Raw genomic sequence first — 57671 nt, 5'->3', positions numbered from 1 at the left:
CGACCGTGGCGCCCTGGCGCAGGGGCGCGTTCATCAGGGCGGTGAGGCCGTAGATGTGGAAGAACGGCAGGACGGCGAGGATGCGGTCGCCGGGTCCCGCGGGGACGGCGGGCTCCAGCTGGGCGAGGTTGGTGGCGATCTGCCGGTGGGTGAGCATGACGCCCTTGGGGACGCCGGTGGTGCCGGAGGAGTACGGCAGCGCGGCGATGTCTTCGGCGGGGTCGATGTCGACGTGGGGCTCGGGGGCGGCCGAGCCGAGCAGGTCGATGAGCGACCGGTGTCCGGGTGCGCTGTCGCAGACGAATATCTCCCGTATGCCGCCCGCGAGTTCGGCGGCGCGCCGGGCGGTCTGCAGCAGCGGGGAGACGGTGACGATCCAGCGGGTGGCGCTGTCGACGAGCTGTTTGGCGAACTCCTCGGGGGTGGCGAGCGGGTGCACCGTGGTGACGGCGGCACCCGCGCGCGTGGCCGCGTAGAAGGCGGTGGGGAAGGCGATGGTGTTGGGGCTGTGCAGGGCGAGGACGTCGCCCTTGCGGACGCCCGCGTCGGCGAACGCGGCGGCGAGGCGCCGGTGGAACCGGTCCACCTGCTCGTACGTGAGGGTGGTGCCGTCCGTGCCGTCGATGAGCGCGGGCTGCTCGCCGAAGTCGGCGGCCCGGCCGAGGACGGCCTCGTGGATGGGGAGTTCTACGGGCGGAACGTCTGCGTACTCGCTGCGGAACACGGTTCCTCCAGTGCGGTCGCGGTCGCCTAGTACGACTTGGGCAGACCCAGGGTCTGGTGGGAGACGTAGTTCAGAATCATCTCCCGGCTCACCGGAGCAATACGAGCCACGCGTGCGGCCGTTATCAACGAGGCGAGGCCGAACTCGCGGGTGAGGCCGTTGCCGCCGAGGGTGTGCACGGCCTGGTCGACGGCCTTCACGCAGGCCTCCCCGGCCGCGTACTTGGCCATGTTGGCGGCCTCGCCCGCGCCGACGTCGTCGCCGGCGTCGTAGAGGTGGGCCGCCTTCTGCATCATCAGGCGGGCAAGTTCCAGGTCGATGTGGGCCTGGGCGAGGGGGTGGGCGATGGCCTGGTGGGCGCCGATGGGGGTCTTCCAGACGGTGCGGTCGCGGGCGTACTCGACGGCCTTGGCCAGGGCGTGGCGGCCCATGCCGATCGCGAACGCGGCCGTCATGATCCGTTCGGGGTTCAGTCCGGCGAAGAGCTGCAGCAGACCGGCGTCTTCATCGCCGACGAGCGCATCGGCGGGCAGCCGTACGTCGTCGAGGACCAGTTCGAACTGCTTCTCGGCCGCGTTGAGTTCCATGTCGATGGGGTGCTTCTGGAAACCCTCGGCGTCCGTCGGGACGATGAACAGGCAGGGCTTGAGGCGTCCGGTGCGGGCGTCCTCGGTGCGGCCGACGACGAGGACCGCGTCGGCCATGTCGACGCCGGAGATGAAGACCTTCCGGCCGGTGAGGAGCCAGTCGGCGCCGTCGCGCCGGGCGGTGGTGGTGATGCGGTGGGAGTTGGACCCGGCGTCGGGTTCGGTGATGCCGAAGGCCATGAGGCGGGTGCCGTCGGCGAGCCCGGGGAGCCAGGCCTGCTTCTGGGCCTCGGTGCCGAAACGGGAGATCACGGTGCCGCAGATGGCGGGTGAGACGACGAGCATGAGGAGCGGGGAGCCCGCGGCGCCCAGTTCCTCCAGCACGATGGAGAGTTCGGTGATGCCGCCGCCTCCGCCGCCGTGCTCCTCCGGGAGGTTGACGCCGAGGTAGCCGAGCTTGCCGGCCTCGGACCAGAGTTCGGTGAGGGGTTTACCTTCGGCGACGGTGCGGACGAGGTAGTCGCGGCCGTAGCGCTTGCCGAGGGCGGCGACAGCCGAGCGGAGGGCTTGGTGCTCTTCGGTTTCGACGACGGGAGACATGCGGCTCCTAAGAAGAGGTTTCCTGCACGACGGCGAGCAACATTCCTGGTTCCACCTGCTGGCCGGCCTCGGCGTGCAGGGCGGTCAGCGTTCCGGTGACCGGTGCCGTGATCTGGTGCTGCATCTTCATCGCCTCCAGCCAGATCAGGGGCCGGCCCGCTTCGACGGCCGCCCCTTCGGTGAGGCCTTCGGCGATGCGTACGACCGTTCCCGGCATCGGTGCCAGCAGGGAGCCCGGGGCGAGCTGTGCGGCCGGGTCGGGGAAGCGGGGCAGGGCGGTGAGGCGGGTGGCGCCCACGTGGACCTGGTCGCCGTACCGCGCGACCTCATAGGTCCGTTGCACGCCGTCGGCTTCGAGGACGACCCGGTGGGCGTCGGCGTGGACGATCCGGACCCCGTCGGCGGTGAGGCCCTGCCGGGTGTGCCGGTAGTGGACCTCGTGCTCCTCGCCCGCCATGGCGTACCGCTTGACCTGCGGCTGTGAGGGGACGTTGCGCCAGCCGCCGAAGCGGGAGCGGCCGTGGGCGTCGGCGAGGGCGGCGGCCAGCGGGGCGTGCGCGTCGGGGGCCGGGGCGGTCAGTTCGGGCAGGTGGCGGTCGTAGAAGCCGGTGTCCGCGCGGGCCGCGGTGAACTCCTCGTGCCGCAGCGAGCGGACGAGGAGGTCGCGGTTGGTGACGGGGCCGTGGATGGCGGCCCGTTCCAGGGCGCCGGCGAGCTTGCGGACGGCCTCCGCGCGGGTGGGCGCGTGGGCGACGACCTTGGCGAGCATCGGGTCGTAGTGGACGCCGATGGGGTCACCGTCACTGTAACCGGTGTCGAGGCGGACGCCGGCCGGTACGGCGAGGTGGTGCAGGGTGCCCGTCTGCGGGGCCCAGTCGTGCGCGGGGTCCTCCGCGTAGAGGCGGGCCTCGATCGCGTGTCCGCGCGCGGGGGGCGGGGTGGTGTCCAGGGCGTGCCCTTCGGCGACGCGGATCTGCTCGGCGACGAGGTCGAGGCCGAACACCTCCTCCGTCACCGGGTGTTCCACCTGCAGGCGGGTGTTCATCTCCAGGAAGTGGGCGCGGCCGTCGGCGACGAGGAACTCGACGGTGCCGGCGCCGACGTAGGAGACGGCGCGTGCGGCACGTACGGCCAGGGCGTGCAGTTCCTGGATGAGGGCGTCGGGCAGGGCCGGGGCGGGGGCTTCCTCGATCACCTTCTGGTGGCGGCGCTGGAGGGAGCAGTCACGGGTGCCGAGCGGCCAGACGGTGCCGTGGGTGTCGGCGAGGATCTGCACCTCGACGTGGCGGCCGTGTTCGAGGTAGGGCTCCACGAACACCTCGCCGTCGCCGAAGGCGCTCGCGGCCTCGGTGCGGGCGGCCTCCAGCGCCGCCTGCAGCTGATGCAGGTGGCGCACGATCCGCATGCCGCGTCCGCCGCCGCCGGCGGCGGCCTTCACCAGCACCGGCAGGTCGGCGTCGGTGACGGCGGCCTCGTCGAGGGGGCTCAGTCCCATCAGCCGCTTCGCCCGGGTCTTGGACGCCATCGCCTCGATGGCGTCCGGGGGCGGTCCGATCCAGGTGAGGCCGGCGTCCAGGACGGCGCGGGCGAAGCCGGGGTTCTCGGAGAGGAAGCCGTAGCCGGGGTGCACGGCGTCGGCGCCGGCGGCCAGGGCCGCTTTCACGATCAGGTCGCCGCGCAGGTAGGTGTCGGCGGGTGCGGCTCCCGGCAGCCGTACGGTCGTGTCGGCCACGCGCGTGTGCAGCGCGCCCGCGTCGGCGTCCGAGTGCACGGCGACCGTGCGGATGCCGAGAGCGGCGCAGGTGCGGAAGATCCGGCAGGCGATCTCGCCGCGGTTGGCGACGAGCACAGTGGAAATCACGTGGTCCCTCACATCCGGAAGACGCCGAAGCCGCCGCGCGCGCCCTCGTAGGGCGCGGTGTGCAGGGCGGACAGGCACAGGCCGAGGACGGTGCGGGTGTCGCGCGGGTCGATGACGCCGTCGTCGTACAGCCGCCCGGACAGGAACATCGGCAGCGACTCGGACTCGATCTGCTGCTCCACCATGGCGCGCAGGGCGGCGTCGGCCTCGTCGTCGTACGGCTGTCCCTTCGCCGCGGCCGACTGGCGGGCGACGATCGACAGCACGCCGGCGAGCTGCTGCGGGCCCATGACGGCGGACTTGGCGCTGGGCCAGGCGAACAGGAACCGCGGGTCGTAGGCGCGCCCGCACATGCCGTAGTGCCCGGCGCCGTACGACGCCCCCATGAGCACGGACAGGTGGGGCACCCGGCTGTTGCTGACCGCGTTGATCATCATCGCGCCGTGTTTGATGATGCCGCCCTGTTCGTACTCCTTGCCGACCATGTAGCCGGTGGTGTTGTGCAGGAACAGCAGGGGGATGTCGCGCTGGTTGGCGAGCTGGATGAACTGGGCGGCCTTCTGCGACTCGGCGCTGAACAGGACGCCCTGGGCGTTGGCGAGGATGCCGACCGGGTAGCCGTGCAGGGCGGCCCAGCCGGTGACCAGGCTCGTGCCGTACAGCGGCTTGAACTCGTCGAAGTCGGAGGCGTCGACGATCCGGGCGATGACCTCGCGGGGGTCGAAGGGGATCTTCAGGTCGCCGGGAACGATCCCGAGAAGTTCCTCGTTGTCGTATTTGGGCGGTTGGGCGAAGGGGGGATCGGGGTGGGCCTTGCGGTGGTTGAGCCGGGAGACGACCCGGCGCGCCTGGCGGAGCGCGTCCTGTTCGTCGACGGCGAAGTAGTCGGCGAGACCGGACACGCGCGCGTGCATCTCGGCGCCGCCCAGGGACTCGTCGTCGCTCTCCTCGCCGGTGGCCATCTTCACCAGGGGCGGGCCGCCGAGGAACACCTTCGCGCGTTCCTTCACCATGATCACGTGGTCGGACATGCCGGGGATGTAGGCGCCGCCGGCGGTGGAGTTGCCGAAGACGACGGCGACGGTCGGGATGCCGGCGGCGGAGAGCCGGGTCAGGTCGCGGAAGATGGCGCCGCCCGGGATGAAGATCTCCTTCTGGGAGGGCAGGTCCGCGCCGCCGGACTCGACCAGGCTGATGCAGGGCAGCCGGTTGGCGAGGGCGATGTCGTTGGCGCGCAGGGCCTTCTTCAGGCTCCAGGGGTTGCTGGCTCCGCCGCGGACGGTCGGGTCGTTGGCGGTGATCAGGCACTCCACGCCCTCGACGACACCGATGCCGGTCACCAGCGAGGCACCGACCGGGTATTCACTGCCCCACGCGGCGAGCGGGCTCAGCTCCAGGAAGGGCGTGTCCGGGTCGAGGAGCAGCTCGATCCGCTCCCGCGCGAGCAGCTTGCCGCGCCCCCGGTGCCGGGCGACGTACTTGTCGCCGCCGCCCGCGAGCGCCTTGGCGTGCTCGGTGTCCAGGTCGGCGAGCTTGGCGAGCATGGCCTCGCGGTGGGCCCGGTAGTCGGGGCCGTTGACGTCCAGGGCCGTCTCCAGCACGGTCACAGCAATGCCTCCGGTATGTCCAGGTGGCGGGAGCGCAGCCATTCGCCGAGGGCCTTGGCCTGCGGGTCGAAGCGGGCCTGCGCGGCGACGCCGGCGCCGAGGATGCCGTCGACGACGAAGTTGAGCGCGCGCAGGTTCGGCAGCAGGTGCCGGGTGACGGGCAGATCCCGGCTTTCCGGGATCAGTTCGCGGAATCGGTCGGCGGTCAGTTCGTGGGCGAGCCACCGCCAGGCCTCCTCCGACCGCGCCCACACGCCCACGTTGGCGCTGCCGCCCTTGTCCCCGCTGCGGGCCCCGGCGACGAGACCGAGCGGGGCACGCCGGGCCGGTCCGGCCGGCAGGGGCTCGGGCAGCGGCGGCTGCGGTACGGCGTCCAGCGGGCGGGTGTCCTGGGGCGGCGGCACGGCGGCACGGCGTCCGTCGGGGAGGACGGCCGTGTGCGTGACGGCGTCCTGGGGTACGGCCCCGGCCTCGAAGACGCCGTAGGGGGCGCCCTTTCCGGGCGGGGCGAGCACATGGAAGCCGGGGTAGCTGGCGAGGGCCAGTTCGATGGCGGCCCCGCTCAGTGCCCGGCCGACGACCCGCTGGTCCGGGTCCCGGACGACGAGCCGGAGCAGCGCGCTCGCGGTCTCCTCGGTGGCGGCGTCGGCGCGGTCGGTGCGGACCAGGTCCCAGCGGACCTCGGCGGGCGGTGACTTGGCGAGCGCGTCGGCGAGCTGCTCGCGCACCAGGTCGGCCTTGGCCTCGATGTCGAGTCCGGTGAGGACGAAGACGACCTCGTTGCGGAAGCCGCCGAGCCGGTTGAGCCCGACCTTGAGCGTGGGCGGCGGTGCCTCACCGCGCACGCCCTCGATCCGCACCCGGTCCGGCCCGTCCTGGCTCAGCCGTACGGTGTCCAGCCGGGCGGTGACGTCGGGCCCGGCGTACCGGCCGCCGCCGGTCTCGTACAGCAGCTGGGCGGTGACCGTGCCGGTGTCGACCAGGCCGCCGGTGCCGGGGTGTTTGGTGATGACGCTGCTGCCGTCGGCGTGGATCTCGGCGAGCGGGAAGCCGGGCCGGCGGACGTCCGCCTCCCGGAAGAAGGCGTAGTTCCCGCCGGTGGCCTGCGTGCCGCACTCCAGCACGTGTCCGGCGACGACGGCGCCCGCGAGCCGGTCGTACTCCTCCGGCTGCCAGCCGAAGTGGGCGGCTGCGGGCCCGGTGACCAGCGCGGCGTCCGTGACCCGTCCGGTGACGACCACGTCCGCTCCGGCCCGCAGACACTCCGCGATGCCGAAGCCGCCGAGATAGGCGTGGGCGGCGAGGGTGCCGGGGTGGGCGGCGGTGAGGTCGTCGCCGTCGACGTGCGCGACCCGGACGGGCAGCCCGAGCCGGCCGGCCGACGCGCGTACGGCGTCGGCGAGTCCGGCCGGGTTGAGGCCGCCCGCGTTGGTGACGATCCGCACTCCGCGCTCCTGGGCGAGGCCGAGGCAGTCCTCCAGCTGGCGCAGGAAGGTGCGGGCGTACCCGGCGGAGGGGTCCTTCAGCCGGTCGCGGGCCAGGATGAGCATGGTGAGTTCGGCGAGATAGTCGCCGGTGAGGACGTCGATCTCCCCTCCGGTGAGCATCTCGCGCAGGGCGTCCGCGCGGTCGCCGTAGAAGCCGGAGAAGTTGCCGATGCGCAGGGCGTTCACCGGGCGGCCTCCTGTGGCGGGCGGCCGGTGCCGGGCGGGCCCGCGAAGGCCTGGGCGATGTCCAGCCAGCGGTCGGCGTCCGGGCCCGTCGCGGTCAGGGCGAGGTCGGCGCGGTGGGCACGCTGGGTGACGAGGAGACAGAAGTCGAGGGCGGGCCCGGTGACACGCTGCGGGGCGTCTTCGGGGCCGTAGGTCCACATCTCGCCCGACGGCGCCTGGAGTTCGACGCGGAACTCGCCGGCCGGCGGGGTGAGTCCATGGACGGTGTGGGCGAAGTCGCGCGTCCGCACGCCGAGCCGTGCCACATGGCGGAGCCGGTCGGTGGGCGGGCGGGCCACCCCCAGGGCGTCGGCGATGTCCAGGCCGTGGGCCCAGGTCTCCATGAGACGGGCGGTGGCCATGGAGGCGGCCGACATGGGCGGGCCGTACCAGGGGAAGCGGGAGCCGGGCGGGGCGGCGCGCAGCGCCCGGTCGAGCGCGTCGCGGCCCGCCCGCCAGCCGGCCAGCAGCTCGGCGGGCGGGAGCCGGGCGCCGTCCTCCGCGCCCTGGTCCACGAACGAGTCGGGAGCGGCGAGCGCCTTCTCGACCAGCGTCCGGAAGGCACCGGTGTCGGTGACGGCCAGCAGCGCCGAGCGGTCGGTCCAGGCGAGGTGGGCGATCTGGTGGGCGAGGGTCCAGCCGGGCGCGGGAGTGGGGAGTGCCCACTGCGCGGGGCTCAACTCGGCGGTGAGCCGGTCGAGTTCCTCGCTCTCCGCACGCAGGTCGTCGATGACGGGCGTCGGGTCGGCCATGAGGGGAGCATGGCAGCGGAGCCAGAAACAATCAAGCGTGCTTGCATGAATTTGGGGGGCGTGAGGGGCTGGGTCTTGGCAGGCCGTTGCGTGGGGCGGGAGTTGCCCGTGCGCGGCGCCACGGGAGTTGCGCGTCCCGTGCCGCGGTGGGGCCGCTGTCGGGATCGGGGTCAGACCGCTTCCACCGGTGGGTACACCGGCTCCCAGCGGGCCGCGCGCACCGCCTCCTCGATGTCGTCCAGACCGGCCCGGGCGACCCCGTCCTCCACGGCCGTCCGGGCCACGGCCACGGCGACCGCCTCCGAGGTGCCGCGCAGGTCGCGGATCGGCGGGAGGACCGGGGCGCCCAGCCGGGCGACGTCCGAGTCGTCGGTCCTGCGGGCCACCGCGTCCGCCGCCGCGCGCAGCATGCCGTCGGTGACCCGGGAGGCGCGCGCCACGATCGCGCCGAGGCCGAGGCCGGGGAAGACCAGGGCGTTGTTGGCCTGGCCGATCTCGTACGCCGTCCCGTCCCGTTCGACCGGGGCGAAGGGGCTGCCGGTGGCGACCAGGGCCCGGCCGTCGGTCCAGGCGAACAGGTCGGCGGGGGTGGCCTCGGCGAGGTCGGTGGGGTTGGACATGGGCAGGATGATCGGGCGTTCGGTGTGCCGGGCCAGCTCGCGCACGATGTCCTCGGTGAAGGCGCCGCTCTGGCCGGAGGTGCCGATGAGGATGGTCGGGCGGACCCGGCGGACCACCTCGTCCAGGGGGATGCCGGGCAGGCTGTCGTCGCGCCGCCAGCCGGCGGTGTCGTCGGCGGGGCGGGCGTACGGCCGCTGGAAGTCGCGGAGCTCGTCGCCCTGGTCGGTGGTGAGCAGGCCGTACCGGTCGACGCACCAGAACCGGGCGGTGGCGTCGGCCTCGGACAGCCCCTCGGCGACCAGCGCGTCACGGAGCTGGTCGGCGACGCCGATGCCCGCCGTGCCGGCGCCGAAGACGACGATCCGGTGCTCGGGCAGCGGGACCCCGGCCGCCCGCACACCGGACAGCACGGCGGCGAGATTGACGGCACCCGTGCCCTGGATGTCGTCGTTGAAGGTGCACACCTGGTCGCGGTAGCGGTCGAGGATGCGGCGGGCGTTGGCGGTGCCGAAGTCCTCCCAGTGCAGCAGGGCGCCCGGGAAGAGCTTGGTCGCGGTGGTGACGTAGGCGTCGATGAAGGCGTCGTAGCTGTCGCGGTCGGCTCGGGGGTGCCGGTTGCCGAGGTAGAGAGGGTTGTCGAGGAGGTCCTGGCGGTTGGTGCCGACGTCGAGCATCACGGGCAGGGTGCGGCGCGGGTCGATGCCGGCGGCGGCCGTGTAGACGGCGAGCTTGCCGACGGCGATGTCGATGCCGCCGACACCCCAGTCGCCGATGCCGAGGATGCCCTCGCCGTCGGTGGCCACGATCAGGTCGACGTCGGCGGCGCCGAGGCCGCTCGCGCGCAGCGAGCGCTCGATGTCGTCGGGGGCGTCCACGGAGAGGTAGACGCCACGCGGGCGGCGGTACTCGTTGCTGTAGCGGCGGATGGCCGTGCCCACGGTGGGGGTGTAGACGATGGGCAGCATCTCTTCGAGGTGGTCGCCGACGAGCCGGTAGAACAGCGTCTCGTTGCGGTCGTGCAGGGCGGCGAGATTGACGTTCCTGGCCAGGTCGCTCGGCTGCTCGCGGTACTGCGCGTAGGCACGCTCCACCTGTTCGTCCTGGGTGAGCACGTGGGGCGGGACCAGGCCGACCAGGTCCAGGGCCCGGCGTTCGTCCTCGGTGAAGGCGGTCCCGCGGTTGATCCGGGGGTCGGCGAGGACGGCCCGGCCGCGGGCGGTGATCCTCAGGGGGCGGGGGGTGGTGTCACGCGCGTCGCTCATGGGGTCCGCCTTTCCGTCGGGCTACGGCCCACTCAGGAGTCTGGCGGAGAGCCACGATGCTCGCAGGCGGAGCGGGCACCGGCCCGGCGTCCCCGTCACGGAGCGTCGGCCACCCGCCACCTGCGGACCACGTCCTCTTGCGCCGTCAGCCATGTTCCGTCCCCCAGCGCCAGCGGGTCGAAGCAGGCGGTGCCGGGGTAGTCCAGCTCGGCGACCGGCTGGAGGGTGTGGCCGTCGAGGATCAGGTGGCGGTTGTCCTCCGAGTCCTCTTCCTCGGCCGCGGCGGCCAGGACACGGTCCTTGTCGAGGAAGCCGGTGCGGTATCCGACGAAGCGGAGATCGTCCGGCAGCACCTCCTCCGCCTCGGCGCAGACGTCCGGCTGCCCCGGCTCGTACCGGGTGAGCCACTCGCCGCCGACGTCCAGCTGGAGGAAGGCGCCCCCCAGGCTCAGCCCGGCGATCACCTCCGTCGGCAGGCCGATCGGGTCTGCCCGGAGCTCCTCGCCGTGCAGGGTCACCGCGAAGGTGAAGAACGTGTCTCCCTGCAGGGCGTCCAGGAAGATCTGCGACGGATGAGTGATCGACTGCTTGAACGCGTAACCGGCCGAGGCGGACGGAAGCTGTGCCTGGGCCACCCGGCGGCCGTCGGCCAGATCGAACGCGACGCACAGATCGCCCAGGTAGGTGCCGGCAGCCTCTTCCGGCCCAGGCACGGTCACGAGCAACCGGGCCCCCGCCGGATCGGCGACGCATGACGCGGAGCCGCCGCTGCCCTGCCACTCCTCGGACTCCTGCGTCCAGCGCACCCGGCCGTCGGCCCCGTACACCGTCACGCGACCGCCTCCGCACACGGCGAGGCCCCCGTCCGGCAGCGGAGAGGCGAAACCCTGCTGTCCGGAGGGCAACGGAAACGGCCACCGCCGGGCCTCTCCCAGCACCCGAGAGGGGTCGTCGGCGACGCGCCCCACGACCAGCTCCCCTTCGGCCTCCGCGATCAGCCAGTTCGCACCGGCGCGAGTCAGAAAGGCGTCGTACCACATGAACCGCTCGCCGAACCCGGGGAAGTCCTCCTCGGCCAGAAGCTCAGCGGTGAGGCGGGTGGGCATATCTGCTTACCTCTGTTTCGGGTTCAGACGGGCGAGTGGCGTCCGGGCCAGTAGAACTGTGTCTGCTGGGTGCCGTGGGTCTTGGGATGCACCAGTCCAAACATAGCCCCGCCGGTACCGCGGACGATCGGCGCACAGAATTCCTTGCACACGCTCTTCGACGCCGCCCCGTGGGTGGGCAGCCAGTTGTCCTTCGCGTCGGTGATGCCCTGTTCCGCCGCCGACTGGCGGTCCGCCAGGTTCCTCCGGTGCAGGAAGTGCAGGATGTTCTGTTCGGCGTGGCCGCCCTCCTCGCCCTTGGGAATCTTCAGGTACTGGTCGTTGGGGAGCGGGATCAGCCCCAGTTGCTTGGCCAGTTTCACCTGGGCCGGGTTGAGCTTCTTCTTGCTTGTGCCCGCCACGAAGGTCACGGGACCGTTCGGCGTGTGTGCGTGGATGACGGCGACGGTCTGCCTCTCGCGCGCTATGCCCGGCGGCATGAGGTTGTTGATCTGCTGCGCCATGTTCTCCAGTGACTGAAGGCACGGCGCGAGCCCCATCGGGTCCGACATGGTCGCCGGGTTGTCCACGTACCCGGCGGGATTGGGTGCGGGGTCCAGCCCGAGCGGGTCCGGGGTGAGGTACCGGCCGGCCTCGGGGTCGTAGTGGCGGAAGTGGTTGTAGTGGAGTCCTGTCTCCTGGTCCGCGTACTGGCCGGGGAACCGCAGGGGCATGTACGCGGTCGCGTCACGGTTCCAGGCGGTAGAGCCCCACAGGCCGGCCCGGCCGTGCCAGGCGATCTCCCCGTCTTCGCCGACGAGTTCGGTGGGGGTGCCGATCAGATCGGTGACGATCGCGAAGAAACGGGAGTCGAGGTCCTCCCGGTCGTCACCCGCCCGCCGCCGCTCCGTCTGCGCCACGGGCCGGACCCCGTCGTACTCCCAGGTCAGCGTCGTCCCCGTGATGCTGTCCTGTTGCTCCGACAGACGGCCCCCGTCCCATGAGAAGACGGTCTCCTCGACCGCTGTCCCGTCCGCCGCGTGGCGCCGCTTCACCGTGCGACGCGCGAAGGCGTCGTACGTGTACGTCCACAGCACGCCGTCGGGTGTGGTGCACGACGTGAGTCGGTCCTCAGCGTCCCAGGTGTAACGCCAGACGTCCGGCTTCCGGGACAGGCGCTTGCGCCGGCGCTCGACGACACGGCCGGCCGCGTCGTAGGTGTACTGCAGGGAACCTGCCGAGCGGAGCCGTGTCCCGTCGTAGTCCCGCGGACCGCGCGCGTCGGGGTGTGGTGCCCGGTCGGGCCAGGAGGCCTCGGTCTGGTTGCCTTCGCTGTCGTAGAGGTACCGCTCGGTCCAGTTCCGTGCTTCGACGGCCAGCGGGCGGCCGTCGGGGTCGAGCGAGAACTGCCTGTGCTCCCCCGTCCGTTGTTCGGTGACCGCGAGGAGTCGGTGGTCGGGGCGGTAGGTGTAGGCCCTGGCACGCAGGGTTCGCCCCTGGCTGAGCAGAGTCTGCTCGCTGACCCGGCCGACGGCGTCCCAGGAGGTGGCGAGGGTGACAGCGCGGCCGGACAGGCCGAAGGTGCGCGTGACTTCCTGGCCCACGGCGTCGTGCGTGAAGCGCAACGGCCGGTCCGCGAGTTCCATGCGCGTACGGTTGCCGGCCGCGTCGTAGGTCTGACGGGTGACCGTGCCGCCGGGCGTCGTACGGCCGATGCGGCGGCCCACGGCGTCATAGGTGTAGCGATGGGTACGACCGTCCACCGTCTCGGCGGTGAGCCGGCCCCGCACGTCCCATTCCAGCTCCATCGCGGACTGCGGGGACCGCGCGCGCAGCAGACGGCCCGCCGGGTCGTACGCGAAGGAGGTGACGGCCCCGTCGACATCCTTCACGACGAGGCGCCCGAGGGCGTCGTAGCGCTGGGTGACGGTCTGCCCGAGCGGATTGGCACGGGCGATCGTACGGCCGGTGGTGTCGTGGGTGTAGGTGAGGGTCCGGCCGTCGAAGTCGGTCTCGCGCACCACCCGCCCGGCCCGGTCGTAGGTGTAGGACCAGCTCTGCCCCTTGGAGTTGCGGACCTCGGTGAGGCGCATCTCGGTGTCGTAGGCGAACTCGTAGCGCGCACCGCCCGGCTGGATCCGGGCCGCGAGCAGGCTGAAGTGGGTGTACTCGTAACGGGTCGTTCCGCCGTTCGCGTCCGTCTCGGTCAGGCGGTTGCCTTCGCCGTCGTACGTGCGCGTCTCCTGGGTGCCGTCCGGTTCTACACGGCGCAGCAGGTGGCCTTCTGCGTCCCATTCCAGACGCGTGACGGCGCCCAACGGGTCGGTGATCGAGGTGGGCCGGCGGAACGCGTCACGGGTGAAGGTCCAGGTGTGGCCGAGGGCGTCGATGCGGGCCATCGGCAGACCGGCCGGGTCGGGCCGGAATGTCTCGGTGGCGCCGAGGGCATCGGTGATCGCCGTGATGGCACCGCGCTCGTCGTGGGTGAAACGGGTGACCGTGCCGTCGGGTGCGACCAGTTCGGTGTGGTTGCCGGCCCGGTCGTACGCGCACCGCCATACGGCTCCGTCGGGGCCGGTCATGACGACCGGCATGCCCCGCCCGTCGTACTCTGCGGTGGTGACCGTGCCGTCGGCCTCTCGGACAGCGATCAGGTTGCCGTTCTCGTCCCACGTCCACTCGGTGGTGCCGCCCGCCGCATCCGTGCGGCTCAGCAGGCGGTCGTAGCGGTCCCAACGCTGGGTGACAGTGTTCCCGAGCGGGTCCGTGACCCCGACGATCTGGCCGCGCCAGTTGGCGTGGTACACGGTGGGACGGCCGAGGGAGTCCGTGTAGGTGACCGTCGTCATGCCCTCGGCGTCCGGGGCGCCGTACGTGATGCCGGAGTCGAGGATGCCGTCGCTGCCCCGGGTGGCGACGACGCGGCCGCGGTCGTCGTATTCGTACGCGAACGTGGTGCCGTGCGAGTCGTGCCAGCCGGTGATGCGGTGTGCGGGGTCATAGGTGAAGCCCGTCGGGACGTCCAGGCCGTTGCGCACCTCGACCAGGTCGGCCGCGTCGTCGTAGCCGTAGGAACGCAGCCGGACCGGGCCGTCCTCGGTGAGCAGGTGCAGGGCGGTGACGCGGTCGCCCCCAGGGGAGGCATCGACCCGAATGCGGTATCCACAGGTGTGGGTCACAGCGGTGGGAGTGCCGGCGTCGTCGCGCTCGATGCCGATGGCGTTGTGGTTCCGGTCCTCGATGTCGGTGAGCCACCACACGCCGTCGTGTGCCGGGGACCGTTCGAAGCAACGGCGGAGGCCGGAGTGCGGGTCGTCCACCGTCAGGACGTACGTCGCGCCTGCACTGACGTAGGTCAGGGGCAGACGCTCACCCTCGGCCGGCTGCACCCGGTCGCCCACGAGATCGGGGAGCCGGGGGTAGACGAGGATCGAGCCATCCTCGCGGTACCACCGCGCACCGCCCGCGGCACCGCCGCCGTCGTCGAGTCTCTCGTCCAGTGTGGAGCACCAGGACGGGCCGAAGAAGCGTCCGGAGAGGTACCCCGTCAGATGAGTGCGGCGCAGGGTCAGCGGCAGGACGCCGGCCAGATCGGCATCGGTCTGCGCCAGGACCATCTGCCCGCTGGCCATGTCCACCGGGTCGCCGCACAGCTGCCTGTTGTTCATCGCGCGGGCCTGCTTGGACAGGTCCGCCGGGTGGAGTCCGGGGCCATCCTCCGGGCCGGGGCGCCCGTGCTTGCCCCCGCCCGTACCTCCGCCCTCACCGAGTCCGATGCCGTCGATCTTGGTGCGGATGCCGAGGTCGTTCTGCTTGTGCGACCGGGAGGCGGCCCTCACCCGGTCCGGAACGGTCTCGGTGACGTGTTTGGCGATCTTCTTGAGGGCCTTCTCGGAGCCGTGCAGCGCGCCTTCCAGGACCGAGTCGAAGGCCTGGGTGAAAGGGTCCCTGCCCTTGGTCCGGCCGAAGGCACCCCTGGCCCGGCCGAGCGGGCCGGAGCCGGCCAGGTGCAGTTCGCTGCCGTGCGAGGAGACCCGGCCTGCGCCGCTCTCGAACTCCTCGTGGTCGATGAACAGGTCCGCGCCGCCTCCGCCACCGCCCGCGGAGGCGAGCACGAAGCCGCCGCCCATGCCGCCCGCCGAGGCCAGTTGCATGCCGCCGTGTCCGTGCCCGTGCGCGCCCGTACCACCGGCGCCGCTCCCGCCGCCACTGCCCGCGCCTGTACCCGTGCCGGTGCCGTTGCCGGTGCCGGTGCCGGTCGGGTCAGGAGGCAGGGAGAAGGCGTCGTTCGCCAGGTTCAGGACCGCGTCCTCGACCATCGCCTCCAGCTTGGCGTTGACCGGTCCGGTGACCTTGGCGACCAACTCGTCCACGACGCGGTCGGCGGCCTCGTCGATGATGCGTTTGACCAGCTGCCGCATTGCCTGGGTCTCCGCGGCGCCGAGGACGGCGGACAGACCGCCGGTGACGAAGGAGAGGCCGACGGACAGGCCCACCGAGCCCGCCATGACGGCGAGCTCGGCCTCGGCCTTCGTCTTCATCCCGAAGATGATGTCCGCGACCACGTCGCACGCGTCGGCGAACAGCCGGGCCAGCTCCGGGATCTTGTCCAGGTGCCCGGCCTTGACCTGTGCCCAGTGGGTCTGCATCGAGTGGACGGCCCAGCCCTTGGACGAGGCGAGGATCTGCTCCACCGACTTGTGCGCGTCGGCTCCATGCCCCTCGAACTTGTCCGCGAACTCCCGCATGGCGTCCGCCATCTCGCGGTAGTCGTCCTCGTCCACGTTCGGAAAGTGGATCCCGATGAAATCCAGGATCTCGTCGAGCCAGCCGGGCAGGACGTAGCCCATCCCCCGTCAACCGCCTTCCCCTACCGGTTGCACAGCGCGTCACACGTGCGAATGAATCCTAGCGAGGTGACTTGACAGGGGATCAGGTCCGTCGCGCCTTGTGACGAAGTCAGGACCTCAGGCCTCGGGGGCGGGCTCCACGCGGGTCTTGCCCCGGCCCACCTGGGTGCGTACCGCGCCGATGCTCGCCGCGATGACCAGGGCGATCGCGGCCGCCTCCGCGGCGGAGAGGGACTGGCCGAGGATCAGGAAGCCGGCCGTGGCCGCGATGGCCGGTTCCAGGCTCATCAGGATGGCGAAGGTGGACGCCGGCAGGCGGCGCAGGGCCAGGAGTTCGAGGGTGTAGGGCAGGACCGAGGAGAGCAGGGCCACCGCCGAACCGAGCGCGGCGGTGGTGGGGTCGAGCAGGCGGGTGCCGGCCGAGGCGATGCCGATGGGCAGGAAGAGGACGGCCGCCACGGCCATGGCGAGCGCCAGGCCGTCCGCCTGCGGGAAGCGGCGGCCCGTACGGGCGCTGAAGACGATGTACGCCGCCCACATGGCTCCGGCACCGAGCGCGAAGGCGACACCTGTGCCGTCGAGGTCGCTGAAGCCCCCGCCGCCGAGCAGGAAGACACCGAGCAGGGCCAGGCCCGCCCACAGCATGTTGATGGCGCGCCGGGACGCCAGCACGGACAGGGTCAGCGGGCCGAGCACTTCGAGGGTGACGGCCGGGCCCAGCGGGATGCGGGCGACCGCCTCGTAGAAGAGGCCGTTCATCGCGCCCATGGCGATACCGAACACGATCACCGTGCCCCAGTCGGTGCGCGAGTGGCCGCGCAGCCGGGGGCGGCAGACCAGCAGGAGGACGATCGCCGCCGCCAGCAGGCGCAGGGTGACCACGCCCGCCGCACCGGCCCGCGGCATCAGGGTCACCGCGAGGGCGCCGCCGAACTGCACCGAGATCCCGCCGGCCAGGACCAGCCCGACGGGCCCGAGCGAGCCGAGACGGCCCGGACCTCCCACGGGAGTGACCGGGGTCGGCGTGGCGGTGCCGGGAGGGGCGGTGCTGGGGGTGGCGGTCACGGGCGGTCCAGGTTCTTGATCGAGTTCGTTCATCGCGATGTACTGCCGAGTCCAGGGTAATGGACTTGGACAGGTGTGTGAACCCTTTTAGGAACTGTCCCGGGCCCAGCCCTCCGCCGGGGCGTACGCCGCGTACTCCTGCCCGTACGCGTGAACCGTGGGGTACGCCTGGGCCTGGGCGGGGGCCCGGCCCTCCTCCCACAACGGCATGCGCAGCTCGCCCGTGTCCGTCACCGCGTTGTTCTGCGAGCGGTGCAGCCGTGCGTACGCCCCGCCCCGGGCGAGCAGTTCCTCGTGCCGGCCCGTCTCCACGATCCGGCCCCGGTCCACGACGAGGATGCGGTCGGCGTCGGGGGCGAGGTTGAGGTCGTGCGTGATCACGATCGTCGTACGGCCCGCCATGAGCCGGCGCAACGGTTTGACCACCCGGCGCGCGGCCAGCGCGTCCAGGCCGGTGGTCGGCTCGTCGAGGACCAGGACCGGGGCGTCGCGCAGGATGGCGCGGGCGATGGCCAGGCGCTGGAGCTGGCCGCCGGACAGCCGGGCCGAGTGGGGGTCGACCCGGCTGTCGTAGCCGTCGGGGAGCCGGACGATGAAGTCGTGCGCGTCGGCCGCCCGCGCCGCCTCCTCGATCGCCTGCTCGCTCGCGCCGGGCCGGCCGCACGCGATGTTGGCGCGCACGGTGTCGTGCAGGACGAGGGTCTCCTGCGGCAGCAGGGTGACGTACTCGCGGAGACGTGCGAGCGGGAAGTCGCGCAGCGGCACGCCGTCGAGGAGGACCTCGCCCGCGTCCGGGTCGTAGAACCGGAGCAGCAGCTTGGACACCGTGGACTTGCCCGCGCCGCTCGGGCCGGTGACGATCACCAGCTCGCCGGGGCTGACCGTGAACGAGAGGTCTTCCAGGGCGGTCCGGTCCGCGCCCGGGTAGCGGAAGGCGACGTCCCGGACCTCCACGGTGCCGTACGGGCGGCCCGTCTCCGTGCCCCGGCGGGGGTCGGTGACCGAGGGCCGGACGTCCAGGATCTCGATGAGCCGCTCGGCGCCCGCCGTGGCCGCGGTGACCGTGAGGCCCAGCTGGGCGAGGCCGCGCACCGGCGGGTAGAGGTAGCCGAGGAAAGCGGCGAAGGCGAGGAGCCGGCCGAGCGTCATCCGGCCGGTGGATATCTCCCAGGCGCCGATGCCGATCACCGCGAGCACACAGACCGTCTCGATGACCTGCACGAGCTGCTCGTAGGCCTCGTTCAGGCGGGTGGAGCGGACGGAGGCACGGAACCAGGCCGTCGCCTCCTCGTGCAGCCGGCGGCGCTCGGCGTCCCGGCGGCCGTAGGCCTGGGTGAGGACGATGTTGCCGAGGGACTCCTCCACCACGGAGGTGATCGCGCCGTCGGCGACCCGGCCCGCGCGGGAGACGTCCTTGATGGAGCCGGAGAAGCGGCGGGCCGCCAGCCAGAAGAGAGGGGCGAGGACGAAGGTCGCGGCGGCCAGGTCCCAGCGCAGCCAGAACGCGGCGGCGGCGTAGAAGAGGGCGGAGAAGGCGGCCGAGGCGGCGCCGATCAGCCCGGAGACGACCATCGTCTCGATCGCTTCCACATCACTGGTCAGCCGGGAGAGCAGATCGCCCTGGCGGTGCCGCTGGAAGAAGTGCGGCGGCAGCTGCTGCACATGGTCGAAGACGTGCTCGCGCAGGCGCATCACGAACCGCTCGGTGGCCCAGGCGGCCAGCGAGTTACCCGCGTAGCCGACGACGGCCCCGAGCACCGCGACACCCAGCCACTGCGCCGCCGGGGACCAGAACGCGGCCGGCGAGCCCTTCTCCAGGGCGTGGTCGGTGAGATCGCCGAACAGCAGGACGGCCTCGGTCTCGGCGAGCGCGGCCAGCACCGTGCACAGCCAGACCAGCAACAGCCAGCGGCGCAGCCCCCGGGTCAGCGGCCAGAAACGCCGGAAAGCGGTGCGGGCCGGAATGGTCGGGGCGTCCTCGTATTCGGATTCCTCGGCCTCATCGAATTCCATGCGCATTCCCTCCGCTTTTTCCGTCACACATCACCGACCGTCCGATCGGGGAAAAGAAAAAGGGAGGCCGACGGTGCACCATCGGCCCCCCTCACATCACCGCTCGCTCAGCCGGTTCAGCGGTCCTGGCCGGGCAGCGGCTTGGGCAGCGGCTTCGGCGCGTGCTTCTTCCTCGGCTTCGCCGGGGGCGTGGGCGGCAGCTGCTTCTTCGGCTTCGGGGGCAGCGGGGCGAGCTTCTTGAGGCTCATTCCGACTCCTTGGGTCGCACTGTACGTGTGATGCCGAATTCCGCGTCCGGAACCCGACACCGAAAAAGCTACACGCCGACCAGGGGCCAGAACGGCAAAATTGGCAAAGGGCCGCTGTGAATACCTGGGTGATTCCTGAGAGACTCGTGCGAAGCTGAGAATTCTCCTATGAAGCTGGGAGCTTCCTTACGCATCCCGGCCGTCCTTGGGTCCCCAGGCCGCCAGGACCTCCGTGTCCGTCGCGCGGGCGGGGAGGAAGTAGTCGGACCACGCCGCGATGTCCGGGTAGGCGCACTCCCGGATCAGCCGGGCTCGCGCCGCCGCTATGTCGTAGGGCGTCACGCGCAGGTCGGCGCCGGGGCCGAGGAGGCACCAGTGGGCGCCGGGGCGGCCGTAGGGCATGCCGACACTGCCGGGGTTGACCACCAGGCGGCCCTGGGCGAGGCGGACGTAGGGCATGTGGGTGTGGCCGCAGACGACCGTGCCGATGCCCGGGTCGAGGCCTGCGAAGACCTCCGCCCAGCGGTCGGGGCGGGAGTCCACCAGCACCAGCTCCTCGTCGTCGCGCGGGGTGGCGTGGCAGAACAGCACCGCACCGAGGCCGCGGACGCGCAGGGTGAGCGTCCGGGGCAGCGCGGCGAGGAAGCCGACCTGCTCCTCGCGGAGCGCCCGCGCGGCGAACGGGCCGATGGGGTCGGGGATCTCCGTGCGCTCCCCGCGCCGGTACTCCACCAGCTCCCGGTCGGCGTTCCCGGCCAGCCACAGCACTCGGTCGCCCTGCTCGCGCAGCACGTCCAGCACCTCGGCCGGCTGCGGGCCCGCCGTGATGTCCCCGGTGAGGACGATCCGGTCGGCGGCGGCCACCTCGGGCTCCGCCAGGACCGCCTCCAGGGCGGGCAGCACACCGTGGATGTCGGAGAGGACCGCCAACCGGCCGTATTCCGCGGGCACTTCACCTCCGCGCGCTTCGTCCTCGTGTGCCTCCCCCTCGCCCGGCGCTGTCTCGCTCACCGGCTCCTCAAACCAGCGCGCCCTCGGGGGCCTCCCTCAGCGCCGGCAGGAGCTGGTCCTCCGCGCAGGCCCGGGACACCTCGAAGTGGCCCCGCTCGAAACCGAAGTTGCCCGCGAGGCCGCAGCACCCTCCGCTCAACTCACCGGTCAGTCCCGCCGACTCGCGCAGCCGGCGGTCGGCGGTGTCGCCGAGCACCGCGTGCTGGTGGCAGTGGGTCTGGCCGGTGACCGGGCGGTCGACGGCGGGCGGCGACCAGTGCGGGGCATGCCGCTCCAAGGTCTCGGCGAAGGTGAGGACGGCTGCGGCCAGCCGGGCGGCACGCGGGTCGTCCGGGAGCAGTTCGGGCAGGTCGGAGCGGAGGGCCGCGGCACAGCTCGGCTCCAGGACGACCACCGGCACCCCGGCCCGCAGCACCGGCTCCATCAGGTCCAGCGTGCGGCGCAGTACCGCACGGGCGCGGTCCAGCTGGCCGGTGGAGACGTAGGTCAGGCCGCAGCAGACCCGGCCCCGGCGGGCCGTCAGCAGGGCGGCGACCGACCGGGTCCTGCCGTCGCCGATCGCTCCCCCGCGCGGGACCAGTGTCGGCGGGAGCGCCACCCGCAGTCCCGCGGCCTCCAGCACCCGGACGGCGGCCCGGCCGACGGAGGGCGACAGGTGCTCGGTGAAGGTGTCCGGCCACACCGTCACCAGCTCCCCGGTGCCCCGCGCCGGCCTCCTCGCCCGCCACCACCCGCTGAACGTCGAGGTCGCCAGCCGGGGGATCTCCCGCTCCGGAGTGATCCCGGCCAGCCGCTTGGCCGCCCGCGCCAGCGGCCGGACCGAGGCGAGCGCGTTGAGCAGCGGGGCCGAGCGCGTCCGGGCCGCCCAGCGCAGCCACTGAGGCAGGCGGCCCATGCTGTGGTGGGCGGCGGGCCGGCGGCGGCCGGCGTAGTGGTGGTACAGGAACTCCGCCTTGTAGGTGGCCATGTCGACGCCGACCGGGCAGTCCGAGCGGCAGCCCTTGCAGGACAGACAGAGGTCGAGGGCGTCCCTGACCTCCGGGGACCGCCAGCCGTCCGTGACCAGTTCGCCCGCCAGCATCTCGTGCAGCAGGCGGGCCCGGCCGCGGGTGGAGTGCTCCTCCTCTCCGGTCGCCCGGAAGGACGGGCACATCACGGCGGGCCCGGACGCCGTCGTCGTACGGCACTTGGCCACGCCCACGCAGCGGCGGACGGCCGCGCGGAAGTCGCCGCCGTCGGCCGGGTAGCCGAAGGCCACGTCGACCGGGCGGCTCGGCAGGACGGAGAAGCGGAGGCCCTCGTCGAGCGGGGCGGGACGAACCAGCATGCCCGGGTTGAGCAGGTCGTCGGGGTCCCAGACCGCCTTGGCCCGCTCGAACAGGGCCACCGTCTCCTCGCCGTACATGCGCGGCAGCAGTTCCGCGCGGGCCTGTCCGTCGCCGTGCTCCCCGGACAGCGAGCCGCCGTGGGACACCACCAGATCGGCCAGCTCCTCGGAGAAGCGGCGGAAGCGGCCGACGCCGGGCCCGGTGAGCAGGTCGAAGTCGATGCGGACATGGATGCAGCCGTCGCCGAAGTGGCCGTAGGGCGTGCCGCGCAGGCCGTGGGCCGACAGCAGGGTGCGGAAGTCGCGCAGGTAGGCGCCGAGCCGGGCGGGCGGCACCGCGCAGTCCTCCCAGCCGGGCCACGCCTCCGTGCCGTCCGGCATGCGGGTCGCCGTACCGCTCGCGTCCTCACGGATGCGCCACAGGGTCCGCTGGGCCGCGGGGTCGGTCACCACCAGGGAGTCGACCACGTCGGCCGCGGGGACGATCGCCTCGGCCTGCGCGCGTGCCTCCGCCTCCGACTCCCCGCCGGTCTCCACGAACAGCCAGGCGCCTCCCCGGGGCAGCCCCGCCGGCGCGCGCACCAAATCGGCCGCCATGCCCTCCACCGTCAGCGGGCCGCGCGGCAGCAGCCCGGCGGCCGCCTCGGCCGCGGCGCTCTCGTCGACGTATCCCAGCACGGCCAGGGCTCGCGCGCGGGGGGCCTCCACCAGGCGCACGACCGCCTCGGTGAGGATGCCGAGCGTGCCCTCGGAGCCGCAGAAGGAGCGGGCGACGTCCGCGCCCTTCTCGGGCAGCAGCGCGTCCAGCGCGTACCCGGAGATGCGCCGGGGCAGCTCCGGGAAACCCGTCCGCAGCCGGGTCAACTCCCCCTGCGCCAGCTCGCGCAGCCCCTCGGGCGCACCCGCCCAGCCCGGCCCGAGCCGCAGCCGCTGCCCGCGCGCGGTGACGACGGACAGCTCCCGCACGCTGTCCGCGGTCGTCCCCCAGGCGACCGAGTGGGAACCGCACGCGTTGTTGCCGATCATCCCGCCGAGCGTGCAGCGGCTGTGGGTCGACGGGTCGGGGCCGAAGCGGAGCCCGTGCGGCGCGGCGGCCTCCTGCAGACGGTCCAGGACGAGCCCCGGCTGGACGACGGCCGTGCGGGTGATCGGATCCAGCTCCGGCAGGCCGTGCATGTGCCGGGTGAAGTCGAGGACCACGCCGGTGCCCGTCGCCTGCCCGGCGATCGACGTGCCCCCGCCGCGCGCCACCACCGGCACCCCGCGCGCCCGGCACACCTCCAGCACGGCCGCTACGTCGTCGGCGTCCCGGGGGGCGACCACCCCCAGCGGGACCCGCCGGTAGTTGGACGCGTCCATGGTGACCAGCGACCGGGAGGTGATGTCGAAGCCGACCTCGCCCCGGACGGCACCGCGCAGCTCCGCTTCGAGACCCGAGAGATCCGTCATGCGTCCAGGATGCATCCGCTCACGGACAGTCACCGAAAGTTTTCCACAACGTCGCACTGATCGTCGTACAACCTCACAAGTCCATTGCGCGGCGGTCTCGTCTCATCGGACGGACACGGTTCCGTCCCGTTTCGCCCAGCGGATACCCTCCGACTCGTGGCCGACATCCAGATTCCCGCTGACATCAAGCCCGCCGACGGACGATTCGGCGCGGGCCCCTCCAAGGTGCGCACCGAGGCGCTGGACGCCCTCGCCGCCACCGGATCGTCCCTGCTCGGCACCTCCCACCGCCAGGCGCCCGTCAAGAACCTGGTCGGCAGGGTCCGCGAGGGCATCTCCGAGCTGTTCTCCCTGCCCGAGGGCTACGAGGTGATCCTCGGCAACGGCGGCTCGACCGCCTTCTGGGACATCGCCACCCACGGCCTGATCGACGACAAGTCGCAGCACCTGAACTTCGGCGAGTTCTCGTCCAAGTTCGCCAAGGCCGCGAAGCTCGCCCCCTGGCTGGCCGAGCCCACCGTGATCGCCTCCGAGCCGGGTACCCACCCCGAGCCGCAGGCCGAGGCGGGCGTCGACGTCTACGCCTTCACGCACAACGAGACCTCCACCGGTGTGGCCATGCCGATCCGGCGCGTGGCCGGCGCCGACGAGGGCGCGCTCGTCCTCGTGGACGCCACCTCCGGCGCGGGCGGCCTCCCGGTCGACGTCGCCGAGACCGACGTCTACTACTTCGCCCCGCAGAAGTCCTTCGCCTCCGACGGCGGCCTGTGGATCGGCGTCTTCTCCCCGGCCGCGCTCGAGCGCGCCGAGCGCATCCACGCGAGCGGCCGGCACGTCCCGGAGTTCTTCAGCCTGCCCACGGCGATCGACAACTCCCGCAAGAACCAGACGTACAACACCCCCGCCCTCTCCACCCTCTTCCTCCTGGGCGAGCAGCTGGAGTGGCTCAACTCGCAGGGCGGCCTGGACTGGGCGGTCCGCCGCACGGCCGCGTCCTCGCGCACGCTCTACACCTGGGCGGAGGACGTCAAGTTCGCCAGCCCCTTCGTCACCGACCCGGCCAAGCGCTCGCAGGTCATCGGCACGATCGACTTCTCCGACGACATCGACGCGGCGGCCGTCGCCAAGGTGCTGCGCGCCAACGGCATCGTGGACACCGAGCCGTACCGCAAGCTGGGCCGCAACCAGCTGCGCGTCGCGATGTTCCCGGCGATCGACCCGGCGGACGTCGAGGCGCTGACCAAGTGCATCGACTACGTCATCGAGCAGCTCTGACGACTCCTGCACGTCGGTGAAGGGCGTCCGGTGAACACCGGGCGCCCTTCGCCCGCTCCCGCGCCCCTCATCTGCCCCGGCGCAGCCGCCGCAGCCCGAGGAGTGCGGCCGCGCCCACGGCGAGGACGACGGCGCCGATCTTGATGCTCCCGCCGTCCATGCCGGCCCCGGAGCCGGAACTCCCCGAGGCCGAAGGCGACTTGCTCGCGGACGTGCCCGGCACGTCCTGCGCCTGCACCTCGCTGTCCGCGCCCTCGCTGCCGTACATCAGCTTGGTCCCGTCGGCGGAGTAGGTGACGGCCTCCCCCTGCCCCTGCAGGGGCACGTCGAGCCGCCCCTCGCGCCGGATGCGCCCGCCGTTCCAGTCGTAGTAGATCCCGCCGAAGTAGCCCCGGACGACCAGCTGTCGGCCGTCCGGCGAGAGGGCCGCGTCGGTGGCCCAGAGGTCGACGGGGGCCACGGGCCGGAAGACGTTGGTGCCGGAGGCGGAGAGGGTGGCCGGTCCCTCGTACAGGTGACCGCCGTCCTCCTGCTTGTCGATGATGTAGACGCGCCCGGTCTTCGGGTGGACGACGAGCGACTCGGCGTCCCGTGGACCGTTCGTGTACTTCACCACGTACTGCTTGGCCGTGACCGTCTGGTCCTTGAGCACCTTGGGCTCGGGCAGCCGGTAGATCCACACGTACGGCCACCGGCCGCCGTAGTTGTCCCCGGTGTCGCCGACGTAGATCTCGTTGTGCGGCCCGATGGAGATGGCCTCGACGTCACGCGGCGAACCGATCCCGCGCAGGGTGACGGTGGCGACGGTCTTCCCGGTCCTGCTGTCCACGGCGTAGATGTACGGCCCGTCACCGCTGTCGTTGTGCGTCCAGTAGATACCGGGGTGCAGGTGCGAGGCGGCGAGCCCGCTGGACTCGGTGATCCGCGGGTCCTTGATCGTGAACCCCTGGTCGCCGTCGGCGGCGGAGGCGGGCAGCGCGCAGGCTCCTACGAGCAGTACCCCGGCGAGGACGGCGAACGATCGTTGCATGGACCAAGCCTGCCATTGCCCGCGGCGGTTCGCCGGACGTGGTGGTCCTCACACGTCCTCACACCCCAAGGCCGAGCGTGATCGTCCATCATGAGCGGATGCTCAGATTCATGCCCGTAGGTGACTCGATGACGATCGGGAGTGCGGGCGAGCACACCTGGCGCTACCGGCTGTGGCAGCACCTGTGCGCGTCGTACGGCGGCCCGTTCACGTTCGTCGGCCCGCGGGAGGAGCTGTACGACAAGGAGGCCGGGACCCCGACGTCCCTGGCCTACGCCGACCCCCGCTTCCCGCGCGCCCACCTGGCCGGCTGGGGCGAGGGCTGGCTGCACATGGCCCCGCTGATCGGCGGGGCGGTGCGTGAGTACCGGGCGGACGTGCTGCTGGTGTCCCTGGGCCTGATCGACCTGGGCTTCTACACGAACGCCGAGCAGACGGCCGAGAACGTACGGGCCTTCATAGCGGCCGCCCGCGAGGCCCGGCCGCGCATCCGCATGGTGCTGCTGCCGGTCATACCGAACGTCCGTACGGTGTCGGACGCGCCGTTCGCCTCCCAGGTGGACCTCTTCAACGTCCTGCTGGCCAAGACGGTGGCCGACCTGGACGAGCCGCGCTCACCGCTGCTGCTGGCCTCGCCGCCCAAGGGGTACGAGCTGGACGGCGACACCTACGACGGCACGCATCCGAGCGCGAGCGGGGAGCACCGGATCGCGGGGGCGTTCGCGGCGGCGATGTGGGAGGCGTGGGGGATCGGACAGGCGTACACGGCTGGAACGGATTGACCGGACTGACCGGATTCCGGCGTCTCCGGGTCACCGTGCGTATCGTTGAACCACGCGGCTGCACTGAAAGACGGGGCAGCCGGGGAGGAGCGCCACGATGACCGTCCTCGAAGACAGGATCGAGATGGCCGACGCCGACGCCAACACCGTGGATCTGGACGAGTGGTTCGACCGGCTCGAGCGCATGCCCGTCCCCGAAGGATTCAGGGTCGAGATCGTCGGGGGCAGTGTTTTCATGACGCCACAGCGGGACACTCACTGGGTAATCATCCGCCGGATCACGCGCGCCTTGGAGGACCGGTTCGGGATGGACGTCAAAGTGTTCTCTGACGTCCGTATCGACTTCCCGGGCTACCAGAACGGCTTCTGTCCGGACGTCGCCCTGCTCAAGGACTCGGCGAAGAAGGACGACAAGGGCCACTGGCGGTACCAGGACGTCGACTTCGTCGCCGAGGTCATCTCCCAGGGCACGGCCCAGAACGACTACGGGCCCAAGAAGCTCGCCTACGCGGAGGCCGAGGTCCCCCTCTACATCGTCGCCGACCCGTACCAGGGCCGCTGCTACGTCCACACCGACCCCAAGGACGGCGACTACGAGAACAGGACCCCGGTGGACTTCGGCACCGACATCGACCTGACCGGCACGGTCGTCGACCTCGTCCTCAAGACCGACGCCTTCCCCCGCGACTAGTCCAGCCCCCACACATACAGCGCGTCACCCGACTCCGACGCGGTCACCCACCTGCCGCCAGCCAGTGCGGTGGGCGGCCGGGTGCCGACCGGGACCGGGTAGGCGACCTCGACGGGCGTACGGGCGCCCGCGACGTCGATGATCCAGTGCCGGCCCGCTCCCCACTCCTCGTCGCTCTCGACGGTCGAGCCGATCAGGGTCGTCTCGTCCAGGAAGCCGCCGGCCCAGTCCCAGTGGGGCAGCGCCTCGTCGTTCTCGGGCTCGGCCTCCGGATGCCGGGGTACGGCGGTCTCCGCGTCCCACTCCAGTTCCTCCAGCACGCGGCCGCCGGTGTCGCGGACGGCCAGCACGTCCTGGTAGTGGGTCACGGTCATCAGCCGCTCCCCCGACGGGCTCACGCCCAGCAGGGCCAGGTCGCCCTCGACGTACTCGACCGCCAGGGCCCGCCCGTCCCACCGGCCCCAGCGCAACGGCGCCCCGTCCTGCCCCTCCCCGATGCTCAGCCCCATCTGCCGCGGATCCGTCGGATGCGGCAGATGGAAACTGCCGGCGGCCGCTGCCTCCGCGTCGGCCCGCGCCAGCACGCTTCCGTCCGCGGCGTCGAGGAGCAGCCACTCGTCGACCGTGTCCGGGCCCAACTCCCCCACGGACAACGGCCCGCGCACATGCGCCCACACGAACGCCCCGTCCACCGAGAACCCGGCCGAGCCGCCGTCCGGATACCGGTGGTCCTCGCTGTCGCCGTACACGGCGTAGGACGCGTGCATCTCCCGGCAGGCGCCGTACCAGCAGCCGTGCCGGACCTCCCACCGGAGCGCACCCGACGGCTCCACCGCGCGCACCGCGTGCACCCCCGCGAAGACGGCCAGACTCGCGTCCGGCGCCACCGCCCACGTCCCGCGCCGCCGCGGCCAGGGCGCGGGCACCCGCACGCTCTCGCCCGCCGCCACGAAGGCGTCGTCCAGGGCCCGCACCACGAGCGCGTCGTCACCGCGCTGGGCGAGCGACCATCCTCCCGGCCGCCCCAGCAACTCGGGGAAGTCGCCCCGCGACGAGGGCAGAAGCGCGGGAACGGTGGCATGCAGCCGGGCACGAGCGGGCACGGGGTCTCCCTGGAGTGATCAGTTCCGGGCACCCTACGCGAGGGCACCGACGGCACCTGCCGCCGCGCCCGGGCCAACATCGCTTGCCTAGAGCGCACTTCAAGCCGTTGGCTAGGGAACCATGGAGTACACGCAGCTTGGACGCACGGGACTCAAGGTCAGCCGACTCGTCCTCGGGACGATGAACTTCGGGCCGCAGACCGACGAAGCCGACAGCCACGCGATCATGGACGCGGCGCTGGACGCGGGCATCAACTTCTTCGACACCGCCAACGTCTACGGGTGGGGCGAGAACAAGGGCCGGACCGAGAGCATCATCGGCAACTGGTTCGCCCAGGGCGGCGGCCGGCGCGACAAGGTCGTCATCGCCACCAAGGTGTACGGCAACATGGCCCTCGACGGCGAGGCCCCCTGGCCCAATCACGACAGGCTCTCCGCCCTCAACATCCGGCGGGCCGTCGACGCCAGCCTGAAGCGGCTGCGGACCGATCACATCGACCTCTACCAGTTCCACCACATCGACCGCAGCACCCCCTTCGAGGAGATCTGGCAGGCGATCGACACCCTCGTCCAGCAGGGCAAGATCCTCTACGTCGGCTCCTCCAACTTCCCCGGCTACAAGATCGCCCAGGCCAACGAGGCCGCCGCCCGCCGCGGCGGCACCATCGGCCTGGTCAGCGAGCAGTGCCTGTACAACCTGTTCGAGCGCCGCGCCGAGATGGAGGTGATCCCGGCCGCGCAGGACTACGGCCTCGGGGTCATCCCGTGGTCGCCGCTGCACGGCGGTCTGCTGGGCGGCGTGATCAAGAAGGAGGTGCAGGGCGGGCGCCGGGCCTCCGGGCGGGCCGCCGACACCCTCGCCGACCCGGCCAGGCGCGCGCAGATCCAGTCGTACGAGGACCTGCTCGACAAGCACGGCGTGGAGCCCGGCGAGGCGGCGCTGGCCTGGCTGCTGACCCGGCCCGGCGTGACCGGCCCGATCGTCGGCCCGCGCACCGCCGACCAGCTGGCGTCGGCCCTCAGGGCGGCCGAGCTGGAACTGAGCGAGGAACTGCTGACCGGCCTGGACGAGGTCTTCCCGGGCCCGGGGCCGTCTCCGGAGGCATTCGCCTGGTGACGGGCGCCCCACAGGGGCGGGGGGCCGCATGCGGCATGCGGCCCCGCCGCGGGGCGCGACCGGCCGGGAGACGGCTCGCAGGCGCCGGGAAACACGCGCTCCCACGCCCCTGGAGCGGCCGAGGCAACCGCTACCTGACGGCCGCCCCCAGGGCCACCACGACGAACATCAGCACAAGCACACCGGCCATGATCCGGTTTCGGGTTTTCGGGTCCACGTGAACGAGCCTAACCAACCCCGCCAAACCGCCAGCGGCCAACCGCCTCGTACCGCGGCTGCTCCCCCGGCACCCCGGACCGCGGCAGATTGCTGCGCACCAGGACCAGCTCGCCCACCGTCCAGGTGCGGCCGCTGAACTCACGGAGCAGCTCGACGTACGGCCGTACGTCCACCGAGTCCCGGCTCCGCGCCACCGTCAGATGGGCCTTGTACCGCCGGTGCTCCCCCATCGGAACGCCCGCCTTCCGCGCCGCCGCCTCCGCCCGGTCGGCCAGCAGCCCGAGCGTCTCCAGGTCGCCCGAGGCGCCCGCCCACAGGGCCTTGCCGTGCCCGAACTGGCCACCGCCGGTGAGGGCCAGGGGGAAGGGCGCCGTGCGGTGGGCGGCGCGGGCCAGGCGGTCCGACAGGTCCGCCACGAGATCGTCGGCGACCTCGCCGTAGAAGGCGAGGGTGAAGTGCCAGCCGGGCCGGTCGGTCCAGCGCAGCTTCTCCGCACCGGGCAGCGTCTTCAACCTGGCCACCTCGGCGGCCAGTTCATGGACGACCTGCTCCGGAGGAAGCACCGCGGCGAAGAGTCTCATGCCCTCACCTTCCCAGAACGGAAATGCCGTCGCCCCGCCGGAGCGGCGGCGGGCAGGATGAGCCCATGACGATCACTATCCGAGAAGGCGGCCCCGCCGACGCCCCCCCCTGATCCTCGGCATGCTCGACAGCGCCGTGGAGTGGCTGGTCTCACAGGGCCGCACCGGACAGTGGGGCACCGAGCCGTGGTCGGCCGACGAGCGGGCCGTCGGGCTGGTCCACGACTACGCCGCCGCCGGCACCCCGTACATCGCCGAGACAGAAGGCGTCCCGGCGGCCACGCTCACGCTCGGCAAGGGCCCCGGCCCCTACCTGGAGCCCGCCGACGAGCCCGAGCGGTACATCCACCTCTTCGCCACCGACCGCCGCTTCAGGGGCCTCGGCGCCGGTGCCGCGCTGCTCGCCCACGCGGCCCAGGAGACCCGGCGGGCCGGGATCTCCCTGCTCCGGGTGGACTGCTACGCGGGCGACGACGGCAGGCTGATCGCCTACTACGAGAGCAACGGCTTCATCCGCACCGAGCCCTTCACGGTCGGCGAGGAGAAGTGGCCGGGCCAGGTACTGGCCCGGCGGGTGCTGTAGCGCCGCGTGGGCGCGAGCCCCCCTGGAGCGTGCCTACGCCGCCGTCGCCAGCTGCTCCCTCGGCACGAAGCGGACCCGCGGATGCCCGTGGTGCCAGCCCACCGACAGGCGCAGGCCGCCGATGCGGGCCAGGACCAGGCCGATCGCACCCGCCGCTCCGGCGGAGATCACGCCGCCCAGGGCAAAGCCGACCCGGGCGCCGTAGGTGTCCGTGATCCACCCGACGATCGGGGCGCCCAGCGGGGTGCCGCCCATGAACACCATCATGAACAGGGCCATCACCCGGCCGCGCATGGCCGGGTCGGTGGCCATCTGCACCGCGGTGTTCGCGGTGACGTTCACCGTCAGGCCGCACACCCCGATCGGGACCATGAGCAGCGCGAACAGCCAGTACTCCGGGACCAGCGCGGCCACGATCTCCAGCGTGCCGAAGGCCACCGCGGCGGCGATCAGCAGGCGCAGCCGGGCCGTGCCGCGCCGGGCGGCGAGCAGGGCGCCGCACAGGGAGCCGACGGCCATCAGGGTGTTGAAGAGGCTGTAGGCGCCGGCGCCGGCGTGGAAGACGCCGTTCGCGTAGGCCGACAGCCACACCGGGAAGTTGAAGCCGAAGGTGCCGATGAACCCGACGAGGACGATCGGCCAGATCAGCTCGGGCCGCTTGGCCACGTAGCGCAGGCCCTCCCGCAGCTGGCCCTTGCCGCGCGGCGCGCGCTGGACCACGTGCAGCTCGCGGGCGCGCATCAGCAGCAGGCCCATGATGGGCGCGGCGAAGGACAGGCCGTTGGCGAGGAACGCCCAGCCCGTGCCCACGCCCGTGATCATGAGGCCGGCGACGGCGGGGCCGACCAGGCGGGCGGACTGGAAGTTCGCCGAGTTCAGGCTGACCGCGTTCTGCAGCTGGTCGGGGCCGACCATCTCGGAGACGAAGGACTGCCGGGCCGGGTTGTCCACGACCGTGGCGAGACCGACGGCGAAGGCGGCGACGTACACGTGCCAGACCTGGACGTGGCCGGTGAGGGTCAGGAAGGCCAGGGCGAGGCCGGTGAGGGCCATCGAGGACTGGGTGACCAGCAGGGCGGGGCGCTTGGGCAGACGGTCGACCAGGACACCGCCGTAGAGGCCGAAGAGCAGCATCGGCAGGAACTGCAGGGCCGTGGTGATGCCCACGGCCGCGGAGGAGCCGGTGAGGCTGAGCACGAGCCAGTCCTGGGCGATGCGCTGCATCCAGGTGCCGGTGTTGGAGACGACCTGGCCGACGAAGAAGAGGCGGTAGTTCCTGATCCTCAGCGAGCTGAACATCGAGGACTTGCGGGAGGTGGGGATAGTAGTGACGGTCGGTGCGGGGGCGGAAGGTGCTCCGGATCCCGTACTCAAAAAGATTCGCCTCCTCTTTTTCTGGTCGTTCGCCTCCGGGCGCTTTCAGCCGGTGCGCCCTTCAGCTCACTTCTCTGGCGGCTTGCTTACAGGTGTGCGAGCTTCTCCAGCACGGGAGCGGCGGCGCGCAGCTTGGCCCACTCGTCCTCGTCCAGGCCCTCGACCAGGCCCGCCAGGAAGGCGTTGCGCCTGCGGCGGCTCTCTTCGAGCATGGCCTCGGCCTGTTCGGTCTGGGTGACGACCTTCTGGCGCCGGTCCTCGGGGTGCGGCTCCAGCCGGACCAGCCCCTTGGCTTCGAGCAGCGCGACGATGCGGGTCATCGACGGCGGCTGGACGTGCTCCTTGCGGGCCAGCTCGCCCGGGGTGGCGGAGCCGCAGCGGAAGAGGGTGCCGAGCACCGACATCTCGGTGGGGCTCAGCGACTCGTCGACCCGCTGGTGCTTGAGCCGACGGGACAACCGCATCACGGAGGAGCGGAGTGCGTTCACGGCGGCAGCGTCGTCGCCATGGGTGAGGTCCGGCATGTTCTTTAGAGTAACTCATTACTCTCGCTAAGGACCACCGCGACACGCCCGTTTCCCCGTGATGCCCGCCACTGCACCCATAGATCACCCATATGGGTGAGCCGGGGCGGGAAAGTGACGCGCTGGACGGCCGCATGTGGCGACCCTCGTACGCATGGGGACCAGTGTGCTCAGCCTGCGGATGGACGGGGAGCTGCTCGAAAGGCTCCGGCACCACGCGGCGAAAAGAGGAATGAGCGTGCAGGACTATGTGGTCCGCACGCTCATTCGGGACGACTTCGACGAGCGGTTCCAGACCGCCGTCGAGGAGACGGAGAGGTTCTACGGCGTCACATGACGCCGTGGCGGGCAAGGGCTCAGGTCAGGCCCAGGGCCGGCATCAGGTAGTAGAAGGCGAACACCGCCGAGACGACGTACATCGCCGCCGGGATCTCCCGGGCCCGGCCGGCGGCCAGGCGCAGCACCGTGAAGGTGATGAAGCCCATGCCGATGCCGTTGGTGATCGAGTAGGTGAACGGCATCATCAGCATCGTCACGAAGGCCGGCATGGCGATCGTGTAGTCCGCCCAGTCGATCTCCTTGATGGAGTTCGACAGGATCAGGAAGCCCACCGCGACCAGGGCCGGGGTGGCCGCCTGGGACGGGACCATCGTGGCGACCGGGGTGAGGAACAGCGCCACCGCGAAGAGGCCGCCGGTGACGACGTTCGCGAGGCCCGTGCGGGCGCCCTCGCCGACACCGGCCGTGGACTCCACGAAGGCGGTGGTGGCCGAGGAGGAGCTGGCGCCGCCCGCCGCGACCGCCAGGCCGTCGACGAACAGGACCTTGTTGATGCCCGGCATGTAGCCCTCGGCGTCGGTCAGCTTGGCCTCGTCGCTGACGCCCATGATCGTGCCCATCGCGTCGAAGAAGCACGACAGCAGGACCGTGAAGACGAACAGGATGCCGGTCAGCAGGCCGACCTTGGAGAAACCGCCGAACAGGCTGACCTGGCCGACCAGGCCGAAGTCGGGGGTGGAGACCGGGTTGCCGGGCCACTTCGGGACGGTCAGGCCCCAGGCGGAGACGTGCGCGACCGAGTTGATGATCACGGCGAGGACCGTCATGCCGACGATCGAGATCAGGATCGCGCCCGGCGTCTTGCGGACGATCAGCGCGAAGGTCAGCAGGGTGCCCAGGATGAAGATCAGCACCGGCCAGCCGTGCAGGTGGCCGCCCACGCCGAGCTGGAGCGGGACGGTGGTCTGGGCGGCGTCCGGCATCCGGGTGACGAAGCCGGAGTCGACCAGGCCGATCAGCATGATGAACAGGCCGATACCGATCGAGATGGCCTTGCGCAGTCCGAACGGCACCGCGTTCATCACGCGCTCGCGCAGCCCCGTGGCGACCAGCAGCATCACCACGAAACCGGCCAGTACGACCATGCCCATGGCGTCCGGCCAGGACATCCGGGGCGCCAGCTGGAGCGCGACGACGGAGTTCACACCGAGCCCGGCGGCGAGCGCGATCGGGACGTTGCCGATGACACCCATCAGCAGGGTGGTGAAGGCGGCCGTCAGCGCGGTCGCGGTCACCAGCTGGCCGTTGTCCAGGTGGTGCCCGTACATGTCCTTCGCGCTGCTGAGGATGATCGGGTTCAGCACGATGATGTACGCCATCGCGAAGAAGGTGGCGAGACCGCCGCGGATCTCCCGGGCGACGGAGCTGCCGCGCTCGGAGATCTTGAAGTAGCGGTCGAAGGCGCCCTGGGCGGGCGCACCGCCCGGCTTTTCGGGGGTGGGGACCTTGGCGGGTGCCGAGGTGGACATGGAAGACCTCATCACCGACGGGGTTCCCCCGAGTCCCGTTGGAGTTTCATACGAGCAGAAGTGGTCAAAGACAAACGGTTTCAGTATGAACGTATGAGTGCTAGATCGCTATCTCCGCGCGTAGAACGAACGTCCGGGCGATCGCCTCGTAAGCTGTGCCGCATGGCCAAATGGACCCCGAAGCACGAGGCGCCGGAACCCCTGGAGGGGCCCGTGGTCGCCACCATCACCGGCGGCACGATCGTGTGGTTCGTGCTCTTCCTGGTCCAGCTGCCCTTCTACGGCTGGTTCCGGGACCACCACCACCTGTGGTGGCTGTGGACCTGCCTGGCCGGAGGCGGGCTGGGGCTGATCGGCGTCTGGTACGTCCGCAAGCGGGACGCGGCCATCAAGCGGGACGCCGCGCTGCGGGCGGCGGTCGAGTAGCTCCGCCGGCCCGGCCGGGCCCCAGGGGGTTCCGCGGGACACGGGTGGGCGGGTGGACAAATCGGCACGTACCGTCGATGACATGACCCACATAGACGCGGGCGCCGAACTCGACCCTGTGCATCCTGTGGCTCTGCCCAGGTCGCCGTCGGCCGGACTGACCCCGGCCGAGGTCGCGGAACGCGTCGCGCGGGGCCAGGTCAACGACGTGCCGGTGCGCAGCAGCCGGTCGCTGGGGGAGATCGTCCGGGCGAACGTCCTCACCCGGTTCAACGCGATCATCGGCGTGCTCTGGCTGATCATGCTGTGCGTCGCGCCGATCCAGGACAACCTGTTCGGCTTCGTGATCCTCGCCAACACCGGCATCGGCATCGTCCAGGAGTGGCGGGCCAAACAGACGTTGGACTCGCTCGCGGTGATCGGGGAGGTCCGGCCGACCGTGCGCCGGGACGGCAGAGCCACCGAGGTCGCCACCCACGAGATCGTCCTGGACGACGTCCTCGAGATCGGGCCCGGCGACAGAGTCGTCGTCGACGGGGTGTGCGCCGAGGCCGAGGGTCTCGAGATCGACGAGTCGCTGCTCACCGGCGAGGCCGACCCCGTCGTCAAACGCCGCGGCGACCCGGTGCTCTCCGGCAGCTTCGTCGTCGCGGGCGGCGGCGCCTTCAAGGCGACCAAGGTCGGCCGCGAGGCCTACGCGGCCCAGCTCGCCGAGGAGGCGTCCCGCTTCACCCTGGTCCACTCCGAGCTGCGCACCGGCATCTCCACGATCCTGAAGTACGTCACCTGGATGATGGTCCCGGCCGCGATCGGTCTCGTCGTCACCCAGCTCGTGGCGAAGAACAACGGCTTCAAGGACGCCGTCGCCCGCACGGTCGGCGGGATCATCCCCATGGTCCCGGAGGGCCTGGTGCTCCTCACCTCCGTCGCCTTCGCCATCGGCGTCATCCGGCTGGGCCGCAGACAGTGCCTGGTGCAGGAGCTGCCCGCGATCGAGGGGCTGGCCCGCGTGGACACCGTCTGCCTGGACAAGACCGGCACGCTCACCGAGGGCGGCATGGACGTCACCGAGCTGCGGCCGCTGGGCGGCGCCGACGAGACCTACGTACGCAAGGTGCTCGGCTGCCTCGGCGAGTCCGACCCCCGCCCGAACGCCTCCCTCCAGGCGATCATCGACGCCTATCCCGACAGCGAGGACTGGCGCTGCGTCGAGTCGCTGCCCTTCTCCTCGGCCCGCAAGTACAGCGGGGCCGCGTTCAGCGAGGGCGACGGCGAGACCAGCACCTGGCTGCTGGGCGCCCCCGACGTCCTGCTCGCCCCCGGTGACCCGGCCCTGGCCGAGACCGAGCGGCTGAACGAGCAGGGGCTGCGCGTCCTGCTGCTGGCCCGCGCGACCCGCGACCTGGACGCCGCCGAACCGGCCCGGAGCGCCACGCCCACCGCCCTCGTGGTCCTGGAACAGCGGCTGCGGCCGGACGCGGCGGACACCCTGCGCTACTTCGCCGAGCAGGACGTCCGCGCCAAGGTCATCTCCGGCGACAACGCGGTATCGGTCGGCGCGGTCGCCGCCAAGCTGGGCCTGGAGGGTACGGCCGCGGACGCGCGGCACCTGCCCGGCGACCGGGCCGGGATGGCCGGGGCGCTGGACGCCGGGACCGTGTTCGGGCGGGTCACCCCGCGGCAGAAGCGGGACATGGTCGGCGCGCTGCAGTCGCACGGGCACACGGTCGCGATGACCGGCGACGGCGTGAACGACGTGCTGGCGCTGAAGGACGCCGACATCGGTGTGGCCATGGGCTCGGGCTCGGAGGCGACCCGCGCGGTGGCCCAGATCGTGCTGCTCGACAACAGCTTCGCCGGCCTGCCCGCGGTGGTCGGCGAGGGCCGCCGGGTGATCGGCAACATCACGCGCGTGGCGACCCTGTTCCTGGTGAAGACGGTCTACTCGGTGCTGCTGGCGGTGCTGGTGGTGTGCTGGCGGGTGGAGTACCCCTTCCTGCCCCGGCACCTGACCCTGCTCTCCACCCTCACCATCGGCGTGCCGGCCTTCTTCCTGGCCCTCGCGCCCAACACGGAGCGGGCCAGACCGCACTTCGTGCGCCGGGTGATGCGGTACGCGATCCCCGGCGGAGTGGTGGCCGGGGCCGCGACCTTCGTGACGTACCTGGTCGCCCGGCACTACTACACGGGGCCGGGACAGCTGGACGCGGAGACCAGCGCGGCCACCCTGACCCTCTTCCTGGTCTCCCTGTGGATCCTGGCGATCATCGCCCGGCCCTACACCTGGTGGCGCCTGGCCCTGGTGGCCGCGATGGGCGTGGCCTTCCTGCTGGTCCTCGCCGTCCCGGCCCTGCAGGAGTTCTTCGCGCTGAAGCTGGTGGGTGTCACGATGCCGTGGACGGCGGTCGGGATCGCGGTGGTGGCGGCGGCCGCCCTGGAGTTCCTGTGGACGTGGGTCGGCCGCCGCTTCTCCGACTAGGTGTTACCGCACGTCGACGTAGTCGCCCGTGGCGCTGACCGCCGGGGTGGTCGAGGTGCCCGCGAAGCTGAAGCGCCAGTAGCCGTCGGAGCCCGCGGTGGTGGTGGTCTTCAGGTTGCCGGACGAGTCCGTGGTCACCGTCTTGATCGTGGTGTAGGTGCTCGTGCCGGCCTTGCGGAACTGGAGCTTGACCGGCTGGCCGGTGTAGCCGTGGTACCCGTGGTCCTCCCAGTTGGCCCGGGAGAGCTTGCCGGTGATGGTGAGGGTCTTGCCCTTGGCGACCGGCTCGGGGCCCGCGTCGGCCGTCAGCTTGGAGTAGCGCTGCACCAGGGTGGTACCGAGGCCGCTCTGGTCCTTGTAGCCGACCTTGCTCAGGTCGGGGTTGTTCTGGTCCTGCCCGTTGAAGGCGACGGCCTCGGCGCCCACGTTCCAGCCGCCGGCCCAGGCGTTCTGCAGGTCGCCGTCGGCCGGGTAGATGTCGACGGTGCCCTTGCAGGTGGCCGTCGTGGACGAGGTGGCGGTGCAGGTCGCCGGGTTGTCGCCGTACAGCTCGGGCGCCGAGTCGCTGTAGGAGCCGTGGTAGAGGAAGGCGTCCGTGTAGAAGTCCTTCGCGGCGATGTTCACGTCGGAGCCGTGGGTCAGCGTGTACGAGTACGAGGCGCTGACCTCGCTGGTGGTACCGACCTTGATCGCCGTGGCGACGGAGACCTTCGAGAAGCTGACGTTCAGCGTGTACGGGGTGCCCGAGTCGCCTACGGCCTGAGCGGCCGGGACTGCGAGGGCGGAGAGGGCCAGGGCGCCGGAGACGGCGGCCACGGTGGCACGGATGCGCATGCGTTCCCCTGGAGGGAGAAGTGATCGTGGAGTCGGTTGACTCACGCGATCAGATCCGCGAGGCACGGCGCCGGTTGTACGGCAAGAGCGGTTCCCGGCCAGATTTGGGGAGCGGATTGCCAGGCCGTGGCACAAGTGAGAAGAAACGTTCCGGCCCCGGAGGCGGCGGGCGCGTCCGGGGCCGGAGCGGTACCGAGCGGTACCGCGAGGTGCGGCTTACTGCACGTCGACGAAGTCACCCGTGGCGTTGACCGCCGGGGTGGTCGTGGTGCCCGCGAAGGAGTAGCGGAAGTAGCCGTCGACCGTCGCCGTGGTCGTCGTCTTCAGGTTGCCCGTGGAGTCCGTCTTGATGGTCTTCAGCGTGGTGTAGGTGCTGGAGCTCTTCTTGCGGAACTGCAGCTTCACGGCCTGGCCGGTGTAGCCGCGGTACGTGCTGTCGTCCCAGTTGGCGCGGGACAGCTTGCCGGTGACCGTGATGGTCCTGCCCTTCTTCACGGGCTCCGGGGAGGCGTTGACCGTCAGCTTCGAGTAGCGCTGCAGCTTGAAGGAGTTGGTCGGGTCCTTCACGGCCACACCGACGTTGTCCAGGTTCGGGTTCTCCGGGTCCTCGCCGTTGAAGGCGACGGCGAAGGCGGCGGCCTTCCAGGAGCCGGCGTCCTCGTTCAGCAGCTCGATCGGGTCGATCGCGACGGTGGCCTTGCAGGAGGCGACGGTCGCGGACGAGTCCGTGCACTTGGCGTTGTCGCTGTCGAAGGACCAGTTCGAGTCCTCGAACGAGGCGCCGCGGTACAGCTCGACCGCCGCGAAGAAGTCCGAGGCGTGGATGTTCACGTCCCCGGCGTGCGTCAGCGTGAAGGACACCGGCACCTTGACGATGTTGGTGGTGCCGACGGCGATGTCCTTGCCGTTGTTGACCTTGACGCCCGAGAAGCTCGCGTCGAGGACGTACGGCGTACCCGAAACGGTGGCCGTGTAGGCCGACTTGTGCTGGAGGCTGTGAGCGGCCTTGCTCGCCGGGCTCTCCGCGGCGACCCGCGCCTGGCCGTCGGCGTGTGCGGCCGGCAGGGCGAGAGCGGAGAGGGCCAGGGCGCCGGAGACGGCGGCCACAGTGGCACGAATGCGCATGTACGTTCCCTCAGTGGTAGTGGGGATGAACCGGCGGTGCGCTTACTTCACGTCGACGAGGTCGTCCGTGGCGCGCTGGAAGTAGGGGGGCGTCCAGCCGATCTTCACGGTGCCGACGCAGGTGGAGGCGGCCGTCTCGCCGGTGGCGGAGGCTCGGATACGCATGTGTTCCCCTGCGTGCGTAGTGATCGAGGAGTCGGCTGACTCCGAGGGATCAGACTCGGCACGCAGGGGAACGGTTGTACGGAAGTTGAAAGTTTTGCAAGGGAAGCGCGGAGCTAGTCGAACCAGCGGTCCCGGGCCAGCTCCTCCGTGCGGGACGGGTCCTCCAGCAGCGCGGCCACCTCGAACCGCCGCGGCCACTGCCCCGCCGCCCACGCCAGCCCCGCGGCGACGCCCTCCAGGGTGGCCGCGTGCAGCACCCCGTCGTCGGTCAGCCGCCAGTCGATCTCCACGCCGTCCACGACCAGTTCCTCGTGCTCGACGTACGTCTCGGGCGTCCGCGGCCCCAGCAGCACCCGCACCGGCTCCGGTACGTCGTGCTCGGTGCCCTCGGAGTGCACCTCACCGGTGACGGACTCGCTCAGCCGCCGCACCTGGAACAGCTCGGCCAACTCCGCGGCCCGGGACGGGCGCACGGGCAGCAGCGGCACCCCGGAGGTGAACGGCAGCAGGTCGGGCGAGTCGACCACGACCGCCTCGGCGGCGTCCACCACCTCCACCCGCCCGTCGACCACGGCCCGCAGCTCCTCCGGCAGTGTCACCTGCTCCGGATCCAGCTCGGCCGACGCCCCGTACAGCCCGTGCAGCTGGCCGGGCGTCACCGACCGCCCGGGGTCCGCCAGCCGGTCCAGCAGCTCGGCCGCACCCCCGGGCTCGTCCAGCAGCGCCGCGACCGACGTCCGCACCCCGAGCGCCCGCAGCACCTGTTCGTCCTCGAACCCGGTCGCGTCGGCCTCGTCGTACAGCCCGCGCAGCAGCGGATCCCCGCCGGCCGCGAGCAGACCGGCCGGGCGACGGCCGTCCAGCACCGGGTGCCCGCGCAGCCACCACGCGGTGTACGGCCGGACCACCTCGTGCGTGCCGTCGTGCAGCAGGACGCGGACCGGCTGGGTGAGGGCGTCCCGCAGCGGTGGCCGGGCCAGCATGGAGAGCGCCTCGGGCCAGTGGTCGTCGTCCACCAGATCCAGGTCCCGCACGGCGACCAGCTCCGTCGCGACCGGCGGGACGGGGCTGTCCGGGAACCGGTCGAGGATGTCCTCGCACCACACGTCCACGGCGTCCAGCAGCCCGGCGTCGTCGGGCTCGGCGAAGTCGCCCTCGCGGGGCTCCAGCTCGTCCGGGTCGAGGACGACGTCGGTGGCCCGGACGAGCGCGAAGTCCGCGAGCACCCCGCACGCGGTCAGCGGCTGCTCACCCCACTTCTCCGCCAGGTCGGCGTCCACGGCGGCCAGTTCACCCTCGCGGATGACCCGGGCGAAGGGGCTGCCGGGGAAGACCAGCTCACCGGCGGGGGCCGGCTCCCCGTCCTCGTCGAGCAGCGCCAGCGCACCCAGCCACGGCTCGTCCCCCGGCTCCAGCCCCGCGTCGCGCACCAGCCCGAGGACGGTGTCGGCCAACTCCTCGGCGTCCGGCGCGTCCTCCTCCCAGCCGATCCCGCCGTCCTCGTCCAGCGAGGCGGCGACGGCGGCCCGCACCTGCGGGGTGGTCAGCACCGCGCGCGGGGTGGCGGGCAGCGCGCCCAGCTTCTCCAGCAGCGGATGCACGGCGTCCTCGTGGGCGACCTTCAGCCCGAGCCGCCCGAGCACGTCGGCGTCGAGCCGCGCCCCGTCCGGGGTGGGCAGCAGCACCTGCCGCGGCCCGATCGTGGTCCTTCTGTCCGCCAGGGGAACGGGCAGCCCGGACAGCCGGTCGGGATCGACCCCGGCGAGGCTGTCGTACAGCCGCCACCACCAGCCCGGCTCCTTCTCCAGCCCGGCGAGCCGGTCGACGGCGTCGGCGAGCGGCAGCCGCGCGACCCCGAGGGTGCGCAGCTCGACGCGCCGTTCCAGACCGGCGGGCAGCAGGGTGGGCAGCACCTCGGCGAGGACCCGCACGGTGCCCGCCCCGGCGCCTTCGACGACCTCCGCGTCCCGGGGCCGCAGCACCTCCGGAAGGTCGTCGTCCCCCTCGGGCTCGACGGCCGGGGGCAGGAAGGCGGTGCGCGGCAACCGCTCCAGGATCGCCTGCCGCAGCGCCCCGTCCAGCTCGCCCTTGCCGAGCGGCCCGGGCACGAGGTCGATGATCCCCTCCGTCACCGGCCGCCAGTCGGCGAGGAGTTCGGTGTACGCGTCGGCCGCGCGCTGCACCAGGAAGCCGGTGAGCGGCCCGGGGGCCGTGTGCCGGCGGGTGGTGTCGAGCGGGAAGGAGGCGATGAGGAGGGCCGGGACACCGAGGGGTTCGTCGCTCGGGGTGGGCGCGTGCACGACGGGGCTGGTACGGGGCCGCACCGGGCGCCCTTCCGCGTCCTCGGGGACGGCCCAGGTCACCGACCAGTGCGGGCGCAGCCGCTCCTCCACGGGCCGGTCGGCGAGGAGGTCGGGGGTGAGGGGGCCGTGCGCGGAGACGGTGCGCCACCGGGTGGTGCCGGTGCGCGAGTCCTCCACGACGGTGACGGAGCCCTCGGTGCGCCGGAGCAGGGTGCGGGCCGCACCGCCGTCGACCTCGATCACGACCTCCTCGAGCCCGGGAAGGGCGAGGAGCAGGGCGTCGTCGACGGCGTCCAGCAGCCGCTCGGCGAGGTCGGCGGCGGCGGTGTCCCTGAGCGGCAGGATCACGGCGGTGTCGTACGGCTCCGGAGCGGTGCCCTCGGCGGCGAACGGCAGCCGCAGCAGCGGCACATGCCCGTCCCGCCGCCGGACCTCGTCCCCGAGCCCCGGGCTGTGCCGGGCGACGTCGGCGGCCAGCTCCCGCGCCTCGGCGAGGGACCAGCGGACGCCCCCGTGCCGCCCGACGATCGCGGGCTCGTCGGTCACGGCGAGTACGGCGGCGAACCCGACCCCGAACCGGCCCACGGCCCCGTGGGTGGCCTCGGCGTCCCGCTTGGCCGAGGCCCGCAGCGTGGACAGCGACTCCACCCCGGTCGCGTCCAGCGGGGCGCCGGTGTTCGCGGCGACGAGAACTCCGTCACGAAGGGTGAGCCGCAACCGGCCGGGCACCTTCGCGCGCGCGGCGGCGTCGGCGGCGTTCTGGGCGAGCTCGACGACGAGCCGGTCCCGGTAGCCGCCGAGGACCAGGTCCTCCTCGGCGTTGGCGTCCTCACGGAACCGGGCGGGGCTGGTGGCCCAGGCGTCGAGGACACCGCGACGCAGACGGGCCGTCCCGAAGGGATCGGCGCCCTCGGCCGCCGGCCGCACGTACTTGCTCACGTTCACTCTCCTCATCTCCGTGAGCACGAAGGTACAGCGACGACGACCCCCCTTCGCCCCAGGAGGCCCGCTCACGACGGGCCGCCCCACTCGCGGCGCGGCAGGCCGCCCCACTCGCGGCCGGGTGGGCAGATGAGCAAATGGCAGATCCGTTCCACACCCCTGCGTGGCCGGCCGGTCGTGATCCCGGGTCTCCGACCACCGAGGTGGAACAGATCTGCCATTTCCCCCTCTCCATCAACCGCCACGTGACGGCCGGGCGTTGGTGGGGGGCGGGGGCGAAGGGCGGGGGTGAGGGGCGCGGGGCGCCCCTCGGGTCAGGAGTGGCCGAGTTCCGCCGTCTCCTCGTCGCCCGCCTCCGGGACCGAGCCCGAGTCGCGGGCGGGGCGGAGCGGGAAGGGGTCCACCCGGGTCTCGTCGACGACCGGCGGGGCCGGCTGGGGCGGCTTCGGCATGACCGCCGCCTCCGAGTGACCGCCGCAGCCGTAGGAGAGGGCGACCACGCGGCCGTCGGCCGGGGAGAACTCGTTGGCGCAGACACCGAACGCCTGGCCCAGCGAGCCGCCGATGGGGTTCAGGAAGCCGCAGCTCACACAGGTGGCCGGGGCCGCCTGGGCCATCGCGGTCTTGGGGCCGAAGGCCTCCTCCCAGCGGTCGGCCGCGACATGCAGGCCGTAGCGGGAGAGCACCCGGGCGCGGCGCATGCCCAGCTCCTCGGCGACGGCCGCGATCGAGCCCCGGGAGGGCGTCGTGGGCTGGACGGCGGGGGCGCCGGGAGTGACGTCGGCGTCCTCGGCCTCGGCCAGTTCCGCCATCTCCTCGGACACCGCCGAGCTCGGCACCGGCTGGTCCTCGCCCGTGTAGCCGGGTTCCAGGCGCAGGTCGTCCTGGTCGGTGGGGAGCAGGTCGCCGGGGCCCATGTCGCCGGGGCGCAGCCGCTCGCTCCACGGGACCCACTCGGGGGCGAGGAGGGCGTCGGGGCCGGGGAGGAGGACCACCTCGTCGAGCGTGACGATCTTGGCTCGGGATGCACGGGCCACGGTGGCGGCCCAGCGCCAGCCGCGGTAGCCCAGTTCCTTGCACTCGAAGAAGTGCGTGACAACGCGGTCGCCCTCCGAGACGAGGCCGACATGCTCGCCGACCACGCCGGGGGCGGCGGCCTCCTCGGCGGCGGCGCGGGCGAGGTCGACGGCCTCGGCGCACAGGCGGTCGGGGGTGCGGCTTCGCGTTGTCGCTGCGCTCACGGGTATCGCTTCTCTCCTACGCCGTCTCGTCGAGTGCGGCTGCCTCCGGCGGTGAAGCGGACGGAGCGGACCTGGGGGCCGCATCGACGTCCGCGTCCGATCGCGCTCGGGCGCACCTCTGCCATCCATTCTGCGTTATGGCTGAGATAGGCACGCTACACCGAACGAGATTCGTCACCGCCACGCGGCGGCTTTTCCCACCCGCCCATCGGCCCCGGCAACCGGTGGCCGGGCGCCCCACGCGGGGCATGCGACCGGAAGACGGCGACTTCGGAGGAGACTCGGCCGACCGGGGGTGGCGGGGTGGGCTGCCGCGGCCGCGGGGGCCGTATGGCTTTGTTCGGCGGCATACGCGCCGGAACCGCACTATCCACCGCCTTCTCGGGGCACTATGAACGGCGTGGCAGCCTCGGGGAAGGTGAGCGGTCGGGGTGGCGCGGGCGGTGCCGTCCGTGCCGTCGGCCGTGCCCTGCACTTTCCCGTCACCGGAGCCGCCCGCGGCATCCGCCGGGTCACGCACGCGCACGGCGCCGGCGAGTCCGGCCTCGGCAAGCTGATCGAGCTGCACGCGGTGAACGGCGCCGGCGACGTCATGGTCACCGTGGCGCTCGCCTCGACGGTGTTCTTCTCGGTGCCGACCGACGAGGCGCGCGGGCGCGTCGCCCTCTACCTCGCCATCACCATGGCGCCCTTCACCGTCCTCGCCCCCGTCATCGGCCCCCTCCTGGACCGGCTGCCGCACGGGCGGCGGGCCGCCATGGCCGCGGCCATGCTGGCGCGGGCGCTGCTCTCCCTGGTCATCTCGGGGGCGGTGGCGACCGGGAGCCTGGAGCTGTATCCCGCCGCGCTCGGGGTGCTGGTGGCGTCGAAGGCGTACGGGGTGGTGCGCAGTGCCGTCGTACCGCGGCTGCTGCCGCCCCGGTTCTCGCTCGTGAAGGCCAACTCCCGGGTCACCCTCGCCGGGCTGCTGGCCACCGGCGTGGCCGCGCCGATCGCGGCGGGGCTGCACCGGCTCGGCGATCCCTGGCCGCTCTACGGCGCCTTCGTGATCTTCGTCGCGGGAACGCTCCTGTCGTTCTCGCTGCCGCCCATCGTGGACTCGGCCAAGGGCGAGGACGTGGCGCTGCTCGCGGCCGACGAGCGGCATCTGCACGGTTCACAGCGCAGGAAACAGCAGGTGAAGCGGCCGGGGCTGCGGACCGTCGGCCCCGCGGTCACCCACGCGCTCGGCGCCAACGCCGCCCTGCGCTGCCTGTCCGGCTTCCTGATCTTCTTCCTCGCCTTCCTGCTGCGCGAACACCCGCTGACCGGGGAGAGCGCGGCGGTGTCCCTGGGGATAGTGGGGGTGGCGGCGGGTGCGGGGAACGCGCTGGGGACGGCCGTCGGGGCGTGGCTGAGGTCGCGCGCTCCGGAGGTCATCATCGTGGCCGTCGTCGCGGTGGTGCTCGGGACGGCGATCGTGGCGGCCCTGTTCTTCGGGGCCTTGCTGGTGGCCTGTCTCGCCGCCGTCGCCGGGTTCGCGCAGGCACTGGCCAAACTGGCGCTGGACGCGCTGATCCAGCGGGACGTGCCGGAGCTGGTGCGCACCTCGGCGTTCGCGCGCTCGGAGACGCTGCTGCAGGTGGCGTGGGTGTTCGGGGGCGCGGTGGGCATCGTGATGCCGCTCAACGGCACGGTCGGCCTGCTGGTGGGCGCCGCGTTCGTGGCCGTCGGCTGGCTGACCACACTGAAGGGGCTGCTGGCATCGGCCCGACACGGCGGCCACCCCCGGGCCCGCGTGGCCTGAGACACCCGAGCCGTTCGCCCGTCCCAGGCCCCGCGCGGCCTGCCGGAACGAACCCGCTTCCCGGCCGAGGCCGCGAACGCGAACGGGTTGCCCCAGCGGACCCCGGTCGCCGGTCCCCGGGGCGAGGACACGTACAGCCTGCCCCAGCGAAAGACCCGCCGACTCGGAGCCCCGCAATGCCCACCCCGACGGAAGACCCGTCGGCTTCGAACCCCCACGGCCCACCCCCACGGAACACCCACCGACTCCGAACCCCCCACGGCCGCCCCGGCAGGAGTGCCGCCCCGGCGGAGGCCCGGGCGGGACGCCGTGGGCCGGTGCCGTCTCCCCGCCGGCGGCGCGAGTGGCGTAACGAAGCGGGCACGCCGCACCCCACGTGGGCGGACGGCTCGGGGCGCCCGATAGCCTTCGGACATGACCACGCTGCCCCGCGGCGAAGCCGCTGATCTCCACCGCGCTGTGCGACGCCGCCGTGCCGTCGCCGCCGCCGGCGCCGTTACCGCCGGACTGCTCGTCCTGTCGGCCTGCGAGAAGCCGACGCCCGTCGCGACGGTCACCGTCGGCCGGGACTCGGTCAGCTCCGAGGCCCTCTGCTACAACGACGGCGATGCGCTGGACGCCAAGGCGCTGACGAAGTGCGTCAAGAACGTCGGCGACAGCAAGTCGATCAAGGTGGGCCAGGACCAGACGGTCCGCATCGGTGTCGACCCGAAGGTCGCGGACGCCGGCTGGGTCCTGCTGGTGAACGGCCAGCAGTTCACCGACGTCAGCAACGAGACGTACCGCACCATCCCGAGCAGCGCGTTCTTCAACTCCCAGTACGGCACCCAGGGCAACACCAACACGCTCTCGATCCGGATGGGCGAGAAGGCCAACAAGGGCCTGTGGTCGTTCAAGCTGAAGAAGGCCTGATCACGCCTTCCGTACGCGTCCTCGTGGCCACCGCGGTCCCGGTCGAACGGGACGCGGTGGCACAGGCGTTCCCCGGCGGCGGCACCCAGGTACGGCTGCCGGGCGCGCTCCTGTGGCGTACGGCCGCGGGCTGCGACCTGCTCGCCGCCGGGGTCGGGCCGGCCCTCGCCGGTGCCTCCACCGCCACCGCCCTCACCGCCGCCGCCCTCGGGAACGCTCCGTACGACCTGGTCGTCTCGGCCGGGATCGGCGGCGGCTTCGCGCCCGACGCGCCCGTCGGCTCGCTCGTCGTGGCCGACGCGGTCACCGTGGCCGACCTGGGCGCCGCGACCGCCGACGGCTTCCTCCCGGTCACCGAACTGGGCTTCGGCACCGTCACCCACACCCCGCCCCCCTCCCTCGTCCGGGTCGCGGCCCAGGCCACCGGCGCCCGGGCCGGCACCGTCCTCACCGTCTCCACCGTCACCGGCACCGCCGCCCGCGCCGCCGAGCTGCGCGCCCGGCACCCGCGTGCGCTCGCCGAGGGCATGGAGGGGTTCGGCGTGGCGGAGGCGGCCGGTGCGCACGGGCTGCCCGTCCTGGAGATCCGCGCGATCTCCAACCCGGTCGGTCCCCGCGACCGCGCCGCCTGGCGCATCGGTGACGCCCTCGCCGCCCTCACCGAGGCCTTCGGGAAGCTCGCCCCCGCATTGGAGAGTTGGAACCCCCATGACGACCAGTGAGACGACCAGTGAGTCCACCGGTGAGCAGCGGTCCTACCGGATCGCGTACTCGCCCTGCCCGAACGACACCTTCGTCTTCGACGCACTCGCCCACGGCCGCGTCCCCGGCGCCCCCGCGCTGGACGTGACCTTCGCCGACATCGACATCACCAACGGCATGGCCGAGCGCGGCGAGTTCGACGTGCTGAAGGTGTCGTACGCCGTCCTGCCGTACGTCCTCGACGAGTACGCGCTGCTGCCGTGCGGGGGCGCGCTGGGACGTGGCTGCGGGCCGCTGGTGCTCACGCGGGAGCCCGAGACCGATCTGACGGGCCGTACGGTCGCGGTCCCGAGCGAGAAGTCCACGGCCTACCTGCTGTTCCGCCTCTGGGCGGCCGACACCCTCCCCGGCGGGGTCGGCGAGATCGTGGTCATGCCGTTCCACGAGATCATGCCGGCCGTGCGGGACGGCAAGGTGGACGCCGGACTGGTCATCCACGAGGCCCGGTTCACCTACCGGAACTACGGGCTGCACAAGCTCGCCGACATGGGCGAGCACTGGGAGCACACCACCGGGCTGCCGATCCCGCTGGGCGCGATCATCGCCAAGCGGGCGCTGGGGACCGCCGAGCTGACCCGGCTCTCCGACGCCGTCCACGCCTCCGTACACGCCGCCTGGGACGACCCCGAGGCCTCGCGGCCGTACGTCATGCAGCACGCCCAGGAGATGGATCCGGCCGTCGCCGACCAGCACATCGGCCTGTACGTCAACGAGTTCACGTCCGCCCTCGGCGAGGACGGGTACGCGGCGATCCGGGGACTGCTCACACGCGCGGCGGCCGAGGGGCTGGTACCGCCCCTCGGCCCGGATGCACTGCGTTTTCCCTGAGGATCACACGTCCAGCTGATCGGCGACCGCGCGCAGCAGGCCCGCGATCTTCTTGCCGGCGGCCTTGTCCGGATAGCGGCCCCGCTCCAGATTCGGCGTGATGTTCTCGAGCAGGGTCGTCAAATCCTGGACGATCGACGCCAGCTCGTCCGGCTTCTTGCGCTGGGCCGCGGCGACCGACGGCGCCGGGTCGAGCACGGTCACCGAAAGCGCCTGGTCACCGCGCTGACCGGCGACGACGCCGAACTCCACGCGCTGTCCCGGCTTGAGTACATCGACTCCGGCGGGGAGAACCGAGGAATGGACGAAGACGTCACCGCCGTCGTCGCGGGAGAGAAAGCCGAAGCCCTTCTCACTGTTGAACCATTTGACACGCCCGGTCGGCACCGTCTGTCCTCGTCCTCGTACTCGTTGGGGAAACTGCTGCGGAAACGGCTCTTGATAGCACTAGAGCGGGTCGTCCGTGACCCGCTGCTACCAAGGCTAATGGTCTTCGGGCGGGTGACAAGACGTCCCCGGGTTGTTCCCTCGCGCTGGGAACTACCCTGGTCCGGTGCGTGACAAAACCCAACCGAATTCCGCCGTGCCCGGTGACCGACTGATCCGCGCCGGTGTCGTCGTGTTCTTCCTCGGGGCCGTGGCCACCCTCGTCACGGTGGCCCCGCTGTTCCTCGGCGCGAAACCATTTCCGACCTACATGTTCGGATTGAGCATGCTCATGGCCGTCGGTTTCCTGATCGCCGGCGCGGGTGTCCTGCGGTCGATCGCCGCCGGCCGCCGTCAGGCGCGGGGCGCCTCGCGGTAGCCGTCGAGCCACGCCGGGAAGGCGGACAGGTCGTCGAGCACGACGTCCGCCCCGGCCGCGCGCAGTTCGTCCGCGGGGCAGGGGCCGGTCGCCACGGCCACCGAGAGAGCGCCCGCCGTACGGGCTCCGCGCACGTCACCGACGTGGTCGCCGACGTACACACCGGCGCCGTACTCGCGCAGCGCCTCCGCCTTCTGCTCGGCCCACAGGTCTCCGACGACGACGTCCGGTTCGATGCCGAGGTGGGCCAGGTGCAGCTTGGCGTTCGGCTCGTACTTCGCGGTGACCACCATCGTCCGTCCGCCGGCTGCCCGCACCGCGGCTATCGCCTCCCGCGCGCCGTCCATGGCGGGCGTCGCGGCGATGGCCATGACGGGGTACATCTCCCGGTACAGGTCGGCCATCGCGGCCACCTCGTCGGCCGGGAACCAGTTCACCAGCTCCTCCGCCAGCGGCGGCCCGAGCCGGGTCACCGCGAGGTCGGCGTCGATGTACGTGCCCGTCCGCTCCGACAGCGCCAGGTAGCAGGCGCGGATGCCAGGACGGGAGTCGATGAGGGTCATGTCCAGGTCGAAGCCGACGGTGAGAGTCATATGGGCCATTCTGACAGCGGGCGGACATGCCTCGTAGGGGTACGGGGTATCCCTACGCTCACCTGCCCCGCTGCGACCGCCACACCACGTACAGGGCCGACGCCACCGCCGCCCCCCTGATCACCCACGGCCATGTCTCGGTGACCGCGGCGTTCATGTGGCCCTGGGCGATCGGCTCGCCCCAGCGGCCGCTCCGTCTGCCCCACAGCCACACCAGCCCCGCCGTGAGCGCCGTGCCCGGCAGGATCATCACCGCCCATTTGGTCTCCGCGGGCGTCAGCCGGCGGGAGCCGTAGGCGATCAGCCAGCCGAGGATCAGTGCGAACCAGTTGCCGAGCACCGCACCGGCGACCAGCGCGACGGCCGCCAGCAGCAGCAGGGGGTTGGTCCAGCCGGCGGAGGGGCGGGGAAGGAACCGGCGGCGCACGGTGGCCGCCGGCTCGGCGGGCTCGGCCTCCGCTGCCGGGGTCGTCGCGGCGGCCTTCTCCTTCTCCGCTCCCGCCTCCTGCGGAGGCCTTCTCAGCAGCTCGGGGATCTCCACCCCGCCGACGAACCCCGGCACCGGGTCGGTCTCGGCGAACGAGCCGCCACCGACCCGCCACCAGTCGGGCTGTACGGCGCTGTCCCCCAGCTCGTGCGCGGCGGCGAGGTGCGGCGGGGACGGTGCGGAGCGCGGCGCGGGGGGCTCGGGCTCGGCGGGCCGCGGGCGGGGGACGACCCGGCGCAGGCCCTTGGGCCGCTCGGCGCCGGTCTTCGCGGACTCCCACGGCGCGGGTTGCGCGGGCACGGCGGCGGCGGGCGGCGGCGGGAACCGGCCGGTGTCCGCCGCACCGCCCGCGGCCTCCACGACCGCGCCCGGGGTGCCCAGGTGGTCCAGGATGCGGCGGACGGCGGCGGGCGAGTCCACGGTCGCCGCGGCCCGGCGCCGGTCGATCTCGTTCCGCAGCTCCGAGACGAGCCGCATCCGCGTGGCCGACGGCAGCTGACGCTGCTGGGCGATGTCGCCGACGCGGCTCAGATACTCGTACACGACCTGATCGCTCTCGATCCCCACGAAGTCCCCTCCGGGGCCGGTGCCTTGGGTTACCCCGTGGGGACGAAGGTAGCGCAGGCCGCCGGGATGCGGCCCGTGCGGCGATCGCGGACGAGGCCGCCGCGCCGACGCGGGCCCGGGGGCGCGGCCCCCGGGACGGACGCCCCGCCGGCCCGCACCGCCCGACGAGCCGCCTCCCATCGGCTGAACCACCGGAGGTAACCCGCTACCGTTGGCCGGATGAGCCCTGAGGCCAACTCAGCCCCCCGATCGCTGGCGGAGGCGCTCCGTGCGCGGGACGACGCCTCGCTGGCCGTGCTGCTGCGCAGCCGCCCGGACCTCATCACCCCCGTGCCCACCGACCTCACGCAGCTGGCCACCCGCGCCGGTACCCGTGCCTCGGTGCTGCGGGCCCTGGAGCGGCTGGACCGGTTCGCGCTGCAGACGGCGGAGGCACTGGCCGTGGCTCCGGACCCGGCGTCGTACGCCACCCTGCTCGGGCTGATGGCCGGGGACGCCGGGGACGAGACGGTCGCCGGCGCGCTGCCGCGTGCCCTCGGCACGCTGCGCGAGCAGGCGCTGGTGTGGGGCGACGACGAGCGGCTGCGGCTCGTCCGGACCGCCCGCGAGCTGCTTGCTCCGTCCGCGCAGCACCCCTCCCCGACCGGTCTCGGACCGACCGTGCAGGAGGCCACCTCGGGCATGTCGCCGGGCCGGATCCAGGAGATCGTCGCGACGGCCGGGCTGCCCTCGACACACGACTCGGTGTCCGCCGTGGCCGCGCTGACCACCCTGTTCGGTGACCGGAAGAAGATGGCCCGGCTCCTCGCCGAAGCCCCGGAGCCCGCCCGCGAGGTGCTGTCCCGGCTGATGTGGGGGCCGCCGTACGGGCAGGTCACCGCGGACCCGGCAACCCATCTGCGCTGGCTGCTCGACCGCGGACTGCTGCTGCCGACCGCGCCCGGCACGGTGGTCCTGCCCCGCGAGGTGGCCCTGCACCTGCGCGAGGGCAGCGCCCACCGCACGCCCGAACCGCTGCCGCCCCCCGTGGAACCGGCCACGACGCACGATCCCCGGGTGGTGGACGCCACCGCGGCCGGGCAGGCCTACACCGCGCTCGCCACCGTCGAGGAACTGCTGAAGGAGTGGGACGAGGGCGGTCCCGCCGTGCTGCGGGCGGGTGGGCTGAGCGTCCGCGACCTGAAGCGGACGGCCGTCGCCCTGGACGTGTCCGAGCCGGTCGCCGCCTTCTGGATCGAACTGGCCTACGCGGCCGGTCTGATCGCCTCCGACGGCGAGGCCGACGAGCGGTACGCGCCCACCCCGGCCTACGACGAGTGGCTGGAGCGGCCCCCGGCCGAACGCTGGGCCCGGCTCGCCGAGACCTGGCTGACCGCGACCCGCACGCCGGGACTGGTCGGCGGGCGGGACGCGAAGGACCGGACCCTGTCCGCGCTGGGGCCGGGACTCGACCGCTCCGCCGCGCCCGAGGTACGGCACCGGGTGCTGACGCTGCTGGCCGGGCTGCCGGAGGGCGCCGCCCCGGACGCCGAGTCGGTGCCGGCCCGGCTGCGCTGGGAACGGCCGCTGCGCGGACCGCAGCGGGAGGGCGAGGAGGACCTGCGGTCCCGGCTCGCCCGCTGGGTGCCGGCGGAGGCGGAACAGCTGGGCGTGACCGGCCGGGGCGCGCTGTCCGCGCACGGCCGGGCGCTGCTGGGCGCCCACGTCCCCTCCCCCTCCGCCGGGCCCGCGGCCGCCGCCGAGCCCGCCGGGCCCGGCGACAAGCTCCCCGTGCACCACCACCATCGGCCGGCCGCCGCTCCCGCCCCGCTCTCCCCCGCCGAGCAGGCCGTGGCGACGGCGGCAGCGGCCCGGCTGGTCGCCCCGCTGCTCCCCGAGCCCCTGGACCACGTCCTGCTGCAGGCGGACCTGACGGCGGTGGCGCCCGGCCCCCTCGAACGCCCGCTCGCCGCGACGCTGGACGTGCTCGCGGACGTGGAGTCCAAGGGCGGCGCGACCGTCTACCGGTTCACGCCCGCCTCGGTGCGCCGCGCCCTGGACGCCGGACGCACCGCCGCCGACCTGCACGCCTTCCTCGCCCAGCACTCCCGCACCCCGGTCCCGCAGCCGCTCGCCTACCTGATCGACGACGTGGCCCGCAAGCACGGCCATCTGCGGGTGGGCGCCGCCTCGGCGTACGTCCGCTGCGACGACGACGCCCTGCTGAACGAGATCCTCGCCGACAAGCGCGCCGCCGCCCTGCGGTTGCGCCGCCTCGCCCCGACCGTGCTGGCCACCCAGTCCGACCCGGCGACGCTGCTGGAGGGCTTGCGCGCGATGGGCTACGCGCCCGCCGCCGAGTCCGCCGAGGGCGATGTCCTGATCACCCGCGCGCACGCCCACCGCACCCCGCCGCGCACCGCGCCCGAGCCGGTGCCGGACGGCCCGCCGCCGCCCGACGGCACCCTCCTCACGGCGGCGATCCGCGCCATCCGGGCCGGTGACCTGGCCGCCACCACCCCGCGCAAGGCCCCCGGGGCCGGGGCTCCCCTGGCGGGCGGCGAGCTGCCCCGCACCTCCTCCGCCGAGACCCTGGCCACCATGCAGGCCGCCGTGCTGACCGGCGGGTCCCTGTGGATCGGCTACGTGAACGCCGAGGGCGCGGCCAGCCAGCGCGTCATCGCCCCCGTCCGGGTCGAGGGCGGCTTCGTGACGGCGTACGACCACACGGCGGACGAGGTGCGGACGTTCCCGCTGCACCGGATCACCGGGGTCGCGGAGCTGGCGGACGACTGACCATGATCGGCGCCGAAAGCGCCGTATAGGGCACACTGGACGTTTGGCCGTTGTGGAAAGGGTGTGCCGCGCGTGAATGGTCCACTGATCGTCCAGTCCGACAAGACCCTGCTCCTGGAGGTCGACCACGAGCGGGCGGACGACTGCCGTCGGGCCATCGCGCCCTTCGCCGAGCTGGAGCGGGCACCCGAGCACATCCACACCTACCGGGTCACTCCCCTCGGCCTGTGGAACGCGCGCGCCGCCGGGCACGACGCCGAGCAGGTCGTGGACGCCCTCGTGGAGTACAGCCGCTACCCCGTGCCGCACGCGCTGCTCGTGGACATCGCCGAGACCATGGACCGCTACGGCCGCCTCACCCTCAGCAAGCACCCCGCGCACGGACTCGTCCTCACCACCACCGACCGGCCGGTGCTGGAGGAGGTGCTGAAGTCCAAGCGGATCGCCCCGCTGGTCGGCGCCCGGATCGACCCCGACACCGTGGCCGTGCACCCCTCCGAGCGCGGGCAGATCAAGCAGACGCTGCTGAAGCTGGGCTGGCCGGCCGAGGACCTCGCCGGGTACGTCGACGGTGAGGCGCACCCGATCGAGCTGCTGGAGGACGGCTGGGCGCTCAGGCCGTACCAGAAGCAGGCCGTGGAGAACTTCTGGCACGGCGGCAGCGGTGTCGTCGTCCTGCCCTGCGGCGCGGGCAAGACGCTGGTCGGCGCCGGATCCATGGCCCAGGCGAAGTCCACCACCCTGATCCTGGTCACCAACACCGTCTCCGCCCGGCAGTGGAAGCACGAGCTGGTGAAGCGGACCTCGCTGACCGAGGACGAGATCGGCGAGTACAGCGGCACGCGCAAGGAGATCCGTCCGGTCACCATCGCCACCTACCAGGTGCTGACGACCAAGCGGAAGGGCGTCTATCCGCACCTGGAGCTGTTCGACTCCCGGGACTGGGGTCTGATCGTCTACGACGAGGTGCATCTGCTTCCGGCTCCCGTCTTCAAGTTCACCGCCGATCTGCAGGCGCGCCGGCGGCTGGGGCTGACGGCCACCCTCGTGCGTGAGGACGGCCGTGAGTCGGACGTGTTCTCGCTCATCGGGCCCAAGCGGTTCGACGCGCCCTGGAAGGAGATCGAGGCGCAGGGCTACATCGCGCCCGCCGACTGCGTCGAGGTCCGCGTGAATCTCACCGACTCGGAACGGCTGGCGTACGCGACCGCCGAGACGGAGGAGAAGTACCGCTTCTGTGCCACCACCGACACCAAGCGGAAGGTCACCGAGGCGATCGTCCGCCGGTTCGCCGGGCAGCAGATCCTCGTCATCGGCCAGTACATCGACCAGCTCGACGAGCTGGGCGAGCACCTCGGCGCCCCGGTGATCAAGGGCGAGACCTCCAACGCCCAGCGCGAGAAGCTCTTCGACGCCTTCCGCGAGGGCGAGCTCAGCGTGCTGGTGGTGTCGAAGGTGGCGAACTTCTCCATCGACCTGCCCGAGGCCACCGTCGCCGTCCAGGTCTCCGGCACCTTCGGCTCCCGCCAGGAGGAGGCCCAGCGCCTCGGCCGCGTCCTGCGCCCCAAGGCCGACGGCCACCAGGCCCACTTCTACTCGGTCGTCGCCCGCGACACCATCGACCAGGACTTCGCCGCCCACCGTCAGCGCTTCCTGGCCGAACAGGGCTACTCCTACCGCATCGTCGACGCGGACGAGATCCTGTCCGAGGGCACCGGCTGAGCCGCCCGTAGCGCCGCCCCGGCCAGCAGCGCCAGCCCCAGCAGCGGGTACGGCGCGGCCAGCACCTGCTGCCAGCCGGGCAGGTGGAGGTCACGGTCGCCCTCGTGCGGGACCAGCCACAGGGTGCGGGCCGTGAAGGCCGCCGCCGTCAGGGCCGCGAGGCGGACGCGGCCCCCGGCCAGGAGCACCGCGAGGAGCGGGACGCACCACACCCAGTGGTGGGACCAGCTGATCGGGGAGATCAGCAGGCCCGTGAACGCGGCGAGCAGGATGCCGTGCCGGTCCTCGCGGGCGCGCGCCGCCAGGTACAGGCCCGCCGCGCCCACGGCCGCTGCCGGCAGCAGCCAGGCGAGCCCCGGCGCCGGGGTGCCGAGCGCCCTCGCGACCAGGCCCTGCAGGGACTGGTTGTCCACGATCCACGCCTTGCCCACCCGGTCGGTCCGGTACAGCTCCCGGGTCCAGAAGGCGACACTCGCCGACGGCAGCAGCAGGGCACCGAGCAGGACCGTGCCGGCGCAGGACGCCGTCGCCGTCCGGGCCTCCTTTCCGCGGCCTCTGAGGAACAGGTACAGCACGAAGACGGCCGGCGTGAGCTTGATGCCGGTCGCGATGCCCAGGGCCACGCCCCTGCCCCGGGCGCCCGGGGGCCGGGTCAGGTCCCACAGGACCAGGCAGGCGAGAGCGAGATTGATCTGGCCGAACAGGACCGTCTGGAAGACCGGTTCGAGCCAGAGGGCGGCGGCCGTGGCGGCGGCGAGCAGCGGCGGCGACGGCGGGCGGCGGGATGCGAGACGGGCCGAGAGGGCGATCAGGCTCGCGAGCAGGAGCGCGTTGCCCGCGAGGAAGGCCGCCTTCAGCGCCGGGACGGGCAGCCAGGTGGCCGGGACGAACAGCAGGGCCGCGAAGGGCGGGTAGGTGGCGGGGAGCCGCCAGCGGGTGACGGTGAAGCCGTACAGATCGGTGCCGTGGACCACGGCCGTGCCCTCGGCCCGGTAGACGAGCACGTCGGCCATGGGTGCGCCCCGGACGGCGCACAGCGTGGCGAAGGAGGCTAGAGAAGCGAGGGCGAGGAGAGCTGCCATCCGTTTCCGCACGGACGCGACCCTATGCCGTCACTTGTGGCGTATGCCCGCTTCCTCGCCGTACTCGCCGAGGATGACCACGCTGAACGCCGCCTCCACGAACACCTTGACGGCACGCAGGGCATTGCCGACGAAGTGGTGGTGGGGGCCGTCCACGGCCGTGGCGCCGGTCGGGGGCCGGACAGGAGCTGGTGAGATGGTTGCTGCGCTCATGTCTCCATGGTGGAACTTCGGACCCCCGTCCCGCATCGGTCCGGGGGTCCAATCCGAAAGGGCCGCGCGTAGATCTCCGGGTGGACTCCATCCCCTACCCGAGGCGCCCTCCGCCCCCTAGGGGATCCGCTCCGGAATGCGGGGCCACGGACGCCTTGGGGCTACGGAGCCACGAAACCGGGGCACGAAAATCCATTGGCTTCGCCTCGCCCTTCTCACCTAAAATCTCCGCTCTTGCCCGCCTCCCCTCACGGAGCGCCGCCGCCCGGACGGAAACCGGACGGCCCCCGTCATGCACCAGTCATGCGCCAGCCCCGCGCCAGTCCTGCACGACCAGATCCGGAGGGACCCCCTTGTCCACGCCCGCCCCCGACCCGTCCGACGGTCCGCTCGACGATCCCCTCGCCCGTGAGCGCTCCCACCTCGCCTCCTCCCGCGCCGCCCTGCGCGCCATGCGCGAGGACGTGGAGGCGCTGGACATCAAGGACGTCACCGCGAACTGGGTCAACGCCGCGGTGCTCGCCCGCCAGATCGACGACCGGATCAAGGCGCTGGCCGACCTCAGCGACACCCCGCTGTTCTTCGGCCGCCTCGACTACCTGCACGCGCCGGGCGCCGAGCGGGCGGAGGGCGGCGAGGGCGAGAGGTTCTACATCGGGCGCCGGCACGTGCACGACCACGACGGCGACCCCATGGTCATCGACTGGCGTGCGCCGGTCTCGCAGCCGTTCTACCGGGCGTCCAAGAAGGACGCGATGGACGTCGGGCTGCGCCGCCGCTTCGGCTACACCGGCGGCGACCTGACCGCCTACGAGGACGAGCACCTCTCCGACCCGGCCGAGGCGGCGGCCACCAGCAAGCTGCTCCAGCAGGAGATCGAGCGGCCCCGCGTCGGCCCGATGCGGGACATCGTCGCCACCATCCAGCCCGAGCAGGACGAGATCGTCCGCAGCGGGCTCGGCGGCACCGTCTGCGTCCAGGGAGGCCCCGGCACCGGAAAGACCGCCGTCGGCCTGCACCGGGTCGCGTACCTGCTCTACGCCCACCGGGAGCGGCTCGCCCGCACCGGCACCCTCGTCATCGGGCCGAACCGTTCCTTCCTGCACTACATCGAGCAGGTCCTCCCGGCGCTGGGCGAGTTGAGCGTGCAGCAGGCCACCGTGGACGACCTGGTCGCGCACGTCGAGGTGCGCGGCACGGACGAGGCCGCCGCGGCGGTCGTCAAGGGCGACGCCCGGATGGCCGAGGTGCTGCGCCGGGCCCTGTACTCCCATGTCACGCTGCCGACCGAGCCGGTCGTGGTGGTGCGCGGCTCGCGGCGCTGGCGGGTTCCGGCGTACGAACTGGAGGAGCTGGTGCGGCAGTTGCTGGAGCGGGACATCCGCTACGGCGCCGCCCGCGAGGCCCTGCCGCAGCGCATCGCGCACGCGGTGCTGGTGCAGATGGAGCGGGCCGGCGAGGCCCCGGACGACCGGGTGCAGGACGCCGTGGCCCGCAACAGCGCGGTGAAGGCGGCCGTGAAGGCGATCTGGCCGGCCGTGGACCCGGCCAAGCTGGTCCTGCGGCTGCTGACCGACGCGGACTTCCTCGCCGAGCACGCGGCGGGGCTCCTGGACGAGGACGAGCAGAAGACCGTCCTGTGGGCGAAGCCGGTGCGGAGCGTGAAGTCGGCCAAGTGGTCCGCGGCGGACGCCGTGTTGATCGACGAGGCGGCCGACCTGACCCAGCGCACGCACTCGCTCGGCCATGTGGTCCTGGACGAG

45 protein-coding genes and 1 pseudogene (2 of these 46 running past the window's edge) are annotated in these 57671 nt (G+C 72.4%); 16 read left to right on the top strand and 30 right to left on the bottom strand.

What is annotated here, in order from left to right; genetic code table 11:
- The 14 genes from AB0N17_RS12465 to AB0N17_RS12400 all read right to left on the bottom strand — a co-directional run.
- A protein-coding gene (locus AB0N17_RS12465) for a 4-coumarate--CoA ligase family protein (protein WP_366011190.1) crosses the window boundary here: on the bottom strand, positions 1–724 show its start. Its footprint begins 848 nt before the window's first position; the window shows 724 of its 1572 coding nt (coding positions 1–724); the start codon lies at positions 722–724; the stop codon falls past the left edge of the window.
- 26 nt (positions 725–750) lie between these two features.
- Positions 751–1911 carry an acyl-CoA dehydrogenase family protein gene (locus AB0N17_RS12460; RefSeq protein WP_366011189.1) on the bottom strand — a complete coding sequence of 387 codons (1161 nt, stop codon included), beginning with the start codon at positions 1909–1911 and terminating at the stop codon, positions 751–753.
- 7 nt (positions 1912–1918) lie between these two features.
- On the bottom strand, positions 1919–3772 hold the full coding sequence (locus tag AB0N17_RS12455) for a biotin carboxylase N-terminal domain-containing protein (protein ID WP_366011188.1): 1854 nt from the start codon (positions 3770–3772) through the stop codon (positions 1919–1921).
- Between the two features lie 8 nt (positions 3773–3780).
- A complete protein-coding gene (locus AB0N17_RS12450; protein WP_366011187.1) occupies positions 3781–5379 on the bottom strand; it encodes a carboxyl transferase domain-containing protein in 1599 nt (532 codons plus the stop codon).
- The gene (locus AB0N17_RS12445; RefSeq protein ID WP_366011186.1) at positions 5376–7052 is read right to left on the bottom strand and encodes an acyclic terpene utilization AtuA family protein; all 1677 of its coding nucleotides are present in this window, start codon (positions 7050–7052) and stop codon (positions 5376–5378) included. The genes AB0N17_RS12450 and AB0N17_RS12445 overlap by 4 nt, the downstream gene beginning before the upstream one ends.
- A complete protein-coding gene (locus AB0N17_RS12440) occupies positions 7049–7843 on the bottom strand; it encodes a TIGR03084 family metal-binding protein (protein ID WP_366011185.1) in 795 nt (264 codons plus the stop codon). Before AB0N17_RS12440 ends, AB0N17_RS12445 begins: the two co-directional genes overlap by 4 nt.
- 170 nt (positions 7844–8013) lie before the next feature.
- A complete protein-coding gene (locus tag AB0N17_RS12435; protein WP_366011184.1) occupies positions 8014–9726 on the bottom strand; it encodes an NAD-dependent malic enzyme in 1713 nt (570 codons plus the stop codon).
- A 95-nt stretch (positions 9727–9821) separates the two neighbouring features.
- On the bottom strand, positions 9822–10832 hold the full coding sequence (locus AB0N17_RS12430; protein WP_366011183.1) for a hypothetical protein: 1011 nt from the start codon (positions 10830–10832) through the stop codon (positions 9822–9824).
- 23 nt (positions 10833–10855) lie between these two features.
- Positions 10856–15661, bottom strand: coding sequence for an RHS repeat-associated core domain-containing protein (locus tag AB0N17_RS12425; protein ID WP_366011182.1), 4806 nt, complete (start codon positions 15659–15661; stop codon positions 10856–10858).
- A gap of 117 nt (positions 15662–15778) precedes the next feature.
- The gene (locus tag AB0N17_RS12420) at positions 15779–16666 is read right to left on the bottom strand and encodes an EamA family transporter (protein WP_366011284.1); all 888 of its coding nucleotides are present in this window, start codon (positions 16664–16666) and stop codon (positions 15779–15781) included.
- Positions 16667–16813: 147 nt separating this feature from the next.
- Complete coding sequence (locus AB0N17_RS12415; protein ID WP_366011180.1) at positions 16814–18739, bottom strand: ABC transporter ATP-binding protein; 1926 nt, start codon at positions 18737–18739, stop codon at positions 16814–16816.
- A gap of 116 nt (positions 18740–18855) precedes the next feature.
- Positions 18856–18987: a hypothetical protein gene (locus AB0N17_RS12410; protein WP_366011177.1), complete on the bottom strand. Its 132-nt coding sequence runs from the start codon at positions 18985–18987 to the stop codon at positions 18856–18858.
- Positions 18988–19173: 186 nt separating this feature from the next.
- Entirely contained in the window at positions 19174–19938 is a 765-nt protein-coding gene (locus AB0N17_RS12405; RefSeq protein WP_366011282.1) for a metallophosphoesterase family protein, read from the bottom strand.
- A 67-nt stretch (positions 19939–20005) separates the two neighbouring features.
- Positions 20006–22774, bottom strand: coding sequence for an FAD-binding and (Fe-S)-binding domain-containing protein (locus AB0N17_RS12400; protein ID WP_366011176.1), 2769 nt, complete (start codon positions 22772–22774; stop codon positions 20006–20008).
- Between the two features lie 156 nt (positions 22775–22930).
- Here AB0N17_RS12400 and serC point away from each other — a divergent pair, with 156 nt between their 5' ends.
- The gene (gene serC, locus AB0N17_RS12395) at positions 22931–24049 is read left to right on the top strand and encodes a phosphoserine transaminase (protein WP_366011175.1); all 1119 of its coding nucleotides are present in this window, start codon (positions 22931–22933) and stop codon (positions 24047–24049) included.
- 67 nt (positions 24050–24116) lie between these two features.
- Here serC and AB0N17_RS12390 read toward each other — a convergent pair whose 3' ends face one another.
- Entirely contained in the window at positions 24117–25079 is a 963-nt protein-coding gene (locus AB0N17_RS12390; protein ID WP_366011172.1) for a WD40 repeat domain-containing protein, read from the bottom strand.
- Positions 25080–25177: 98 nt separating this feature from the next.
- On the opposite strand from AB0N17_RS12390, the gene AB0N17_RS12385 reads away from it, so the two are divergent.
- Positions 25178–25861 (top strand): GDSL-type esterase/lipase family protein, encoded by a 684-nt coding sequence (locus tag AB0N17_RS12385; protein ID WP_366011170.1) that lies wholly within the window; start codon positions 25178–25180, stop codon positions 25859–25861.
- Positions 25862–25958: 97 nt separating this feature from the next.
- Entirely contained in the window at positions 25959–26552 is a 594-nt protein-coding gene (locus tag AB0N17_RS12380) for a Uma2 family endonuclease (RefSeq protein ID WP_366011168.1), read from the top strand.
- On the opposite strand, the gene AB0N17_RS12375 is transcribed toward AB0N17_RS12380, so the two are convergent.
- On the bottom strand, positions 26549–27655 hold the full coding sequence (locus tag AB0N17_RS12375; RefSeq protein ID WP_366011166.1) for a hypothetical protein: 1107 nt from the start codon (positions 27653–27655) through the stop codon (positions 26549–26551). The two genes, AB0N17_RS12380 and AB0N17_RS12375, sit on opposite strands and share 4 nt — an antisense overlap.
- A 121-nt stretch (positions 27656–27776) precedes the next feature.
- On the opposite strand from AB0N17_RS12375, the gene AB0N17_RS12370 reads away from it, so the two are divergent.
- A complete protein-coding gene (locus tag AB0N17_RS12370) occupies positions 27777–28772 on the top strand; it encodes an aldo/keto reductase (RefSeq protein WP_366011165.1) in 996 nt (331 codons plus the stop codon).
- A gap of 227 nt (positions 28773–28999) precedes the next feature.
- Here the strand turns inward: AB0N17_RS12370 and thpR are convergent, their stop codons facing one another.
- Positions 29000–29572 carry an RNA 2',3'-cyclic phosphodiesterase gene (gene thpR / locus AB0N17_RS12365; RefSeq protein WP_366011164.1) on the bottom strand — a complete coding sequence of 191 codons (573 nt, stop codon included), beginning with the start codon at positions 29570–29572 and terminating at the stop codon, positions 29000–29002.
- Between the two features lie 65 nt (positions 29573–29637).
- On the opposite strand from thpR, the pseudogene AB0N17_RS12360 reads away from it, so the two are divergent.
- A pseudogene (locus tag AB0N17_RS12360) lies at positions 29638–30155 on the top strand (GNAT family N-acetyltransferase).
- A 33-nt stretch (positions 30156–30188) separates the two neighbouring features.
- Here AB0N17_RS12360 and AB0N17_RS12355 read toward each other — a convergent pair.
- Together AB0N17_RS12355 and AB0N17_RS12350 are read right to left on the bottom strand one after the other, a co-directional pair.
- Positions 30189–31454, bottom strand: a complete 1266-nt coding sequence (locus AB0N17_RS12355; protein WP_366011163.1) for an MFS transporter — start codon at positions 31452–31454, stop codon at positions 30189–30191.
- 161 nt (positions 31455–31615) lie between these two features.
- Complete coding sequence (locus AB0N17_RS12350) at positions 31616–32053, bottom strand: MarR family transcriptional regulator (RefSeq protein WP_366011162.1); 438 nt, start codon at positions 32051–32053, stop codon at positions 31616–31618.
- A 154-nt stretch (positions 32054–32207) separates the two neighbouring features.
- Between AB0N17_RS12350 and AB0N17_RS12345 the strand changes: the two genes are divergently transcribed.
- Positions 32208–32390, top strand: coding sequence for a ribbon-helix-helix protein, CopG family (locus AB0N17_RS12345; RefSeq protein ID WP_356942591.1), 183 nt, complete (start codon positions 32208–32210; stop codon positions 32388–32390).
- Between the two features lie 19 nt (positions 32391–32409).
- On the opposite strand, the gene AB0N17_RS12340 is transcribed toward AB0N17_RS12345, so the two are convergent.
- Positions 32410–33861 carry an NCS2 family permease gene (locus AB0N17_RS12340; RefSeq protein WP_366011161.1) on the bottom strand — a complete coding sequence of 484 codons (1452 nt, stop codon included), beginning with the start codon at positions 33859–33861 and terminating at the stop codon, positions 32410–32412.
- Between the two features lie 162 nt (positions 33862–34023).
- On the opposite strand from AB0N17_RS12340, the gene AB0N17_RS12335 reads away from it, so the two are divergent.
- Both AB0N17_RS12335 and AB0N17_RS12330 read left to right on the top strand, forming a co-directional pair.
- Positions 34024–34287, top strand: coding sequence for a DUF2530 domain-containing protein (locus tag AB0N17_RS12335; protein WP_366011160.1), 264 nt, complete (start codon positions 34024–34026; stop codon positions 34285–34287).
- An 82-nt stretch (positions 34288–34369) separates the two neighbouring features.
- Positions 34370–36766: an HAD-IC family P-type ATPase gene (locus AB0N17_RS12330; RefSeq protein ID WP_366011159.1), complete on the top strand. Its 2397-nt coding sequence runs from the start codon at positions 34370–34372 to the stop codon at positions 36764–36766.
- Positions 36767–36769: 3 nt separating this feature from the next.
- On the opposite strand, the gene AB0N17_RS12325 is transcribed toward AB0N17_RS12330, so the two are convergent.
- From AB0N17_RS12325 to AB0N17_RS12305, 5 genes are all read right to left on the bottom strand, one after another.
- Positions 36770–37600: a hypothetical protein gene (locus tag AB0N17_RS12325; protein WP_366011158.1), complete on the bottom strand. Its 831-nt coding sequence runs from the start codon at positions 37598–37600 to the stop codon at positions 36770–36772.
- Positions 37601–37816: 216 nt separating this feature from the next.
- On the bottom strand, positions 37817–38725 hold the full coding sequence (locus AB0N17_RS12320) for a hypothetical protein (RefSeq protein WP_366011157.1): 909 nt from the start codon (positions 38723–38725) through the stop codon (positions 37817–37819).
- Positions 38726–38767: 42 nt separating this feature from the next.
- The gene (locus tag AB0N17_RS12315; protein WP_366011156.1) at positions 38768–38890 is read right to left on the bottom strand and encodes a hypothetical protein; all 123 of its coding nucleotides are present in this window, start codon (positions 38888–38890) and stop codon (positions 38768–38770) included.
- Positions 38891–39003: 113 nt separating this feature from the next.
- On the bottom strand, positions 39004–42132 hold the full coding sequence (locus AB0N17_RS12310; protein ID WP_366011155.1) for a molecular chaperone Hsp90: 3129 nt from the start codon (positions 42130–42132) through the stop codon (positions 39004–39006).
- 317 nt (positions 42133–42449) lie between these two features.
- A complete protein-coding gene (locus AB0N17_RS12305; RefSeq protein ID WP_366011154.1) occupies positions 42450–43376 on the bottom strand; it encodes a DUF3027 domain-containing protein in 927 nt (308 codons plus the stop codon).
- A gap of 391 nt (positions 43377–43767) precedes the next feature.
- On the opposite strand from AB0N17_RS12305, the gene AB0N17_RS12300 reads away from it, so the two are divergent.
- The 4 genes from AB0N17_RS12300 to AB0N17_RS12285 all read left to right on the top strand — a co-directional run bounded on the left by AB0N17_RS12300 (position 43768) and on the right by AB0N17_RS12285 (position 47664).
- Entirely contained in the window at positions 43768–45162 is a 1395-nt protein-coding gene (locus tag AB0N17_RS12300; protein ID WP_366011153.1) for an MFS transporter, read from the top strand.
- 414 nt (positions 45163–45576) lie between these two features.
- Positions 45577–46074, top strand: a complete 498-nt coding sequence (locus tag AB0N17_RS12295; protein WP_366011152.1) for a DUF2771 domain-containing protein — start codon at positions 45577–45579, stop codon at positions 46072–46074.
- 23 nt (positions 46075–46097) lie between these two features.
- Positions 46098–46796, top strand: a complete 699-nt coding sequence (locus AB0N17_RS12290) for a futalosine hydrolase (RefSeq protein ID WP_366011151.1) — start codon at positions 46098–46100, stop codon at positions 46794–46796.
- The gene (locus tag AB0N17_RS12285) at positions 46783–47664 is read left to right on the top strand and encodes a 1,4-dihydroxy-6-naphthoate synthase (protein ID WP_366011150.1); all 882 of its coding nucleotides are present in this window, start codon (positions 46783–46785) and stop codon (positions 47662–47664) included. The genes AB0N17_RS12290 and AB0N17_RS12285 overlap by 14 nt, the downstream gene beginning before the upstream one ends.
- 3 nt (positions 47665–47667) lie before the next feature.
- On the opposite strand, the gene AB0N17_RS12280 is transcribed toward AB0N17_RS12285, so the two are convergent.
- Positions 47668–48051 carry a cold-shock protein gene (locus AB0N17_RS12280; RefSeq protein ID WP_366011149.1) on the bottom strand — a complete coding sequence of 128 codons (384 nt, stop codon included), beginning with the start codon at positions 48049–48051 and terminating at the stop codon, positions 47668–47670.
- Between the two features lie 166 nt (positions 48052–48217).
- Here AB0N17_RS12280 and AB0N17_RS12275 point away from each other — a divergent pair, with 166 nt between their 5' ends.
- Positions 48218–48469 carry a hypothetical protein gene (locus AB0N17_RS12275; RefSeq protein ID WP_366011148.1) on the top strand — a complete coding sequence of 84 codons (252 nt, stop codon included), beginning with the start codon at positions 48218–48220 and terminating at the stop codon, positions 48467–48469.
- On the opposite strand, the gene AB0N17_RS12270 is transcribed toward AB0N17_RS12275, so the two are convergent.
- Positions 48445–49071 (bottom strand): HAD family hydrolase, encoded by a 627-nt coding sequence (locus tag AB0N17_RS12270; RefSeq protein ID WP_366011147.1) that lies wholly within the window; start codon positions 49069–49071, stop codon positions 48445–48447. The genes AB0N17_RS12275 and AB0N17_RS12270 overlap by 25 nt on opposite strands.
- A gap of 49 nt (positions 49072–49120) precedes the next feature.
- A complete protein-coding gene (locus tag AB0N17_RS12265) occupies positions 49121–50116 on the bottom strand; it encodes a hypothetical protein (RefSeq protein WP_366011146.1) in 996 nt (331 codons plus the stop codon).
- 219 nt (positions 50117–50335) lie between these two features.
- Here AB0N17_RS12265 and AB0N17_RS12260 point away from each other — a divergent pair, with 219 nt between their 5' ends.
- Together AB0N17_RS12260 and AB0N17_RS12255 are read left to right on the top strand one after the other, a co-directional pair.
- The gene (locus tag AB0N17_RS12260; protein ID WP_366011145.1) at positions 50336–52891 is read left to right on the top strand and encodes a helicase-associated domain-containing protein; all 2556 of its coding nucleotides are present in this window, start codon (positions 50336–50338) and stop codon (positions 52889–52891) included.
- 72 nt (positions 52892–52963) lie between these two features.
- On the top strand, positions 52964–54613 hold the full coding sequence (locus AB0N17_RS12255; RefSeq protein WP_366011144.1) for a DNA repair helicase XPB: 1650 nt from the start codon (positions 52964–52966) through the stop codon (positions 54611–54613).
- Here the strand turns inward: AB0N17_RS12255 and AB0N17_RS12250 are convergent.
- Together AB0N17_RS12250 and AB0N17_RS12245 are read right to left on the bottom strand one after the other, a co-directional pair.
- Positions 54565–55695 (bottom strand): glycosyltransferase 87 family protein, encoded by a 1131-nt coding sequence (locus AB0N17_RS12250; RefSeq protein WP_366011280.1) that lies wholly within the window; start codon positions 55693–55695, stop codon positions 54565–54567. The two genes, AB0N17_RS12255 and AB0N17_RS12250, sit on opposite strands and share 49 nt — an antisense overlap.
- A gap of 30 nt (positions 55696–55725) precedes the next feature.
- The gene (locus AB0N17_RS12245) at positions 55726–55908 is read right to left on the bottom strand and encodes a hypothetical protein (protein ID WP_366011143.1); all 183 of its coding nucleotides are present in this window, start codon (positions 55906–55908) and stop codon (positions 55726–55728) included.
- A 353-nt stretch (positions 55909–56261) separates the two neighbouring features.
- On the opposite strand from AB0N17_RS12245, the gene AB0N17_RS12240 reads away from it, so the two are divergent.
- Positions 56262–57671, top strand: the 5' portion of a protein-coding gene (locus AB0N17_RS12240; RefSeq protein WP_366011142.1) for a UvrD-helicase domain-containing protein. It continues 654 nt past the right edge of the window; only the first 1410 of its 2064 coding nucleotides appear in the window; it begins with the start codon at positions 56262–56264; its stop codon lies beyond the right edge, outside the window.

Source organism: Streptomyces sp. NPDC051133 (genome assembly GCF_040682635.1).
Classification (GTDB): Bacteria; Actinomycetota; Actinomycetes; order Streptomycetales; family Streptomycetaceae; genus Streptomyces.
This window is presented reverse-complemented; position numbering and strand designations above follow the sequence as displayed.

Coding starts and splice junctions, on each gene's coding strand:
- AB0N17_RS12460 (WP_366011189.1), bottom strand. CDS start 1,911: ATGTCTCCCGTCGTCGAAACCGAAGAGCACCAAGCCCTCCGCTCGGCT.
- AB0N17_RS12440 (WP_366011185.1), bottom strand. CDS start 7,843: ATGGCCGACCCGACGCCCGTCATCGACGACCTGCGTGCGGAGAGCGAG.
- AB0N17_RS12435 (WP_366011184.1), bottom strand. CDS start 9,726: ATGAGCGACGCGCGTGACACCACCCCCCGCCCCCTGAGGATCACCGCC.
- AB0N17_RS12430 (WP_366011183.1), bottom strand. CDS start 10,832: ATGCCCACCCGCCTCACCGCTGAGCTTCTGGCCGAGGAGGACTTCCCC.
- AB0N17_RS12425 (WP_366011182.1), bottom strand. CDS start 15,661: ATGGGCTACGTCCTGCCCGGCTGGCTCGACGAGATCCTGGATTTCATC.
- AB0N17_RS12415 (WP_366011180.1), bottom strand. CDS start 18,739: ATGGAATTCGATGAGGCCGAGGAATCCGAATACGAGGACGCCCCGACC.
- AB0N17_RS12410 (WP_366011177.1), bottom strand. CDS start 18,987: ATGAGCCTCAAGAAGCTCGCCCCGCTGCCCCCGAAGCCGAAGAAGCAG.
- AB0N17_RS12400 (WP_366011176.1), bottom strand. CDS start 22,774: ATGACGGATCTCTCGGGTCTCGAAGCGGAGCTGCGCGGTGCCGTCCGG.
- AB0N17_RS12390 (WP_366011172.1), bottom strand. CDS start 25,079: ATGCAACGATCGTTCGCCGTCCTCGCCGGGGTACTGCTCGTAGGAGCC.
- AB0N17_RS12385 (WP_366011170.1), top strand. CDS start 25,178: ATGCTCAGATTCATGCCCGTAGGTGACTCGATGACGATCGGGAGTGCG.
- AB0N17_RS12380 (WP_366011168.1), top strand. CDS start 25,959: ATGACCGTCCTCGAAGACAGGATCGAGATGGCCGACGCCGACGCCAAC.
- AB0N17_RS12370 (WP_366011165.1), top strand. CDS start 27,777: ATGGAGTACACGCAGCTTGGACGCACGGGACTCAAGGTCAGCCGACTC.
- thpR (WP_366011164.1), bottom strand. CDS start 29,572: ATGAGACTCTTCGCCGCGGTGCTTCCTCCGGAGCAGGTCGTCCATGAA.
- AB0N17_RS12355 (WP_366011163.1), bottom strand. CDS start 31,454: ATGTTCAGCTCGCTGAGGATCAGGAACTACCGCCTCTTCTTCGTCGGC.
- AB0N17_RS12350 (WP_366011162.1), bottom strand. CDS start 32,053: ATGCCGGACCTCACCCATGGCGACGACGCTGCCGCCGTGAACGCACTC.
- AB0N17_RS12345 (WP_356942591.1), top strand. CDS start 32,208: ATGGGGACCAGTGTGCTCAGCCTGCGGATGGACGGGGAGCTGCTCGAA.
- AB0N17_RS12340 (WP_366011161.1), bottom strand. CDS start 33,861: ATGTCCACCTCGGCACCCGCCAAGGTCCCCACCCCCGAAAAGCCGGGC.
- AB0N17_RS12335 (WP_366011160.1), top strand. CDS start 34,024: ATGGCCAAATGGACCCCGAAGCACGAGGCGCCGGAACCCCTGGAGGGG.
- AB0N17_RS12330 (WP_366011159.1), top strand. CDS start 34,370: ATGACCCACATAGACGCGGGCGCCGAACTCGACCCTGTGCATCCTGTG.
- AB0N17_RS12325 (WP_366011158.1), bottom strand. CDS start 37,600: ATGCGCATCCGTGCCACCGTGGCCGCCGTCTCCGGCGCCCTGGCCCTC.
- AB0N17_RS12320 (WP_366011157.1), bottom strand. CDS start 38,725: ATGCGCATTCGTGCCACTGTGGCCGCCGTCTCCGGCGCCCTGGCCCTC.
- AB0N17_RS12315 (WP_366011156.1), bottom strand. CDS start 38,890: ATGCGTATCCGAGCCTCCGCCACCGGCGAGACGGCCGCCTCCACCTGC.
- AB0N17_RS12300 (WP_366011153.1), top strand. CDS start 43,768: ATGAACGGCGTGGCAGCCTCGGGGAAGGTGAGCGGTCGGGGTGGCGCG.
- AB0N17_RS12295 (WP_366011152.1), top strand. CDS start 45,577: ATGACCACGCTGCCCCGCGGCGAAGCCGCTGATCTCCACCGCGCTGTG.
- AB0N17_RS12285 (WP_366011150.1), top strand. CDS start 46,783: ATGACGACCAGTGAGACGACCAGTGAGTCCACCGGTGAGCAGCGGTCC.
- AB0N17_RS12270 (WP_366011147.1), bottom strand. CDS start 49,071: ATGGCCCATATGACTCTCACCGTCGGCTTCGACCTGGACATGACCCTC.
- AB0N17_RS12260 (WP_366011145.1), top strand. CDS start 50,336: ATGAGCCCTGAGGCCAACTCAGCCCCCCGATCGCTGGCGGAGGCGCTC.
- AB0N17_RS12250 (WP_366011280.1), bottom strand. CDS start 55,695: ATGGCAGCTCTCCTCGCCCTCGCTTCTCTAGCCTCCTTCGCCACGCTG.
- AB0N17_RS12245 (WP_366011143.1), bottom strand. CDS start 55,908: ATGAGCGCAGCAACCATCTCACCAGCTCCTGTCCGGCCCCCGACCGGC.